This window comes from Caloranaerobacter longqiensis, assembly GCF_050286925.1.
GTDB lineage: Bacteria > Bacillota > Clostridia > Tissierellales > Thermohalobacteraceae > Caloranaerobacter.
Genome location: NZ_JBFWFX010000003.1, coordinates 173,015 through 230,685 on the forward strand (window position 1 = coordinate 173,015; position 57,671 = coordinate 230,685).

Sequence of the window (57,671 nt, forward strand, 5' to 3'; positions counted from 1 at the left end):
GTAGACCCAAGAAAAGAAAAAATAGCTGTTAAAGAAGCTAGAACTCTTGGCATCCCAGTTGTAGCTATTGTAGATACTAACTGTGATCCAGATGAAGTAGATTATGTAATTCCAGGCAATGATGATGCTATTAGAGCAGTTAAGTTGCTAACACAAACAATTGCGAATGCTGTATTAGAAGGAAAGCAAGGAGAACAAGATAACGAGTAAAAGTAAGGTAAGGGTTGGAAGGGAGCTTATCCCTTACTGCTCTTACCTTTTTAATTATTAATAATTAGGAGGGGATAAAATGGCTGTAACAGCTTCTATGGTTAAAGAATTAAGAGAGAGAACAGGAGCAGGTATGTTGGATTGTAAAAAGGCTTTAGTTGAGTCAAATGGTGATTTGGAAAAAGCAGTTGAGATACTAAGAAAGAAAGGTTTATCAAAAGCAGCTAAAAAAGCAGGAAGAATAGCTGCTGAAGGTATTGTGGATTCTTACATACACGGTGGAAGAATAGGTGTACTTGTAGAAGTGAATAGTGAGACAGATTTCGTTGCTAAAAATGAAGAATTCAGACAATTTGTACGCGATATAGCTATGCAAATTGCTGCACAAAATCCTAAATATGTATCAAGAGAAGAAGTACCAACTGAAGTAATTGAAAAAGAAAAAGAAATTTTAAGACAACAAGCTTTAAATGAAGGTAAACCTGAGCATATTGTTGAGAAAATGGTAGAAGGACGTTTAGAAAAATTCTATAAAGAAGTATGTTTACTAGAACAACCTTTTATAAAAAATCCAGATGTAACAATTAAAGATATATTAACAGAGAAGATAGCAAAGATAGGAGAAAATATAAAGATAAGAAGATTTGTTAGATATGAAGTGGGCGAAGGAATTGAGAAAAAACAAGAAAATTTTGCAGAAGAAGTAGCTAAACAAATTAAGATGTAATTTTTATGGAGAACACATTGTGTTCTCCATTTGAATACTATTGTTTCTTATTGTTGTATAAATTTTAAATTTTGAAGGATTATATAAAATAATATAGAATAAAATATATAGGAGTGTTCAAATGAAAGGGGTTAAATATAAGAGAATTATACTTAAATTAAGTGGTGAAGCTTTAGCTGGAGATAAGGGTTTTGGTATTGACAAAACTACAATAATGAATATAGCAAAGCAAATAAAAACTTTAAATGAACTTAACGTAGAGACTTCTATAGTAGTAGGCGGAGGTAATTTTTGGAGAGGAAAAAGCGGTGTAGGAATGGATAGAACGACTGCTGATTATATGGGTATGTTAGCAACAGTAATAAATGCATTAGCTATGCAGGATGCATTAGAAAGTTTAGGAGTATATACTAGAGTGCAAACGGCAATAGAAATGCGACAAATAGCAGAGCCTTATATTAGGAGAAAAGCTGTAAGGCATTTAGAAAAAGGCAGAGTAGTGATTTTTGCAGCAGGTACAGGTAATCCTTATTTCTCGACAGACACTACAGCTGCTTTGAGAGCAGCAGAGATTGAAGCAGAAGTAATACTATTAGCTAAGAAAGGTGTTGACGGGGTATATGATTCGGACCCATTGTTAAATCCAGATGCAAAGAAATTTGAAGTAATTGACTATAAAGATATTTTAAATTTAGGATTGGGTGTTATGGATTCAACAGCAGCGTCATTATGTATGGATAATCAAATACCGATTATAGTTTTTGGTATTGAGCAACCAGAAAATATTGTTAAAGTAGTTATGGGTGAAAAAATAGGTACTCAAGTAAAGGAGGTTTAGATATGTATTTGGAAATTCACAAAACGGCAGAAGAGAAAATGAAAAAAACTTTAAAAGTTTATAAAGAAGAGATTATGGGTATTAAAGCTGGTCGAGCTAATCCAGCTTTGTTAGACAGAATTATGGTTGACTATTATGGTACACCTACACCTCTTAAACAAATAGCAAATATTTCTGCTCCAGAACCTAGACTTTTAGTTATTCAAGCTTGGGATGCTAATGCAGTTTCAGCTATTGAAAAAGCTATTATAAAATCAGATTTAGGATTAAATCCATCGGTTGATAATAAAGTCATAAGACTAAACATACCACAACTTACAGAAGAAAGAAGAAGAGAATTAATTAAACATTTAAAGAAATTAACAGAGAATGCAAAAGTAGCAATAAGAAATGAAAGAAGAGATGCAAATGAGCATTTGAAAAAGATGGAGAAGGCTGGAGAATTAACTCAAGATGATTTAAGAAAAGCTGAAGAAGAAGTTCAGAAATTAACTGACAAGTACATTGAAGAAATTAATAAATTATTTGAGAAGAAAGAAAAGGAATTATTGGAGGTATAATAATAAATTGAAGTATAACAATTTATTAGGGTATAACTTAATAGATGCAATTGAACTCATAGAGTCGGATAAAAAAATAGAAATAAGAAATACATGTGGATTAAATAAAAGATTAAATGCAAATCTTGAAGATATAAGGATAGTAAAAGTATTAGAAGAAAAAGATTGCTTAGTTTTAAAAGTAGGATTTTTCTAGTCCCCTTCTTTATTGAGAAGGGGTTTTTAATGACTGAAAATGGAGGTTATTAAATGTTTGGAAATACACGTGAAGAGGTTTTAAAGATAGAAAAACTTAGAAGCTTAATAGATAAAAATAAATTACCAAGGCATATTGCAATAATAATGGATGGAAATGGAAGATGGGCTAAAAAAAGATTTTTACCGAGGACTGCAGGACATAAAGAAGGAGTTGAAAGAGTAAAAGAGATAGTTAAAGCATGTGGAAATTTAGGAATTGAATATTTGACGTTATATGCTTTTTCAACTGAAAACTGGGCAAGACCTAAAGACGAAGTAGATACTTTAATGAAATTACTGGTAGAATATTTAAGAAAAGAACTAGATACACTACATAAAAATAATGTAAGAATTAAGGTTTTAGGCAATATTGATGAGTTGCCAGATTTACCTAAAAAGGAAATAATTAAAGCTATTGAGAAAACTAAAAATAATAAAAAGCTTATTTTGAATATAGCATTAAATTATGGCGCAAGAGATGAAATCATAGAAGCTGTTAGAAATATAATACTTGATGTAAAACATAATAAAATAGATATTGAAGAAATAAATAAAGAGAATTTTAAAAAATATTTATATACAAGCAATCAACCAGATCCAGATCTTTTGATAAGGACTAGTGGAGAACAAAGAGTAAGTAATTTTCTCCTATATCAAATTGCTTACTCGGAGTTTTATTTTACAAACACATTATGGCCAGATTTTAAAGAAGAGCATTTGTATAGAGCAATTCTTGAATATCAAAATAGAGAAAGAAGATTTGGGAAAATATAGGGCGGTGATTTTTTGAAAAATAGAATTATTAGTGGAGCAATTGGATTATTATTACTTATTACTATAGTTATAAAAGGTGGAGCTTTGTTGAATTTATCAGTACTTATTATAGGGCTTATTGGTTTATATGAATTTGATAAGACTGTGAGAAAAATAAATGTGAAACCATTGATATTTTTGAATTATTTTATAACAATTTTCTTATTTATTCTAATATATATAAACAATCGATCATATATACTTTTCTCATTAATCGCTTATTTTTTTATTGTAATGTTGTTTTTTGTATTTAATAAAAATATAAATATAAACGACATTGGGGCTACTATTTTTAGTGAAATATATATAATTTTCTTATTATTCCATATTATACTGTTGAATGGAAATATCATGATTTGGTTAGTTTTTATTACGGCTTGGGCAACAGATACATTTGCTTATTTTACAGGGATGATATTTGGTAAAAGGAAATTATGTCCACATCTTAGTCCTAAGAAAACTATTGAAGGTGCTATTGGAGGGATTTTAGGTTCTTTAATTGTAACTTTATTATTTGCTAAGTATATTGGAGCAACTGATTTTATAAAATTCGCTTTATTAGCTATTATATCATCATTATTTGCCCAAATTGGAGATCTTACTGCATCTAAAATAAAAAGACTATGTGGTGTAAAAGATTATGGGAATATTATGCCAGGCCATGGTGGAGTACTAGACAGATTTGATAGTATTTTATATACAACACCTATTGTATATTATTTTATTAAATTACTGTTATAGCAAATAGTAGTAAAAATATAATGATAAATCTATTAAGTTGTATTATTGTTCTAAAATAAACATAATAGGAGTGATAATTTGAAAAATATAAGCATATTAGGATCTACTGGTTCAATAGGAACACAAACTTTAGAGGTTATAAACGAATTGGATGATTTTAAAATAGTTGGATTATCTGCAAATACAAACATTGATTTATTAGAAAAACAAGCTTTAAAATATAAACCCAAAATTGTAGCAGTATATGATGAAAGTAGAGCCAAATTGCTTAGAGAAAAACTGAAAGTATATAATATAAAGGTAGTAAGTGGTATGGATGGGCTAATTGAAGTTGCAACTGAAAAAGAAGCTGATATTGTATTGACTTCAGTTGTTGGAATGATTGGACTTTTACCTACCTTGGAAGCGATTAAATTTGGGAAAACAATTGCTTTAGCAAATAAAGAGACATTGGTGACAGCAGGAGAAATAGTAATGATAGAAGCAAAGAAAAACAATGTGGATATTATACCTGTTGATAGCGAACATTCTGCTATTTTTCAAAGTTTAAAATCCGGGAAAAAAGAAGAAGTATCAAAAATAATTTTAACTGCTTCGGGAGGCCCATTCAGAGGTAAAAAGTTAAAAGATTTAGAAAATGTAAGTGTTTTTGATGCATTAAAACATCCAAACTGGTCTATGGGAAGAAAAATTTCTATTGACTCAGCAACGTTAATGAATAAAGGGCTTGAAGTTATAGAAGCTAAATGGTTGTTTGATGTAGATATAGAAAACATTGAAGTTGTTATACATCCGCAAAGCATAATTCACTCAATGGTAGAATTTATAGATGGTTCGGTAATAGCACAATTAGGAGTACCTGATATGAAAGTACCTATACAATATGCTTTAACATATCCAGAAAGAAAGTATAGCAACATAAAAAAATTAAAGTTAACTGAAATTAAAACATTAACATTCGAAGAACCTGATATAGATACATTTCCTTGTTTAAAATTGGCGTTTGAAGCTCTAAAACATGGAGGTACGATGCCAAGTGTCTTAAATGCAGCTAATGAAGTAGCAGTAAAATTGTTCTTAGATAGAAAAATTAAGTTTTTAGATATACCAAAATTGATAGAGGAAGTAATGCTAAAACATAAAATAATTTATAATCCTAAATTAGATGATATAATAGAAAGTGATAAATGGGCTAGAGAAAGTATTGTTTCAAAATATGATAGATAGGTGGTGTTAGCAATTGCTTACAGCCGTTACTGCTATATTAGTATTTTTCTTAGTAGTAATATTTCATGAATTTGGACATTTTATTGTAGCTAAATTAGTAGATATAAAAGTTCATGAATTTTCAATAGGTATGGGACCAAGATTAGCAAAAATAAAAAAGGGTGAAACTGAATATTCAATACGTATATTACCAATAGGTGGATATGTTAAAATGGAAGGTGAAGATGAAGTATCAGATGATTTGAGAAGTTTTAATAATAAACCCATTTTATCGAGAGCAGCAGTATTATTTGCTGGTGCATTCATGAATTTTGTTTTAGCTGTAATAGTGTTTAGTATAATAGCTTATGTTGTTGGAATTCCAACTACAACAATTGAAAAAGTTACTCCGAATTTTCCAGCAGAAGTTTCAGGTTTAAAAAATGGAGATAAAATTGTTCGAATTAATGATAAAACGATTACAAAATGGGAAGAAATAGTGACTGAAATTAATAAAGGAAAAGATAAAGAATTGGAAATTACAGTATTAAGAGGAAATGAAGAAAAGAAATTTATTGTAAAGCCTGTATTAGATAAAGAGTCTAATAGGCTTATGATAGGTATAATGCCGAAGGCTAAAAAATCGGTGCTATATTCGATAAAAATAGGAGTTGAACGTACAATTTTCATTATTGGTATGATGTTTAAGTTTTTTCAAATGCTTTTTCAAGGTAATGTAAATACTAAAGATATAGTTGGCCCTGTTGGAATTATATATATGGTTGGAGAAGCAGCAAGAATAGGAGTTTTGAGTGTGTTATCATTAATAGGGCTAATTAGTGTAAACCTAGGCTTTTTCAATTTATTACCAATACCAGCGCTAGATGGAAGTAGATTAATGTTTCTTCTTATTGAATTTATAAGGAAAAAGCCAATTGAACCTGAAAAAGAAGGCTTTATACACTTCATTGGATTTGTTTTTCTGATGATTCTCATGATAATAATCGCTTATAAAGATATGGTTAGATTTAATGTTTTTAGGTAGGTGTTGATATGAGAAGAAAAACGCGAAAAATATTTTATGGCAATGTAGCAGTAGGTGGAGATTCTCAAATTACTGTTCAATCTATGACTAATACAGATACAAGGGATATTAATAGTACGGTAAAGCAAATAAAGGAACTAGAACACGAAGGGTGCGATATAATAAGGGTATCCGTTAAAGATATTGAATCTGCTAACGCTTTAAAAGCAATAAAAAAACAAATAAATATTCCTTTGATAGCAGATATACACTTTGATTATAGGTTGGCAATTGAAACTGTAAAAAATGGTGTAGACGGTTTAAGAATAAATCCTGGGAATATAGGCTCAAAATCTAGAATAAAAGAAGTAGTGAAAGCGTGTAAAGACTATAACGTACCAATAAGAATAGGTGTTAATTCTGGCTCTATAAGTAAGGAATATATTAATAAGTTTGGTGGAGTAAATGAAGATGCAATGGTATATAGTGCATTGGACCATATTAGAATACTTGAAGATATGGATTTTAGAGATATAGTGATTTCTCTAAAATCTTCTGATGTACATTTAACAGTAAAAGCTTACAAAAAAATGGCAGAAATAGTTGACTATCCTTTTCATCTTGGAATAACTGAGGCTGGTACCATTTGGAAAGGAACTATTAAATCATCAATAGGAATAGGTGCTCTTTTACTTATGGGGATAGGAGATACAATTCGAGTATCATTAACAGGTAATCCAGTTGAAGAAGTAAAAGTAGGAAAACAGATTTTAAGATCTATTGGATTACTCAAAGATAATGTAGAGATAATATCATGTCCTACTTGTGGAAGGACTGAAATAGATCTTATTAAATTAGTGACAGAAGCTGAAAAAAGATTAAAAGATATTAATAAGCCTTTGAAAATAGCAATAATGGGATGTGCAGTAAATGGACCTGGTGAAGCTAGAGAAGCTGACTTTGGAATTGCTGGTGGGAAAGGGAATGGATTAATTTTTAGAAAAGGGGAAATTATAAAAAAAGTTAAAGAAAGTGAGTTGTTAGATGAACTTATTAAGGAAATTAACAAATCATAAATGTTAGGGGGAGAAACTGATGGAAACAATAACTACTATTATACCAGCCTATAATGAGGAAAAAACTATTGGGAATGTTTTAAGTGTAGTTAAAGAAATAGATTTAATTGATAGGATTATAGTAGTTAGTGATGGTTCAGAAGATAAGACCGCACAGATAGCAAGAAGTTTTGGGGTTGATGTTATAGAACTAAAAGATAATATCGGTAAAGGTGGAGCAATAAAAAATGGAGTAGATAGAACAAATGGAGAAATTATATTATTCTTAGATGCAGATCTTGTCGGTCTTAAACCAAAACATGTATTAGACCTACTAATGCCAGTTGTTAATGGAGAATGTGATATGTCAATTGGTATATTTAATAATGGAAGATTTGCAACTGACTTAGCACAAAAATTAACACCTTATTTATCCGGGCAAAGGGCTATAAAGAGATATATAATTGAAGGAATTTCTAATATTGATGTAGTAAGATATGGGGTTGAAGTAGCATTGACAAGATATGTTTCTAAAAATAATATAAAGACTAAAGAAGTGTATTTAGACAATGTAACACATGTTATGAAAGAAGAAAAATTAGGGGTTGTAAAAGGTTTTACAGCTAGGCTAAAGATGTATAGAGATATAGCAAAATATATCAGCTTAGTAAATTTAAAGAAATAGGTGTACGATTATGTTGACAATTAAACAAATTTTTATTAGGCTTTTTTTGTCAATTTTACTTTCAGGATTAATTGGAATGGAAAGAGAAAGTATACGAAGGCCAGCCGGTTTTAGAACACATATTTTAGTATGTGTAGGTTCGACTTTAGTTATGTTAACAGGAATATACATAGTTGATTTATATAATTACAGAAGTAATTTGGATGTAACTAGATTAGGAGCACAAGTAATTAGCGGCATAGGTTTTTTAGGAGCTGGAACTATTATTAGAGAAGGAATATCTGTTAAAGGATTAACTACAGCTGCTGGTTTGTGGGCAGTAGCTTGTATTGGTATAGCTGTTGGAGCTGGTTTTTACATAGCAGCTATTTTAACAGCATTGTTAGTATTTATTACTTTATTAGCTTTTACTGAATTTGAAAAACATATTAAATTGAGAAGAAATTATATTTACATTAAAATAGTTTCAGTTAATCAACCTGGTCAGCTTGGCAAAGTAGGATTAGTTACAGGAAAATATGGCGTAAACATTAGAAATATTGAATTAGAAACACAGAATGATAATATGATAGTCATTACTCTACTTATGCAAATACCAGATAAATCTATTAAACTTGATTTATTAAATGAATTAAGTAGAATTGAAAATATATTAGAGGTATATGAGTGTTAGAATAAGAGGAGGAAACCGTTTAAATGAATTCTTTTGAAGATAGATATTTTGGTGAAAGAATGGCAAAAGTGAATATAAAAGTTCCAGATCCTATTTATTCTGCTATCATAGAAAAAGTCAAATATAATTCAAAAAATAACTCATTGGATTTAATTTTAAGTTCTAAAGAAATATTAAACTTTAGTGAGTTAGAAAAAATCAAATCAGACTTAATAAGTAAAATTAAAGGTTTGGGGAAAATCAATATTTTGGTTAAATATATAGAACAAGGCAAAAATTTAAAAGTAATCATTGAAAAGTTTTGGAACAATATCATTTTTATAATTCATAAAGAAATCCCCTCAAGTATAGGTTGGACAAATAGTTTAAAATGGAGTGTAGAAGAAGAAATATTATATTTACATTTAGAAAATGAATTTATTTACAAGTCATTAATTAATAAAAGGATAAACGAGATTATTAAAAAAACATTATCAGATAATTTTGGATTAGAGATAAAAGTTGATTTTATTTATAAAGAAGAGAATGTTAATTTTAGAATACACAATGAATTGAAAGAAAAAGAAGAGAAAAATTTTATTATAAAATTAACGGAAAAACGAAACAATGAAAAAAATAGAGATAATGAAAAAAATAGAGATAATGAAAAAAATAGAGATAATGAAAGAAATAATACAGAGCAAGTTGAAAAAATAAATAACAGCAATTTAATTTATGGTAAAAACTTTGATGATGAAATTATTAAAATTTCTGAGATTAATACTAATACAGGTTCAGCTACTGTCGAAGGTGAAATTTTTGATTTAGAAATAAAAGAGTTAAAAAACAATAAAAAACTTTATGTATTTAATATAACAGATTATACAAATTCGATAACTGTGAAGATTTTTGCTAATGATAAAGTTCAGGAAAAACTAAATTCAAATATAAAAAATGGAACTTTTATTAGACTAAATGGGGATGTTGTTTATGATACTTTCTTAAAACAAATGATAATTATTGCTAAAGCTATTAAATTGGCTGAAAAAAATAAGAGACATGATATGGCAACTGAAAAAAGAGTAGAATTGCACGTACATACACAAATGAGTGCAATGGATGGAATGTCAAGTTTTAGTGCTATAGCTAAAAGGGCAAGTGAATGGGGGCATAGGGCTATAGCTATAACAGATCATGGTGTAGTTCAAAGTTTTCCTGAAGGAATGGAAGCTGCTGAGAAATATGGAATAAAAGTATTGTATGGGGTTGAAGGTTATTTAGTAAATGATAGTAAATTAATAGTTTCCAATTATAATAAAGAAAAATTGGATTGTGAATATGTTGTTTTCGATATTGAAACAACAGGTTTATCACCTTTTAATGATAAGATTACTGAGATAGGAGCAGTAAAGATTAAGGGAAATCAAATTATTGATAGATTTAGTCAGTTGATAAATCCTGAGATTGAAATACCAGAAAAAATTGTACAACTTACTGGTATAAGTAATGAAATGGTAGCCGATAAACCAACTATAGAAGAAGTTTTACCAAAATTTTTAGATTTTATAAATGGATGTGTTTTAGTAGCTCATAATGCTTCTTTTGATGTAGGTTTTATTAGAGTAAATTGCAATAAATATGGTTTTAAACTTGTTAATCCGATTTTGGATACTTTAGAACTGTCTAGAAATTTATTTCCTAAGCTTAAAAGTCATAAATTAAATGTTTTAGCTAAGTATTTAAATATAAAATTAGAGAATCATCATAGAGCAGTTGACGACTCAGAAGCAACTGCTAAAATATTTTTAAAATGTTTATCAATTTTGAAGGAAAAGGGCGTTTCTGAATTATCAGAAATAAATACTATATTTAGCGATAATAATTTCAAGACTAATGAAACTTATCATATTGTCATTTTTGCAAAAAATCAAAGTGGATTGAAAAGTCTGTATAAGATAATATCAGAATCACATTTAAAATATTTTCATAGAAAGCCTAGAATACCTAAATCCTTACTTGCAAAATATAGAGAAGATTTAATACTTGGAACTGCTTGTGAAGCAGGCGAACTTTATAAAGCATTATTGAAAGGAAAAGATTTTAATGAAATTAGAGAAATTGTTAATTTTTATGATTATTTAGAAATACAACCAATAGAAAATAATTTGCATCTTATTAGAAATGGAATAGTAAAAGATATAGAAGAGTTAAAGTCGATTAATAAGAAAATAGTAGAATTAGGTGAAAAATTCGGAAAACCTGTAGTTGCTACTGGAGATGTACATTTCTTAGACCCACATGATGAAATATATAGAAGAATATTAATGCACGGTCAAGGATATTCAGATGCAGATAATCAAGCTCCTCTATATTTTAAGACTACAGATGAAATGTTAAAAGCTTTTGAATATTTAGGAGAAGATAAAGCCAAAGAAGTTGTTGTATATAATACAAATTTAATAGCAGATATGATAGAAGATATTTTACCTATTCCTAAAGGAACTTTTCCTCCTAAAATTGAAGGAGCAGAAGAAGAATTAAGACAGATGACCTATGAGAAAGCAAAAAAAATATATGGAGAAAATTTGCCTAGTATTGTAAAAGATCGCTTAGATAGAGAACTTAATTCAATTATTAGTAATGGATATGCTGTTATGTATATTATTGCTCAAAAATTAGTAACTAAATCTTTAAGAGATGGATATTTAGTAGGTTCAAGGGGTTCCGTTGGTTCATCTTTTGTTGCTACAATGAGTGATATTACAGAAGTAAATCCTTTACCACCTCATTATGTGTGTCCTAATTGTAAAAATAGTGAATTTATTACTGACGGTTCTGTTGGCTCTGGAGCCGATTTGCCAGATAAGATATGTCCAAAATGTGGAACAAAATATAATAAAGATGGACATGACATTCCTTTTGAAGTGTTTTTAGGGTTTGAAGGCGACAAAGAGCCAGATATAGACTTAAATTTTGCTGGTGAATATCAACCAATAGCACATAAATATACAGAACAACTTTTTGGTAAAGGTTATGTTTTTAGAGCTGGTACAATAGGTACTATAGCAGAAAAAACTGCATATGGTTTTGTAAAGAAATATTTTGAAGAAAAAGGCATAGCGATTAATAGTGCAGAAATAAATAGATTAGTTAAAGGTTGTACAGGTATAAAAAGAACTTCTGGGCAACATCCAGGAGGTTTAATGGTTGTACCAAATGATAAAGAAATTTTTGATTTCTGTCCGATTCAATATCCTGCAGATGATAAAAGTTCAGGAGTTATAACTACACATTTCGATTATCACTCTATAAGTGGTAGAATTTTAAAACTTGATATTCTAGGTCATGATGTTCCTACTATAATTAAGATGTTAGAAGACTTAACAGGAGTAGACCCTCGAAAGATACCTTTGGATGATGAACAAACTATGAAGATTTTTACTAGTACTGAGCCACTTGGGATATCTAAAGAAGATTTGGGATTTGAAGTAGGTACTTTAGGTATACCAGAGTTTGGGACTAAATTTGTTAGACAGATGTTAATAGATACTAAACCAACTACTTTTGCTGAACTAGTAAGAATTAGTGGATTATCTCATGGTACTGATGTTTGGCTTAATAATGCACAAGATTTAGTAAGAGATGGAATAGCAAAATTAAGTGAAGTAATTTCAACCAGAGATGACATTATGCTTTACTTAATTTACAAAGGGTTAGATAAAAAGAGAGCATTTAAAATTATGGAAAAAGTTAGGAAAGGTAAAGGTTTATCGCAAGAAGATGAAGATTATATGAGAGAAATGAATGTGCCAGATTGGTATATTGAGTCATGTAAAAAAATAAAATATATGTTTCCAAAGGCACATGCGGTAGCATATGTAATGATGTCATTCAGAATAGCTTATTTTAAAGTTCATTATCCAGAAGCTTTTTATGCTACTTATTTTACTTCCAAAGCAGCTGATTTTGATGCGGAATTAATTACAAAAGGGCCTGAAATAATTAAAAGAAAGATAGCAGAATTAGAAGAGTTGGGTAATTCTAAAACAGCTAAAGAAAAGAACTTGTTAACAGTATTAGAAGTAGCTCTTGAAATGTACTTAAGAGGATTTAAATTTTGTAAAGTAGATTTATATGAATCTGATAGTGATAAATTTATTATAACTAAACGAGGCATATTACCTCCATTAAAATCTTTACAAGGTGTTGGCGAAAATGCTGCAAGAAGTATTGTAAAAGAAAGAGCGAATGGTGAATTTTTATCTATTGAAGATTTAGTTAATCGTACTAAAGTAACTAAAACGGTAATTGAAGCTTTAAAAAATCATGGATGTTTAGAAGGTATGCCAGAAAGTAACCAGCTAAGTTTATTTAACATTTGATTTTTTAAATAGAATATGTTATATTTAAAGTAAATAAGAGGTAACTAAAGAAAGAGTGGGTATTCCCACTCTTTAATTTATTCAGACAGTCGGTTTGTATAAGATATATATTTTAGCAAAAAATAACTTTAGATATGGAGGTGAAGTGTATGAATAGAAAAGAAATAGAAGAATTAACAAGAGAAATAGCATTGCAAATAGTTAAAGATTATGGTTTTGAACTTGTTGATGTGGAATTTGTAAAAGAAGGTTCACAACGCTTTTTAAGGATATTTATAGATAAAATTGGTGGGATAACAATAGAAGATTGTCAAAAAGTAAGTGAACGGTTAAGTGATAGATTAGATGAGATTGATCCTATTGAAGAAAATTATTATTTGGAAGTTTCTTCTCCTGGATTAGACAGACCTTTAAAAACTGAAAATGATTATAAAAAAAGCTTAGGAAAAGAAGTAGAAATTAGTTTATATAAACCTATTGAAGGCAAGAAAAAGTTTATTGGAAAACTTAAAAACTATGATGCAACTACTGTAACTATTGAATTAGATCAAGGCAGTTTAATAACAATAGATAAAAAAGATTTAGCTAAAATTAATTTGGCAGTTATTTTTTAACAGGGAGGTATTATATGTATGAAAGCCGAGTTTTTAGAGGCTCTAGAACAAATTGTTAAAGATAAAGGAATAACAAAAGATGTATTGTATGATGCTTTAGAAGCAGCCTTAAAAACTGCATATAGAAAGAATTTTGGAACATCCCAAAATGTTGAAGTAGAGATAGATAAAGAAAATGGTGAAATAAAAGCATATGCAAAAAAGATAGTCGTAGAAAATGTTGAAAATCCATTATTGGAAATTAACTTAGAGGACGCTAAAGAGATAGATCCGAATTATCAAATTGGAGATACAATACGAATAGAAGTAACACCTAAGAACTTTGGAAGGATTGCTGCGCAAACAGCTAAACAAGTAGTTTTGCAACGAATTAGAGAAGCAGAAAGAGAAATAATATATGAAGAATTTGCCAACAGAGAAAGTGAAATTGTAACAGGCTTAATTCAAAGGGTAAGTAAAAGTAATGTACTTATTAATTTAGGTAGAACAGAAGGTATATTACCTCCAACAGAACAAATTCCAGGCGAAGTTTACAAACAAGGCGATAGAATTAAAACTTATATCTTAGAAGTTAAGAAGACTACAAAAGGACCACAGATAATATTATCAAGAACTCACCCTGGACTTGTAAAAAGATTATTTGAATTAGAGGTACCTGAAATTCATGATGGAATTGTTGATATTTATAATATTGCAAGAGAAGCTGGTTCAAGAACCAAAATAGCTGTTTACTCTAATGATGAGAATGTTGATCCAGTAGGAGCTTGTGTTGGACACAAAGGAGCTAGAGTTAAAGCAGTAGTAGGCGAATTGAACGGTGAGAAAATTGATATTATAATTTGGAGTAAAAATATTAGTGAATTTATTGCAAATAGTTTAAGTCCAGCAAAAGTTATTAGCGTAGAAGTAAATGAAGAAGAAAAATCTGCTAAAGTAATAGTTCCAGACTATCAATTATCGTTAGCTATTGGTAAAGAAGGACAAAATGCGAGATTAGCTGCTAAATTAACAGGTTGGAAAATAGACATTAAGAGTGAAAGCCAAGAAAAATTAGAAGAGTAAGGGGTGGTATGATGAAAAAAAGAAAAGTACCACTTAGAAAATGTGTTGGATGTAATGAACAAAAACCTAAAAAAGAACTGGTTAGGATTGTAAAAAACAAAGAAGGCGTTGTTAGTGTAGATTTGACAGGAAAGGCCAATGGTAGAGGAGCTTATATATGTAGAAATATAGATTGTTTAGAAAAAGCTATAAAAGGTAAAAAGCTAAATAAAGCTTTGGAAATCGATATTCCTCAAGAAATCTACATAAAATTAAAAGAGGAGTTAGCTAAAAATGAATAAGTTTTATTCATTTTTAGGATTAGGTATGAAAGCAGGGTATTTAAAATCAGGAGAAATGGGCTGTGAAATCGCAATTAAAAAGAGAAAATGTAAACTATTAATAATAGCGAGTGATGCATCGGAAAATACAAAAAATAAATTTATTAAACTCACTAAAAGATATGGAATTAAACACATTATTTATGGAGATAAAATTGCTTTAGGTAGTAGTATAGGAAAAGGACTAATATCTACAATAGCAATATGTGATGACAATTTTTCAAAAGCAATAGTTAAACTACTGTGATTTCCTGCCACCTTTAAATATTACAGGGGGTGATTTATATGACTAAAATTAGAGTTTATCAACTTGCTAAAAAATTAGGAATGTCTAGTAAAGAGCTGATGATGAAATTACATGAATTAGATGTTAATATAGAAAGCCATATGAATACATTAGAGGACGAAGTGGTTGATTTATTAACTGAACTTGTTAACGAAGAAAAAGATTCAAAAGATAAAAAGAAGAATAGCAATAAAAATAGTGATGTAAAGGATAAGAATGAAGATAAGCAAAAAGAGAAAAATGTTATTCATATAGGAGAAAAAATTACGGTAAAGGATTTAGCTGATAAAATAAAAGTTAATCCTACACAACTGATTAGTAAGCTAATTACTCTTGGAGTTATGGCGGCAATTAATCAAGAAATAGATTTTGATACGGCTAGTATCGTTGCTGCAGAATACGGATATGAAGTTAAGTCAATTCAGGTTGAAGAAGATAAAGTAGAGGAAGATTTATTAGACTTTGAAGATGCTCCAGAAACTCTTCAACCTAGACCACCAATAGTTACTGTTATGGGACACGTAGACCATGGAAAAACTTCGTTATTAGATGCAATTAGAAAAACGAATATTACTGCAAGAGAAGCAGGTGGAATTACACAACATATAGGAGCTTCTACTGTAACGATTAATGATAAGAAAATAGTTTTCTTAGATACACCTGGTCATGAGGCTTTTACTTCAATGAGAGCCCGTGGAGCACAAGTTACAGATATTGCAGTTTTAGTAGTAGCTGCTGATGATGGAGTTATGCCACAGACTGTGGAAGCGATAAATCATGCTAAAGCAGCTAATGTACCAATAATAGTTGCTATTAATAAGATAGATAAATATGAAGCAAATCCTGAACGTGTAAAACAAGAGTTAGCGGAACACGGATTACTTCCAGAAGAATGGGGCGGAGATACAATTTTCGTTCCTGTTTCAGCACTTAAGAAGCAAGGTATTGATGAATTATTAGAAATGATATTATTAGTAGCAGAAATGCAAGAGTTAAAGGCTAACCCTAATAGAAAAGCTATGGGAACAATAATAGAAGCTAAATTGGATAAAGGTAGAGGACCTGTAGCAACTGTAATTGTTCAAAAAGGAACATTAAATGTTGGAGATGCGGTAATTGCAGGGGTTGCGCATGGTAGAATAAGAGCTATGATTGATGATAAAGGTAGAAGAATAAAAAAAGCTACTCCGTCAATGCCAGTTGAGATATTAGATTTATCTGAAGTACCTGATGCGGGAGAACATTTATATGTAGTCGAAAGTGACAAAAAAGCAAGAGAAATTGCAGAAAAGAGAAAGGAAAAATTGAGAACTGAACAACTTAAAGCAACTCAAAAAGTTTCATTAGATGCTCTGTTTGAACAAATAAAAAAAGGTGAAGTAAAAGATTTAAATATTATTATTAAAGCAGACGTTAAAGGATCTATTGAAGCTGTAAAACAGGCTTTAGAAAAACTAAGTACTGAAGAAGTTAAGGTGAAAACAATCCATAGTGGTGTAGGTGCAATAACTGAAAGTGATATAATGTTGGCTTCTGCTTCAAATGCCATAATTGTAGGATTCAATGTAAGGCCAACAACTCCAGCTATGGATTTGGCTAAGAGAGAAAAAGTAGATGTAAGAACATATAGAATAATATATAATGCTATTGAAGATATAGAGGCAGCTATAAAGGGTATGCTTGAGCCAGAATATAAAGAAGTTATACTTGGCCGAGCTGAAGTAAGAGCTACGTTTAAAATACCTAATGTAGGGGTTGTTGCTGGAATTTATGTACAACAAGGTAAGATTACAAGAAATTCAAAAATAAGGCTATTAAGAGATAACATTGTTATTCATGAGGGAACTATTTCATCTCTAAAGAGATTTAAAGATGATGTTAGAGAAATATTAACAGGATATGAAGGTGGTTTAGGAATTGAAAATTACAATGACATTAAAGAAGGAGATATTATCGAAGCATACACCTTAGAAGAAGTTAAAAGATAAAATAAAGGAAGGTGACTTCATGAACACAAAAAGGCTTAAGAGAATATCAGAAGAAATAAAGAAAATAGTTAGTGATTTACTAAAAGAAGGGCTTAAAGATCCTAGGATTTCAATGATGACAAGTATAACAGAAGTAGAAGTTACTAAAGACTTAAGATATGCTAAAATTTACGTAAGTATTTTAGGTGATGAAAAAGAAAGAGAAGCAACTCTAACCGGATTAAAAAATGCAACTAGTTTTATAAGAAAAGAGATAGGAAATAAATTGAAAATTAGATATACACCAGAACCAATTTTTTATCTGGATAAATCAATTGAAAGAGGGATTTATATAGCTCAACTATTAAATAAGATAAAGCAAAAGGAGGAAAGTAGAACTAAAATAAATGAAAATGAAGATAAATAATGAAATAGAAAAATTAAAACAGAAATTAGATGAAGTAGAATATATTTGTTTAGTATCACATATACATCCAGACGGTGATAGTGTAGGTTCTTTATTAGGCTTGGGGTTAGCTTTAGAAAGTATAAACAAAAAAGTAACTATGCTTAAAATTGATGATATACCTTATAGATACAGATTTTTACCAGGAATTAGTAAATTGAAAAGTTATGGAGAAAATGAAAAATTTGATTTGTTGATTGTATTAGATTGCAGCGATTTAGATAGATTGGGTTCATTTAAACATATTGCAGATAAAGCTAAATATATAGTGAATATTGATCATCATATAAGTAATACAAATTATGGTGATATAAATATTACTAATCATGAGGCAAGTGCAACAGGTGAGTTAGTTTATAATATATTGGATTGTTTAAATATAAATATTGATAAAGAAATAGCTACTTGCCTGTATGTAGCGATTGCAACCGATACAGGAAGTTTTAGATACGACAATACACGTTCAGAAACACATTATATTGCTTCTAAGCTCTTGGAAAAACAGATAGATTTGAAAAAAATAACATTTGAAGTTTTCCAGAATAAAACATTAGCTAGTACAAAATTGTTTATTGAAGCTTTAAATACTTTGGAACTATATTATGATGATAGATTAGCTGTTGTACAAGTAACTCAGCAAATGCTAAAGAGAAATAATGCAGAATTTAATGATATTGATGGTATAGTAGAATATATAAGAGATATAGAAACTGTTGAAGTTGCGTGTATATTAAAAGAGATTGAAAAAAATGAGATTAAAATAGGATTAAGATCAAAAACATATGTTAATGTTGCTGAGATAGCTAATGTATTTCAAGGAGGAGGCCATATTAGAGCCTCTGGATGTACAATTCATAGTGATATAACTAAAGCAAAAGAGCTTATAGTTAAAGAAATAGGATTTTATTTAAGGTGATAAGATGAATGGCTTGATTAATGTATTAAAACCTACAGGAATGTCTTCTCATGATGTAGTGAACTTTATTAGAAAAACATTAAAAATAAAAAAGGTAGGGCACACTGGTACACTTGATCCAAATGCTGCAGGTGTCCTACCTGTATGTTTAGGAAAAGCTACTAGAATTTCAGAGTATTTAGTTGATAAAATTAAAGAATATAGAGCAGAAATAACTTTAGGTTATAAAACAGATACTCAAGATAAATATGGTAATATTATTTGTAGATCGAGCAATGAAGTAACTGAATCAGATATAATAAAAGCATTTGATAATTTTATTGGAGAAATTGAACAGATACCTCCTATGTTTTCAGCTGTAAAATATAAAGGTAAGAAATTATATGAATTAGCACGTAGTGGTATCGAAATATCTAGAAAACCAAGAAAGGTTATTATACATGATATAAAAATAGTTAATATAAAAGATTGCAAAAAAGTTTTATTTGATGTTAAATGTTCTAAAGGTACGTATATAAGAACATTATGTAATGATATTGGAGATTATTTGAATACTTATGGTTATATGTCTTTTTTGTTGAGGACAAGAGTAGGCAATTTCAGTATTTGTGATTCTTTCACAATAGAGGAGATAGAAGAATTATCGCGTTATGGTAAAATTAATACTATTATTAAACCAATTGATTATGCATTAGAAAAGTTTGAATCAATTAATTTTGAAGGTAAATATTATAAGAGTTTAGTAAATGGTGGTAGCATATCTATAAATAAAGCAAAATTTGATAATTGTAGATATAACCACTTTGATTTAATAAGAGTTTATTGTAATAATGAGTTTATTGGAGTAGGAAAAGTTATAATTGATAGAGGTAAAAAATATATTAAGATGGAGAAGGTTCTGATATAAAGGTGATTTTTTATGGAAATTGTAAAAAAACTTATAAGCAAATCGGTAAAACCAACTGTTGTTGCATTAGGCAATTTTGATGGATTACATATAGGACATCAAACTTTAATTAAGCAAACAGTTGATATTGCAAAAAAAGAGAGTCTAGTTAGTACTGTGTTTACATTTGATAATCATACGACTAGTACGATAAAAGGTAGGAATACACCTAAAATATTAATTAGCAAAAATAGAAAAATAGCTCTTTTTAAAGAATTAGGTGTTGAGCTTCTATATATAGTTCAATTTACAGAAACATTAATGCACTTTACTCCATTAGAATTTATTGAAAAAATATTAGTAGACATATTAAATGCAAGAAAAGTAGTTGTTGGTTTTAATTTTAGATTTGGTTATTTAGCTAAAGGTGATGTGCAGTATTTGAAAGAAATGGGAGCAAAATACAACTTTGATGTTATTGTTGTTCCTCCAATAACAAAAGATAATATACTTGTTAGTAGTACTCAAATTAGAGAGCTTATTAAAGATGGGAAAGTGAGTTTAGCTAGTAAACTATTAGGAAGGCGATATTCAATAGAAGGTAAAGTAATTAAAGGTCGTGGTATTGGTAGGAAATTAGGATTTCCAACAGCTAATATTTTATTTGACTCAAATATCGTTATTCCAAAAGTAGGTGTTTATAAGACTAACACAATAATTGACGGTAATAAGTTTTTAAGTATAACCAATATTGGATTTAATCCGACTTTTAGTGGAGAAAATTTAAATATAGAAACACATATATTAGATTATAGTCAAAATATATATGGTAAGACGATTTTAATTGAATTTATAGATTTTATAAGAGAAGAAAAAAAGTTTGATGATGTAAGTGAACTTATAGAACAGGTAAAATTAGATATAAAGGCTTTAAAAAATGTTAATTAGATATTTACAAAATCAAAGTTTTATGTTAAACTAACCAGTGTTGGGCTCCTTTTGCTAAGAATAACGTATCTCCGGCGTTAGTCTTGGCTAAAGGTGTAAAAAAATAATTGGAGGTGTTTTTATGGCTTTAAGTAAAGAAGAAAAAACAAGGATAATTGAAGAGTACAGATTACATGATACTGATACTGGATCCCCAGAAGTTCAAATTGCTATTTTAACTTATCAAATTAATAAGTTAAATGAGCATTTAAAAGTTCATAAGAAGGATTACCATTCAAGAAGAGGATTACTTAAAATGGTTGGAAAGAGAAGGGGATTATTGAATTATTTACAAAAGAATGATATTGAGAGATATCGAAACTTGATAGAACGATTAGGTTTAAGAAAATAATTTATGAGCGGGGGAGCCCGCTCTATTATTTTATCATTTGTTCTGGATTATTTTTGTAATTAAGGATATAATATAAAGATGTCAAGAAATTAAACAGAAAAGGAGGTAGAATATGGAAGAAAAAATTTTTGAATATACATTAGCGGAAAGAAAACTTTCTATTTCTATTGGGAAAGTTGCAGAGCAAGCTAATGGAGCCTGTTTAGTTCGTTATGGTGATACAGTAGTTTTGGTTACTGCAGTTGCATCTAAAGAACCTAGAGAAGGTATAGACTTTTTCCCATTAAGCGTAGATTTTGAAGAAAGATTATATGCTGTAGGTAAGATACCTGGAGGTTTTATAAAAAGAGAAGGTAAACCGAGTGAAAAAGCTATATTGACTTCTAGACTAATAGATAGACCAATACGACCATTGTTTCCAAAAGGTTATAGAAATGATGTTCAGATTATAGCAACTGTATTATCAGTTGATCAAGATTGTACTCCTGATATAGTAGCTATGATAGGATCATCAGTAGCCTTATCAATTTCAGATATACCTTTTAATGGGCCAACAGGCTCTGTTTCAGTAGGGTTGATAGATGGTGAGTTTATTATTAATCCTACAAGTGAGCAAAGAGAAAAGTCAATTATGAATTTAATAGTATCTGGAACTAAAGAAGCTATAATGATGGTTGAAGCAGGTGCAAAAGAAGTTACTGAAGATGTTATGCTTGATGCAATAATGTTAGCTCATGAAGAAATAAAGAAAATATGTGAATTTATTGACGGTATTGTAGCTGAAGTAGGCAAAGAAAAACAAGAAGTAATTTTATATAAAGTAGATGAGGTTATAGAAAAAGAAGTAAGAGAATATGCAACAGAAAAAATGATAGAAGCAATTCAAACGGTTGATAAACAAGAACGTCTTGAGAAAATGGATAAAGTTAGTCAAGAAACAATGAATTATTTCCTAGAAAAATATCCTGAAAATCAGAAGGATATAGAAGAAACAATTTATAATATAACAAAAGAACAGGTGAGAAAATTAATTTTAGAAAAAGGAATAAGACCAGATAATAGAAAAGTAGATGAAATTAGACCGATAAGTTGTGAAGTCGGATTGCTACCAAGAACGCATGGATCAGGATTGTTTACAAGAGGACAGACACAAGTACTGACAATAGCAACATTAGGGGCACCAGGAGATGTACAAATTTTAGATGGGTTAACAGATGAAGAATCCAAAAGATATATGCATCATTATAATTTCCCACCATATAGTGTTGGTGAAACTAGATTCTTAAGAGGACCTGGAAGAAGAGAAATTGGACATGGAGCTTTAGCAGAAAGGGCGTTAGAACCAGTAATTCCTAGTGAAGAAGAGTTTCCATATACAATTAGGCTAGTTTCAGAGGTTTTAAGTTCTAATGGTTCAACTTCACAAGCTAGTGTTTGTGGTAGTACTTTAGCTTTACTTGATGCGGGTGTTCCAATCAAGAAGCCAGTTGCAGGAATAGCTATGGGACTAATTAAATCTGAAGAAAAAGTTGTTATATTGACTGATATACAAGGATTAGAAGATTTTCTTGGAGATATGGATTTTAAAGTAGCTGGTACAAAGGATGGTATTACAGCAATACAAATGGATATTAAAATACCTGGTATAGGAAGAGAGATATTAAAAGAAGCATTAGAAAGAGCTAAACAAGGTAGATTATATATTCTTGAAAAGATGAATCAAGTTATTTCTAAACCTAGAGAAGAGCTTTCACCTTATGCACCTAGGATATTAACTATAAACGTTAATCCAGATAAAATTAGAGAAATTATTGGACCAGGCGGTAAAATGATAAATAAAATTATCGAGGAAACAGGGGTTAAAATAGATATTGAAGATAATGGAAGAGTAATGGTAGCTTCAACTGATATAGAAAAAGGTAAAAAAGCAATAAAAATGATAGAAGATATTGTAAGAGAAGTTAATGTTGGTGAAATATATTTAGGAAAAGTAATTAGATTAGCACCTTTTGGAGCTTTTGTTGAGATTTGGCCTGGTAAAGAAGGACTTGTTCATATTTCGAATATAGCTAAGCAAAGAGTTGACAAAGTTGAAGATGTTTTATCTGTAGGAGATGAAATTTTGGTTAAGGTAATTGATATTGACAAGCAAGGAAGAATAAACTTATCAAGAAAAGACGCATTACCTAATGAAAATGATGAAAAATAAGACATGAGCCAAGATATGGTTTATGTCTTTTTTTTATAATCTATAGGAAATTATTATACGTTATTAAATTGTGGATAATTTTAAATATAATTTCCGTAATAGATTAGGGCAAAATCTTCCTTGATTTATTCAAATCGAAGATTTTGTTCTTTTTTGATAAAATTACTTTTTTTTGAATAAGATAGTAATAAAAAGGGGGTATTGTATGAAAATCTATTATATTAAATATGAAACAATTATAAAATTTTTTATATTAATATTAATACTATTAATAATAGGCGCTTCTATTCTATTGTTTAAGACACTATATGGTAATAGCAAAGAAACTTTTAATAATAATGATGTCTTCTATAAAGGCAATATTAACGAAAAAATTATTGCATTTGCTTGTAATGTAGATTGGGGCAATGAATATATTAAGCCAATGTTAAATATTTTTGATACATATGATATAAAAATAACATTTTTTGTTACAGGAAGATGGGCAAAAAATAATAATGAATTACTTAGAGAAATATATTTACACGGTCATGAAATAGGTAATCATGGATATTTACATAAAGATTATAGTAAGTTAAATTACGAATCTAATAGAAAACAAATATTAGAGGCTGAAAAAATTATCTATAATGTTATTGGAGTAAAGCCTAAATATTTTGCACCTCCATCAGGAGCATATAATAAGCATACAATAAGAGCAGCTGAAGATTTGAATTATAAAATAATAATGTGGAGTATAGATACAATTGATTGGAGAGATGACAGTACTAAAGAAAAGATTATTAAAAGAGTTGTTAATAAATCACATAATTCAGCCATAGTATTAATGCATCCTAAAAAAGAAACTATTAAAGCACTACCAGTGATTATAGAATCATTAAAAAGAGAGGGGTACAAAATAGGTAGAGTAAATGATGTTATAAAAAATTAATGATATTATTGAAATAATTATTAAACTGTTCTATAATAGACAAAGATAAGCAATAGCAAACTATAGGAGGAAGAGATGTTTAATAAGATAGTATTAGAAAATGGTCTAAGAATAGTAACAGAAAATATACCTTATGTAAAGTCTGTTTCAATAGGGATTTGGATTGAAACAGGTTCTCGATTTGAGGATCAAAATAATAATGGAATATCACATTTTATTGAACATATGTTGTTTAAAGGAACTGAAAATAGGACTGCTAAACAAATTGCAGAAAGTATAGATAGTGTAGGAGGACAATTAAATGCTTTTACTAGCAAAGAATGTACTTGTTTTTATGCTAAAGTTTTAGATGAACATTTACCTTTAGCAGTCGATGTATTAGCTGATATGATTTTTAATTCGAAATTTGATGAAGAAGATATTATTAAAGAGAAGAATGTAGTACTTGAAGAAATTAATATGTATGAAGATTCACCTGAAGATTTAGTACATGATTTAATTTGTCAAACTATGTTTGATGGGCATCCTCTAGCTTATCCAATTTTAGGCAATAGAGATATTTTAGAGAAAATCGATAGAAAAGACATATTAAATTATTATAGACAGTATTATACACCTAATAATACTGTTGTATCTATAGCAGGTAATTTTAATACGGATAAAATAATAAAATTAATATCTAAATATTTTTCAAACTGGGTTCCAGTAGAAAAAAAAGAAAGAAAGCAGCATCCTCCTATGTTTTATGGGAGGGTTATGGGGAAAACTAAAAATACTGAACAATTACATCTTTGTCTTGGTATGAAAGGAGTACCTCAAGGAACAAATGAAATGTATTATCTTATGGTATTGAATAATATTTTTGGTGGGAGTATGAGTTCAAGGCTATTTCAAAAAATTAGAGAAGAGAGAGGATTAGCCTATTCAATATATTCATATCCATCATCTTATAAAGATACAGGGATGTTTACAATTTATGCAGGTTTAAATCCTAATTATGTAACTACTGTTTTACAATTGATAAAAGAAGAAATGGATAAAATAAAGAACGGCGGATTAACATCAGATGAAGTATATAAATCTAAACAGCAATTAAAGGGAAATTATATTTTAGGACTTGAAAGTACATCTAGCAGAATGTCTTCTATGGGTAAATCAGAACTTTTATATGGAAAAATGTATGAGCCAAAAGAAATTCTAAAGATGATTGATAATGTGCATAAAGAAGATGTTGAAAATATGGCAAAAGAAGTTTTGGATTTTAATAAACTTAATATTTCATTTGTAGGTGATGTAAATAATTATCAAATTGAAAATGATTTTAAAAAGATTCTTGGCTAGATTACTAGTTTCTAGTAATCTTTATTTTTTTAATAATCCATAGGAAATTATATACTTTAAATAATAAGTTAAAATTATAGAAAAAAGAGGTGTAAATATGATAGTGAAAATAGTCAATAAAAGCAAGTTTCCAATCCCAGATTATAAAACTAAAGGAGCATCAGGGATTGATTTATTTGCTAATATTGATAAAGATGTAGTACTCAAACCTATGGAAAGATTATTGATACCAACAGGAATCTATTTATCAATTCCTGAAGGGTATGAGGGACAAATAAGAGCTAGAAGCGGTTTAGCTTTAAAATATGGAATTGGACTAGCTAATGGAATAGGGACTGTAGATAGCGATTATAGAGGAGAGATAAAGGTAATATTGATAAATTTTGGAGATAAAGAATTTGTAATAAAACCAGGGGATAGAATTGCACAACTTGTTTTTGTAAAATATGAAAAAGCTGAATTTAAAGAAGTAGAAGTATTAGATGATACTGAAAGAGGTAGTGGAGGCTTTGGACATACTGGTATTTAGTTAATATTTATGAATATTTACTTAAATAGTGCATAAAATTATAAAAAAATAGAATCTTCGATTTAAATAAATAAGGAAGATTTTATTGAAATCCATAAACGGAAATTATATTTAAAATTATCCACAAATTAATGCAGTTTATAATTTCCTATGGATTATAAAAAAAATTAGGGGGATTTTTATGAGGTTAAGTAAATTAGGGGGAAAAGAAATTGTTAATTTGAATGATGGTGGTAGACTAGGTATGGTAGCCGATTCAGATTTAGTAATAGATGAAAAAACAGGTAAGATAAAATATTTAATTGTCCCAGATAATTCATTACAATTGAATATTTTAAGAAATCGTACAGAAATCGAGATTCCATGGGAAGCAATTAGAAAGATTGGTAATGATATGATAATAATTGAATTAGATGAAAATTAATATTAACAATATTAATATTATGTTCATATTATAAAGTGAGTAGAGTTAAAAAATTAATATGATATAATATACTTAGTTTATATTTGGGGTGAAATTATGAGGATTTTAATTCAGAAATTTGGAGGAACTTCGGTTTCGACATTTGAAAATAGGGAGAAAGTAGTGAAAAAAATAATTGATAAATTCAGCAAAGGGTACAATGTAGTTGTAGTAGTGTCAGCGATGGGACGAAAAGGAGATCCGTATGCTACAGATTCACTTATAAGTCTCGTAGATAAACGAAATATAAGTAAAAGGGATTTGGATTTATTAATGTCATGTGGTGAAGTAATATCGGCTATCGTTCTATCGGATCATATTAATAGAAGAGGGTATGAGAGCATCGTACTTACTGGTCAACAAGCTGGAATAGTAACAGATTCAAACTATGGTGAAGCAAATGTAATTTCTGTTAATCCTGAAAAAATTATAAAACATCTTTCGCAGAATAAAATTGTAATCGTAGCTGGATTTCAAGGAGCGGATGAAAATGGTGAGATTACGACTTTAGGTAGAGGTGGTAGTGATACGACAGCGGTCATTTTAGGTGAAGCTTTAAAGAGTGAAGTTGTTGAAATATATACAGATGTTGATGGTATAATGACTGCCGACCCAAGAATCGTACCAGAAGCAAAATTAATTGAAAAAATATGTTATTCTGAGGTTTATCAGTTGGCAGAGAATGGAGCAAAAGTAATTCATCCAAAAGCAGTTGAAATTGCGGAGAGAGCAAATTTAAAAATCATTATAAAAAATACTTTAAACGAATGTGAAGGTACTTTAATTACTTATTCTGATACTTATAATTCAATAGATAAGAATAAAGATAATATCATTACTGCTATTACACATAAGAATGAAAGAGTTCAGATTATTATTTATTCAAATGGGAATGAAAAGAAAATGCAGAAGTTAATAAATGAAATTGCTGAAAATAATATAAGTCTTGACTTAATTAACTTATTATTAGATAGAAAAATATTTACTATAGATAAGAAAGATTTATGTAAGTTAAAGAAAATACTTGATAGAAGTAACATAAAATATGATTTAATTGATAATTGTTGTAAATTGAGCATTATTGGTAATAGAATGAGAGGAGTACCTGGTGTAATGGCTAAAATTGTAAATGCATTATCTAATGAGGGAATAAACATATTGCAAACCTCTGATTCACATACAACTATTTGGTGTTTAATAAAAGAGAAAGATGCACATAAAGCAATTAAAGTTTTGCATAAGGAATTTAATTTAGATAAAGAGTAGAATGACAAACCCACGATTTTTTACATCGTGGGTTAAATTTTATTTTTCATAACTTTTCCATACATGCCTTCTAATTCAAAAGGTTTATGGTAACAGTGAATTTATTCATGGCTTCTATCTGCTCGATTTTGTATATAAATAATTTTACAGTAAAAAATATTATTAGCAAGATTCTATAATTAAAATTGGAAGGAGTTAAATCATGAATAGTAAAAAGTTTTTAGAAAATCATTGTAACGAGCATAAATTTAACGATAATATAATTATGTCAACAAATGATACTGAAGAGAATGAGAAAAAGGATAAAGATGCAGAAATAACTGAAAACATTAAGGAATTAGGGGTTCAAAGAAGTCCAGATTTACCAATTGATATACACATATTAAATATAATTGGGGAGATCGAAGGACATGTGGTAGCACCTCCTCAGAAAAAAGCGACTAAATATGAACATATTATGCCTCAGTTAGTTAGTGTAGAACAGAATCCTAAAATAAAAGGACTTCTGATTATATTAAATACGGTAGGTGGTGATGTAGAGGCGGGATTGGCTATCGCAGAGATGATAAATAGTATAAGCAAACCTAAGGTATCTTTAGTTTTAGGAGGTAGTCATAGTATTGGAGTTCCTCTAGCTACATCAAGTGATTATTCTTTTATAGTTCCAACAGCAACAATGACTATACATCCGATTAGAATGACAGGTCTTGTTATAGGAGTGCCGCAAACATTTAGATATTTTCAAAAAATGCAGCAGAGAATTATTGACTTTGTTTTAAGAACATCTAAAATTAATAAAGAAACTTTCTTAAGGTTTATGTATGATACAGATGAAATTGCTAATGATGTAGGTACTATATTAATTGGTGAAGAAGCAGTTAAATATGGTTTAATTGATGAAGTGGGAGGTTTGAATAAAGCGTTAAGTAAATTAAAATCTATGATTAATGAATTTAGAAGTGAGTAATTAGAATAGTATATATATGTAAAATATGTTATAATTACTTGAGTGAAAGTGTTAAAGTATGTTTATTTTAGCATTAATATTAACATCAACACTTTTTACTTTTTATATTTAAGAAGGGGGTCATAATATGTCTTTATTAAAAGCAATTTTTTTAGGAATATTCCAGGGTATTACGGAGTTTTTGCCAATCAGTAGTTCAGGTCATTTAGTCTTATTACAGAAGCTCTTTGGTATTGATGAAGGCAATCTTTTTTTTACAGTAATGCTGCATTTTGGGACGTTAATATCGATTTTTATTGTATATTTTAAAGATATAGTTAGTATAATAAGTGAGTTTATCAAATTTATTGTTGAGTTATTAAAAGATAAGAAAATAGAAATAAACAATGAATATAGAAAATTGGGTATAATGATTATCATTGGTTCAATACCAACAGCATTGATGGGAATTTTATTAGAAGATATTTTTGAAAGTTTCTATAATACAACTATAATTATAGGTTTAGCTTTAATATTTACTGGAATATTACTTTGGGCTGCTGAGAGAATAAAGTCTGGTAAAAAATCTATTCGTAAAATGACAATCAAAGATGCTCTTGTAATAGGAACATTTCAAGGGATGGCAATAACTCCTGGTTTATCTAGGTCAGGTTCTACAATAGTAGGTGGACTGTTCATGGGATTAAATAAAAAGAATGCTACTAGATTTTCTTTTTTATTAGCGTTACCAGCAACTTTTGGTGCGTCTTTATTAGAATTATCTAAAACTTTAACTGCTAATAGTTTGTCAGATGTAAGTTTTTTGATAGTAATAGTTGGTATTTTATCATCTTGTATAACAGGTATTTTTTCAATAAAGTTTTTAATTAAAATATTAGAAAAGGGGAAATTATATTATTTCTCATATTATGTGTGGTTTTTGGGTTTGATTGTTATTTTGCTTGAACTGATAAAATAGATTATATAAATAAAGGTTTATTATAAACTTTGTAGAATTATTCTATGAGGTGGTTATATTGGCAAAAATAAATAATAAAAAGAATAAGAAAACTAAAAATAAAAAAAATAGAAGCAGCAAAAGCATTGATAGCATAAGTAAGGAAATTTTAGGGATTATAATAATAACGGTTTCTATATTAATGTTTACAAGTTTATATAATTATTCGAATGGTTATATTAATCACGTGATTAGAGATAAAATATTAAAATTAACAGGTGTTGGTAGCGTGCTATTTCCTGCATTAATTTTGATTATAGGTATATTGTTTCTTTTCAATAAATTTAATAATAGTCGTACTAAAAAAATAATATATTTGCTGATGCTGTATTTATGTTTATTAACTTTATTTGAATTGAGAGCTTTCCCATCAATAGAAAATATAAGTTTAGCTGAAAAAATAAAAATATCTATTGTTTATGCTGACAATATGTACGGTGGAGGATTATTAGGTGCTTTTTTTGCATTTATATTATTAAAATTGTTTGGTTTATTAGGTTCATATATTGTATTAATATCTACAATATTAATTTTATTGTCTCTTTTAATAAAAATTAGCTATGTTAAAATATTAAACAAATGTTGTTTATTAGTAAAAAAATTTTTTACTAAGATATTTAAAAACAATAAATATGCAGTTGATTTAAATAAAGAACGAAGAATAGATATTATAGAGAACATTAAAAAAGAAGATGAAGATAAAAAGAAATTTATATTAAATGAAAATGAAATCGAAGAAAAAATAAAGATATTAGATTTTACAAAAGATATTGAAGAGCAACATGATAATGAATCTAGACTTATAAAAGATAATGTTAATTATGATATTAATAGAGCACAAGATAAGGGTACTAATGTCTTGGAAAACTTTAAATTGCCAAGTATCGATTTATTAGATAATGTTACTAAACAACAAATGACAAATGATAAAACAGAAATAATTAACAATGTAAAAAAACTAGAGAGGACATTGTTGGATTTTGGTATTAAAGCAAAAGTTATACAAGTTAGTAAGGGGCCGACGATTACTAGGTTTGAATTACAGCCAGCACCTGGTGTTAAAGTAAGTAAAATTGTAAATTTAGCTGATGATTTAGCATTAAGTTTAGCATCTTCTGATATAAGAATAGAAGCACCAATACCAGGTAAGTCTGCAATAGGTATTGAAGTACCAAATAAAATAAAGTCAGATGTTAAAATTAAAGAAGTATTGTTATCAAAAGAATATATGAATATAGAAACTAAAATTCCTTTTGCTTTAGGTCAGGATATAGCTGGAAATCCTATAGTAGCAAACTTAGAAAAGATGCCACATTTACTTATAGCAGGTGCTACTGGCTCCGGTAAAAGTGTTTGTATAAATACTTTGATAGTTAGTATACTTTATAAATCTAGACCTGATGAGGTAAAATTATTAATGATTGATCCCAAAGTAGTTGAATTAAGTGTATATAACGGGATACCACATTTATTAATTCCTGTTGTTACTGATCCCAAAAAAGCTTCTTTTGCATTAAATTGGGCTGTAAATGAAATGACAAGAAGATACAAACTGTTTTCTGAACTAGGTGTTAGAGATCTACATAGTTATAATAAAAAACTTGATAAAGAACAGACCGACAAGAAGCTGCCTCAAATTGTAGTAATTATTGATGAATTAGCTGATTTAATGATGGTTGCACCGAATGAAGTAGAAGAAAGTATATGTAGGTTAGCGCAGATGGCAAGAGCTGCTGGTATTCATTTAATTATAGCAACTCAGAGGCCGTCTGTTGATGTTATAACAGGTACTATAAAAGCAAATATACCTTCAAGGATATCATTTGCTGTATCTTCGCAAGCTGATTCAAGAACGATTTTAGATATGAATGGTGCAGAAAAACTTTTAGGTAAAGGAGATATGCTATATTATCCAGTAGGTGCTTCAAAGCCGATCAGGGTTCAAGGAGCTTATATAAGTGATAAAGAAGTAGAAAGAATCGTTGCTTATTTAAAAAAATATAATAATAATGAAGAAAACTATGAAAATGAGTTGTTAGAAAGTGTTAATAAAAAAACTGAAAAAAATGATGATACTGTAGATGAATTATTACAGAAAGCTATCGAGCTAGTTGTAGAACATGGACAGGCATCTATATCATTGTTACAGAGAAAATTTAGAATTGGATATTCTAGAGCAGCTAGGCTTATTGATGAAATGGAGGAAAGAGGTATAATTGGTGGATATGAAGGAAGCAAGCCGAGAAAAGTATTAGTAACAAAAGAAGATTTAAATGATTAAGTCTATAATATTTTAAGTAAGAGGTGTTACTAATGATAAATGTAGTAAAGATAGAAGATATTATTGATAAAGATAATATAGTTTATATAGATGTAAGAAGTCCAAGCGAATATAAAATTGATACAATTCCTGAAGCTATTAATATACCTATACTAACCGATGAAGAACGTGAAGAAATAGGATATATTTATAAACAAGTTGATGTTGAAAAAGCAAAAGTTTTAGGTCTTGAATATGCATCAAAAAAATTAGTAAATTTTTATTCTATAGCTAATAAGATAAAAAAAGATGGGAAAAAAATCGCATTGTTTTGTTACAGAGGAGGAATGAGAAGCAACTCTGTAGCAAAAGTTTTAGATGCAATGGGATTGGATGTTTTTCTAATTGAAGGTGGCTATAAGAGTTATAGACATTATGTTTTGAAAACGTTGCAGTCATATAAAAATAAAATTAAGTTTATTGTTTTACATGGTTATACGGGGACTGGAAAAACAAAAATATTATCGCTGTTAGAAAAACGAGGTGAACCTGTTCTGAATTTGGAGTATTTAGCTAGAAATAGTGGTTCAGTTTTTGGTAATATATACTTTAGAGAAGAATCAAGTACACAGAAAAAATTTGATTCAATGTTATTAAAAAAATTAAAAGAGGCAAAGAATAGTTATATGTTTGTAGAAAGTGAAAGCAAAAGAATTGGTAAAGTTGTTATTCATGATTTTCTTTATAATGATATTATTAACGGATATCATATTTTAATAAAAACTAGTTTAGATAATAGAATAAAAAATATAATTGATGAATATGTTAATATACAAAATTATAATGAAGAATTAATAATAGATTCGATTAATAAACTAAAAAAAAGATTAGGACGTAATAAGGTTGAAGAGTTAGTAGAACAGGTTAAAATACGAAATTTTGATTATGTAGTAAAAGAATTAATGGTTGAATATTATGATCCATTATATAAATATTCAATTGATAAAATAAAACATTTTGATAGAATAATAGAATATGAAAATATGTCAGAAGCAGTAGATGAACTTATAGACTTTGTTAAAAATACAGTATTGAAAGGAGAGCACAGATGAATACAAAAGTATCATTAGTAACTTTGGGATGTTCAAAAAATTTAGTTGATTCTGAGATAATGTTAGGTATTATAAAAGAAAATGGATATTTACTAACACAAGATTTAGATGAAGCAGATATCATAATAATTAATACTTGTGGTTTTATTAAAGATGCTAAGGAAGAATCAATAGATACAATAATAGAACTAGGAGAGTACAAAAAAGTAGGAAAGTGTAAGAAACTAATTGTAACTGGTTGTTTAGCTGAAAGATACAAAGAAGAGATTCTTAAAGAATTACCAGAAGTTGATGCAGTTATTGGAACAGGAAATTTAAAAGATATAGTAAATATAATGAGAGAGAGTGAAAAAGGTAAAAGAACTTTGAAGGCAGGTGAGATAAATAACTTTGATTATGATATCCTACCTAGATTTATAAGTTCTTCTGGTCCAACTGCTTATGTAAAGATTGCTGAAGGGTGTAATAATTTCTGTACTTATTGTATTATACCTAAAATTAGAGGTAAGTATAGGAGCAGACCTATAGAGAAAATTGTTGAAGAAGTTGAAAAGTTGGTTGAAATGGGGAAAAAAGAAATAATATTAATAGCGCAAGATACTACAAAATATGGGTTGGATTTATATAATGAGGTTAAATTACCTAAGCTGTTAGATGAATTAAATAAAATTAAAGGATTAGAATGGATTAGATTACAATACTTATATCCAGATGACTTTACAGATGAACTTATAGATAGTATAAGAAAAAATGAAAAAGTTGTTAAATATGTAGATATACCGATTCAACATATAAATAATAGAATTTTGAAAAGGATGAACAGAAAGACAACAAAAGAAAGCATAGTAAATTTAATAGAGAAACTTAGAAATAGAATACCTAATATTGTTATTAGAACTACATTAATTGTAGGATTCCCAGGTGAAACGGAACAAGAGTTTAATGAATTATGTGAATTTGTAAAAAATATGAGGTTTGATAGATTGGGTGTTTTTGCATATTCAAAAGAAGAAGGTACACCAGCTGCTAATTTTGAAGGTCAAGTCGATGAGTCCGTAAAAGAGGAAAGAAAATCTATTATTATGGAAATACAAAGGCAGATATCATTTGAAAAGAATAGAGAAAAGATAGGGGATATTTATAAGGTTTTAGTTGAAGAAGAAGTTGAAAAAACAGAAAATAGTTTAATGTATTTAGGAAGAAGTTATATGGATAGTCCAGAGATTGATGGACTTGTTTATATACACAGTAAACATTATTTAGCTTTAGGTAGTTTTGTGAATGTAAGAATATTTGATTGTTTAGAATATGATTTAATAGGAGAGATAGACCATGAATTTAGCAAATAAGTTAACTATAATAAGAATATTCTTAGTTCCAGTTTTTATGTTTTTTCTATTAGTCAAAATACCCTATGGGGAATATATAGCAGCATTTATATTTATACTGGCTGCTCTTACAGATAGTTTAGACGGTTATATAGCAAGAAAGAGAAATCAAGTAACTAAATTTGGGAAATTCATGGATCCTCTAGCTGATAAGTTATTAGTATCGGCTGCATTAATATCTCTAATTGAAAAAGGGAAATTATCAGCTTGGGTTGTAATACTTATTATAGCAAGAGAATTTGCAATTACAGGTTTAAGGGTATTGGCCGCTTCAGAAGGTATTACTATTGCAGCAAGTTGGTGGGGAAAAATCAAGACAATATCGCAAATAGTAGCTATAATAACTTTGTTATTGGACAATTACCCTTTTAGATTAATAAATATACCTTTTGATAAGATATCTGTTGCTTTGGCTGTTATTTTTACATTAATTTCGGGATTCGATTATCTTTATAAAAATAGAAATGTTTATTTATCGGGTAATAAATAGTTTAAAATTATTAACTTAGAAAAAGGCATATAATTTCCTATGGATTATAAAAAATAAGATTGACTGCGTATGAAAATTGTTATATAATTACAATAGAACATAAGTTCGAATAATGAAAGGTAGGTGAACCAGAGTTATCTGGAATGATATGTTAGAAAAGAAAAAAGCTTTAGAAATGGCTATAAGTCAAATTGAAAAGCAGTTTGGTAAAGGCTCTATTATGAAATTGGGTGAAAACTCTAAGCTTAATGTTGAAGCGATTTCTACAGGAGCATTAAGCTTAGATATTGCTTTAGGTATAGGTGGTTTACCAAGAGGTAGGATTGTAGAGATCTATGGTCCAGAATCTTCTGGTAAAACAACAGTAGCACTTCATGTAATAGCAGAGGCTCAAAAACAAGGTGGTTCTGCCGCGTTTATTGATGCTGAACATGCATTAGATCCAAGTTATGCTAAAAGACTTGGAGTTGATATCGATAATCTTATCGTGTCACAACCTGATACTGGTGAGCAGGCTTTGGAAATTGCAGAGGCATTAGTAAGAAGTGGAGCGATTGATGTAATAGTAATAGATTCAGTTGCAGCTTTAGTTCCAAAAGCAGAAATAGAAGGAGAAATGGGGGATAGTCACGTAGGTTTACAAGCTAGACTTATGTCGCAGGCTTTAAGGAAACTAGCTGGTGCAATAAAAAAATCTAATACAATAGCTATATTTATTAATCAATTGAGAGAAAAAGTTGGCGTAATGTTTGGTAATCCTGAAACTACACCAGGTGGACGAGCTTTGAAATTTTATGCTTCAGTTAGATTAGATGTAAGAAAGGTTGAAACATTAAAACAAAGTGATGAAATGATAGGAAATAGAACAAGAGTGAAAGTAGTTAAGAATAAAGTTGCACCACCATTTAAAGTTGCAGAATTTGATATAATGTATGGTACGGGTATTTCTAAAGAAGGTAACTTATTAGATGTTGGTGTATCTGATGGAATTATCAGCAAATCGGGGTCTTGGTATAGTTATGGTGAACATAAACTTGGGCAAGGAAGAGAAAATGCAAAAGAGTTCTTAAGAGAAAATATAAAAGTAGCTCAAGAAATTGAAGAAAAAATAAGAATTAAGCATGGATTAAATGTAAATCAAAAAAATAATAATGAAGAAGATAAAAAGATAGAAAATAAGAAATAAACGGTCTCTTTTAATGAGGCTGTTTATTTTTTTTGTAATCTGTTTGTTCTATAATGTTATTGAAGTAATGAATTGGAAATAACTTGACATAAGTTATAAAAAGTAATAAAATAAAAACGGAAATTGGTAATTGTTTGTTGTTACTTAAAATTTAAGAAAATATAGGTAACAACTCATAAGCCGAGTTTACTCGGTTTATATTTTATATTTTTATTTTAAATATATGAATTTAAAGTCGGAATTAAGAATTTCCGAACATAGGAATCTATTTTTTTAGATTATTATTCTGTAGGGTTATGTTTTATGAGATAACGTAACTTGAAAAGAAAATAGTAGAGGAGGTGCTTTATTATTGTAGAAATATTGATAGCAATAACAGGTGTTGGAATTGGAACTATAGCTGGTTATTTGATTAGAAAAGGGATTGCAGAAAGTAAAATTAAAAGTGCTGAGGAAGCTGCAAAGAAGATAATTGAGGAAGCTCGAAAGCAAGCCGAAACTAGTAAAAAAGAGCTTTTGCTAGAAGCAAAAGAAGAAATTCATAGAATGCGAAATGAAATTGAAAGGGAAAACAGAGAAAGAAGAAATGAATTGCAGAAGCTCGAAAGGCGATTAGTCTATAAAGAAGAGATGTTGGATAAAAAAAGTGAAATATTGCAGCATAAAGAGGAATCCTTAGCAAAAAAGATAAAAGAGTTAGAAGAAAAAGAGACATCTATCGATGAGCTATATCAGAAGCAAATTGAGGAATTGGAAAGACTATCGGGATTAACGTCTGAAGAAGCAAGAGAGATTTTGTTGGGTGATATTAAAAAAGAAGTAACACATGAAGCTGCTGTTATGATTAAAGAAATAGAAAGTAAAGCAAAAGAAGAAGCTGATAAAAGAGCTAGAGAAATTATTTCCTATGCAATACAAAAATGTGCAGCAGATCATGTGGCAGAAACAACAGTAACGGTTGTTTCTCTACCAAATGATGAAATGAAAGGTAGAATTATAGGAAGAGAAGGTAGAAATATTAGAACTTTAGAGACTTTAACAGGAATTGATCTTATAATAGATGATACACCGGAAGCTGTTATACTTTCAGGATTTGATCCGATTAGAAGAGAAATTGCTAGAATAGCACTTGAAAAGCTGATAGTTGATGGTAGAATACACCCAGCTAGAATAGAAGAAATGGTCGAAAAAGCAAAAAGGGAAGTAGAAGCTCATATACGTGAAGAAGGTGAACAAGCAGCTTTTGATTGTGGAGTACATGGTTTACATTCAGAATTAATAAGGCTTCTAGGTAGGCTAAAATTTAGAACAAGCTATGGTCAGAATGTATTAAAGCATTCTATAGAAGTATCGCATTTAGCAGGGCTTATGGCAGCTGAACTAGGTGCGGATGTAAAAATAGCAAAACGAGCAGGTTTATTGCATGATATAGGAAAAGCGGTTGACCATGAGATGGAAGGCCCTCATGTTACTATAGGTGCAGATTTAGCAAGAAAATACAGGGAGTCTAAAGAAATAGTACATGCAATAGCAGCACATCACGGTGATATAGAACCGCAAACAATAGAAGCCGTATTGGTTCAAGCGGCAGATGCTATTTCAGCAGCTAGACCAGGAGCGAGAAGAGAAACCTTAGAAGCATATATTAAAAGATTAGAGAAGTTAGAAGAAATTGCAAATTCTTTTGAAGGTGTTGAAAAGTCATATGCAATACAGGCTGGTAGAGAAATACGTGTTATGGTAAAACCAGAAGAGGTATTTGATAATGATATAGTACTTATTGCCAGAGAAATTGTTAAGAGAATTGAAAGTGAATTAGAGTATCCAGGACAAATTAAGGTTAATGTAATTAGAGAAACGCGAGCTATTGAATATGCAAAATAAAGAGAAGATATATCTTCTCTTTATTTTATAGTATATCATTTCAAATAAATCAAAAAATTTAAATTTTTCCTTTGGAAAAAGAGGATTTTTTTGTTATTTGTAGAATAAGTGTATTGTAGTGTAATGATAAGTTTATAAATTATAAATACAAAAGGGGGCTTTATGAATGGATGTATTAAAAGTATCAGCAAAGTCAAATCCAAATTCTGTTGCAGGAGCATTAGCAGGTGTATTACGCGAAAAAGGTTCTGCAGAAATTCAAGCTATAGGTGCTGGGGCGCTTAATCAGGCAGTTAAAGCGGTAGCAATAGCTAGAGGATTTGTTGCTCCTAGTGGTATAGACTTAGTATGTATACCGGCATTTACTGACATTGAGATTGATGGGGAAGAGAGAACAGCAATTAAATTAATTGTACAACCTAGATAAGTTTGGAAAAACCTGCATTATTGCAGGTTTTTTATTTGATAATTATAATCTTTTAAGGAGCGATTAAAATGAGAGGGCAAAGAAATAGACAGTTTCCTTCAAAGATAAGTACTACATCTTTTGTGAAGTTGTATATACTACATTTATTAAGAGAGAAAAGTTATTATGGTAATGAAATAATCGAAGAAATAAAACGCAGATTAAATTTCAAATGGGAACCAAGCCCTGGTATGGTATATCCTCTATTAAGAGAGCTAGAGGAAAATGGTTATATTACAGGTTGGTGGATAGAGCCAGATAAAAGGTCTATAAGAAAATATAGGATTACAGACGAAGGATTTGAACATTACAAAAGAATAAAACTATTGTATGAGAGTATTTTTATGGATTCTTTGGATATTATTAAATGTATATTAGCAGATATATATAATAGATAGTATTAATTTTTATTAATATTTTGAAAGAATGAAGGATATTAAATTAAAAATGTAGAAGAACCCTTATTGTTTGATATAAATTATTTATGGAGGGGTAAAAGGTATGAATTTTAAACTATCGGAAAAATCTTTAAATATATCACCATCTGTAACATTGGAAATAACAGCTAAGGCGAAAGAAATGCAAGAAAAAGGTATAGAAGTTATAAGTTTTGGTGCTGGTGAGCCTGATTTTGATACACCTAAAAACATACAAGAGGCTGGTATTAAAACAATTAAGGCAGGGAATACTCGATATACCGCTGCGGCTGGTATTTTGGAGTTAAGGGAAGCTATTTGTCAGAAATTAAAAAAAGATAATAATATAGAATATACTCCTCAAAATATAGTTGTATCAAATGGAGCTAAGCATTCAATATTTAACGTTTTAACTGCTATTCTTAATCAAGGAGATGAAGTGATAATACCTGTGCCTTATTGGGTAAGTTATCCTGAAATGGTTAAATTGGCAGGCGGTAATCCTATACTAGTAGAAACTAAAGAGGAAGAAGGTTTTAAATATAATGTAGAAGAGCTAAAAAAATCGATAACAAATAAGACGAAAGCCATAATTATAAACTCACCTAGTAATCCAACAGGAGCTGTTTACGATAGAGAAGAGTTAGAATGAATAGCAGAAATAGCAATTGAAAATAATATTTTTGTAATATCTGATGAAATTTATGAGAAATTAATTTATGATGGGGAAAAACATATAAGCATAGCTTCGCTTAATAAAAAAATTAAAGATTTAACTATTGTAATTAATGGTATGTCAAAAGCATACGCGATGACTGGATGGAGAATAGGATTTGCAGCTGCTCATGTAGAGATTATTAAAGCTATAACGAAGATTCAGAGCCATACGACTTCAAATCCTTGTACTATATCTCAATATGCTAGTTTGGAAGGTTTAAAAGGTGATCAAAAAGCTATTGAATATATGAGAAGTAAGTTTGAAGAAAGAAGAAATTACATGGTTGAAAGAATAAATGCAATTAATGGATTAACTTGTAAGAAACCTTCAGGCGCTTTTTATGTTATGGCTAATATTGCTCAAATTAAAGGTAAAGAAATTAGAGGTCGAAAAATTAACAATTCAATAGATTTTGCCAATTTATTATTGGATGATGCGAAAGTTGCTGTTGTGCCAGGTATTGCTTTTGGTGCAGATGATTATGTAAGATTGTCATATGCAACTTCTATGGAAAATATCATAGAAGGTTTAGACAGAATTGAAACCTTGTTAAAATAGAAGAGAGGAGCTGGAACAATGAAGGATAAATATGAAAACCCGCTAATAACAAGGTATGCAAGCAAGGAAATGGCACATATTTTTTCTCCTATAATGAAATACAGGCTTTGGAGAGAGTTATGGATAGCTTTAGCTGAAGCACAAAAAGAATTAGGTTTAAATATAAGTGAAGAACAATTAGATGAAATGAAAAGAAACAAAGAAAAAATTGATTTTGAATTAGCAAGAGAGAAAGAAAAAGAATTTAGACACGATGTTATGGCGCATGTACACACTTATGGTGCTCAATGCCCAAAAGCTAAACCAATAATACATTTAGGAGCTACTAGTGCTTTTGTAGGAGATAATACTGATTTGATTCTGATGTATAAAGCTATGAATTTAATTAGAGTAAAGCTTGTAAATCTAATGGATAAATTAAAAAAATTCGCTTTAAAGTATAAAGATGTACCAACATTAGGTTTTACACATTTTCAACCTGCACAATTGACAACTATTGGTAAAAGAGCTGCACTATGGTTGCATGATTTATATTTGGATTATGAAAACTTGGAGTACAAAATAAACAACATTAAACTAAGAGGAGCTAAAGGTACAACTGGTACACAAGCTAGCTACTTAAAACTATTTGACAATGATCATGAGAAAGTTAAAAAACTAGATAAACTAGTTGCGAATAAATTAGGTTTTGATAGTACTTATCCAGTAACAGGACAAACATATTCGAGAAAAATTGATTTTGAAGTATTATCTGTATTAAGTGGGATAGCTCAAACGCTTCATAAGATAACAAATGATATAAGATTACTTCAACATTTAAAAGAAATAGAAGAACCGTTTGAAGAAAAGCAAATAGGCTCTTCAGCAATGGCATATAAGAGAAATCCGATGAGAAGTGAAAGAATAGCTTCATTAGCTAGATATATAATTTCAAATCTAAGTAGTGCTGCAATGACTGCTTCGACACAGTGGTTTGAAAGAACTTTAGATGATTCGGCTAATAGACGTTTAATTATACCTCAATCATTTTTAGCGTGCGATGCCATATTGGAAATTGCTATAAATATATTTGATGGTTTGGTAGTGTATGAAGAAGTTATAAAAAGTCATATTGAGAGTGAATTGCCATTTATGGCAACAGAAAATATTATTATGATGGCAGTGAAAAAAGGTGGAGATAGACAAGAGTTACACGAAGTAATTAGACAACTTTCTATGGAAGCGAGCAAAGTGGTTAAAGAACAAGGTGGAAAAAATGACCTTATAGATAGAATTATTAATTGTGATAAAATAAACTTAACTAAAGAAGAAATACTTGATATTTTAGATCCTAAGAAATTTATTGGAAGAGCTCCAGAACAAGTGGTAGAATTTATTGAAGAATATATTGACCCGATTTTGAATAAACATAAAGATGTTTTAGGTATGAATGTAGAATTAAATGTTTAAAAATTTAAAACCCCTTAATGGGGTTTTTTTAGTTTGCTGAAGTAAATTATTTATGAAAATAACACTCGTATTAAAAAATATATGCTTTTTTAGCAGGAGTTTTATAATATTTATAGAATTAATTATACAAAATATACATTTTGTATAATAAGGAGATGAAAAATATGGACGATATGCCTATAATTTTGGAAGATTTTTTAAATTACATCGAAACAATTAAAGGTAAATCACAAAATACTGTTAAAGAATATTTTTATGATTTAAGAACTTTTTTTAGATTTTTAAAAATAAGATATAGAATTGTTGATAAAAATACACCTTTAAACACAATTGATATTGATGACATTGATATAACCCTACTCCGAAAAGTCAATCTTCAAGATTTACATGCTTACATATCATATGTGGATAAAAATAGAAATAATAGTAATTATGCAAAAGCTCGTAAAGTTGCTAGCTTAAAATCTTTCTTTAAATATTTGCATACTAAAGCTAAATTAATTGACGAAAACCCTGCTATAGAATTAGAATCACCTAAGACTGATTCTAGACACCCTGTTTACTTAACATTAAATGAAGCACAAGATTTATTAAAAGCAATAGACGGTCAATTTAAAGAACGAGATTATGCTATTATAACCCTTTTTCTAAATTGTGGGCTTAGATTATCAGAATTAGTTAGTATTGATATAGATAAAATCAAAGGAGATACACTAACTGTTATTGGTAAAGGAAATAAAGAAAGAACTATATATTTAAATGAGGCATGTTTAGAGGCGATTAATAATTATTTGAAAGTCAGACCAAAAGAAGGTCTTAAAGATGAAAAGGCTTTGTTTATAAGTAAAAGAAAAAATAGAATTAGTAACAAGACAGTTCAGTATATTGTTAAAAAATATATTAAGTTAGCAGGATTAGACCCTGATAAGTATTCAACACATAAACTCAGACATACAGCTGCTACTTTAATGTATAAGTATGGCAATGTAGATATTAGGGCTCTACAACAAATTTTAGGTCACTCTACCGTTTCTACTACTCAAATTTATACACATTTAGATGATGATAGGTTAAGGAAAGCTGTTAAAAGCAATCCATTATCTAAGATTAAAGAAAGGTAACCTAATCTAGGTTACCTTTCTTAGAGTAAATAGGTACTTTTATTATATCGCCTGGTTTAATTTTAGCTGTGTCCAAATCATTTAATTCCATTATTTTATAAACTAACTTTCTAATATCTTCTTTGTTACTATTGTTTTTTCTAGCTATATCCCATAAAGTATCTCCTGCTTTAACTTCAACATTGATGTACTGTGTATATGTAACACTATAAACCTTCCCTATTCTGAATAAAGCACTAATAAAAATTAATATTAAAGTAATAGATATAACAAGAAATGTAATAAATCTGGTTTTATTTACTATTCTAACTTTCATTTTTTATACCACCTCGTACCGAATATATGTTCTATCTATATTATAGAAGAACATTTGTTCTTGGTCAAGTTTTTTTTCGAACGAATGTTTGATTTTTTTTGTATGGTATGGTATAATAAAGCAAAATTCAACTGTTAGGGGGCTAAAAATGTACGAGGATTTATCTTTTAAGCAACTTGAAATACTAGAATTTATAAAGAAAGAAATACAAGTTAAGGGATATCCGCCCTCTGTAAGAGAAATTTGTAAGGCTGTTGGACTTAAGTCTACTTCTACTGTTCATGGGCATTTATCAAAATTAGAAAAAAAAGGATATATTAGGCGAGATCCTACTAAGCCACGAGCGATTGAAATTTTAGATAAAGATAATATTTATAACTATTATTCAAAAAAGGAAATCGTTGAAGTGCCTGTTGTTGGCAAAGTTACTGCTGGTGAACCTATACTTGCAGTACAGAATATTGAAGATATGTTTCCTCTACCATTAGATTTTATTCAGAGTGATAAGGTTTTTATATTATCTGTTAAAGGAGAAAGTATGATAGAAGCGGGTATTTTAGATGGGGATTATGTAATAGTACGTCAACAAAATTATGCAAATAATGGCGATATTATTGTTGCACTTATTGGAGATGAAGCGACTATAAAGAGATTTTTTAAAGAAGCTGATCATATAAGATTACAGCCAGAAAATCAACATCTTGAGCCAATTATTGTGAATGATGTTAAAATACTTGGAAAAGTTATAGGTGTATTTAGAAAAATAAAATAAGCTGGATATCCAGCTTATTTTATTCATTTATGGATTAAAATCTCCTTTTTTATAAATTATTTTAATATCGAAGACTTTGTTATTTGATTTGTAATAAATTATTATTATATAAACTATTTAAAGCAACTATTATGCCCAATTTACAATGTTCATATGTTAAACCACCTTGTAAATATGCCATATAAGGTTCTCTAATAGGTGCATCTGCACTTAATTCAATAGATGAACCTTGCACAAAAGCACCTGCTGCCATAATAACTTCATCGTCATATCCTGGCATATTCCAGGGTTGTGGTAAAACATAAGAATCAACTGGAGATGCACTTTGTATAGCTTGACAGAATTTAACTACATTATCTTTACTCTTAAGTTCAATTCCTTGTATTATATCACTTCTAGGGTCATCTACATCTGGTACAACTTTAAAGCCCAATTTTTTAAATACTGATGCAGCTAATAATGAGCCTTTTAGTGCTTCTGCTACTATATGAGGAGCTAAGAACAAACCTTGTAAAGTAATTCTCGTCGTACCAAATGTCAATCCACAATCTTTACCTATGCCTGGAGCTGTACTTCTGTTTGCTATCATTTCTATTAATTCTTTTTTACCAACTATATAACCTCCAGTTAGTGCTAATCCCCCTCCTGGATTTTTTATTAAACTACCTGCTACTATATCAGCACCAACATCAGTAGGTTCTAATTTTTCGATAAACTCACCATAACAATTATCAACCATACATATAACATTTGGATATATTTTTTTTATATTTTCTATCGCAGTTTTTATTTGCTCTATTGTTATGGCTTTACGAGTACTATATCCAGTAGATCTTTGAATAAGTAAGAGTTTAGTTTTAGAGGTTATAGAATTAAGAACATCACTAATCTTGATATCCCCATTTTCATCTAAATCTACTTCATTATAAGTAATTCCAAATTCAGATAAAGCTCCTTTACTTTTCCCTTTAATACCTATAACTTTTTGTAATGTATCATAGGGTTTACCTGTTATTGATAATATTTCATCTCCAGGCCTTAATATACCAGATAAAGTTAGAGATAAAGCGTGTGTACCTGACACGATAGTTGGTCTAACTAATGCATCCTCTGTGTTAAAAACATAAGAATAAATTTCTTCTACCTTTTCTCTACCAATGTCATCATAACCATAACCGGTTGTCCAATTAAAATGAGTAGAATTTAACTTTGCTTTTTGCATTGCAATAATGACTTTATACTGATTATACTCTTTAATTTCATCAATTTGGTTAAACTTTTCTTTTAGTTCTCTTTCATTTGCTAGAACTAAATCAATAATTTTTTTCTCAACATTAAAATGTTTACATAAAATATTTACTGTAGCCTTATCCACACGATCACCTCAATAAATTTATTATCTTTTGTATTTTAACATAATGTTGTTTTCTTTTTCAATCTTAATACAAATCATCTTCAACTATATCTTCTTCTAATATAGTTAATAAATCGTATTTTGTCACTTTATGTTTATTTTTTAGTCTTACGGCTTGCCTTCTAATAGCTCTTTCTATAATGTTTCTGACATATCTAGCATTGCCATTATTATACGCTTTCTTTCTTAAAATATGTTCTATTTTTAAAATTGCTTTATTAGAAAACTGATATTGTCTATCTGATGCTATTTTTTTAGCTATTAAAATAAGTTCTCTTATAGAATAATCCTTAAAATCAACATAAATGGGAAATCTAGACTTAAGCCCAGGATTAGTTTTTAAGAAATAATCCATTTCGTCTTTATATCCAGCTAATATTAATACAAAATTATCTTTATAATCTTCCATAGCTTTTACAAGAGTATCTATTGCCTCTTTACCAAAATCTTTTTCTCCACCTCTAGCTAAAGAATAGGCTTCATCAATAAAAAGTATGCCACCTAAAGACCTTTTAATCTGTTCTTTTACTTTAACTGCTGTATGCCCAATATATTCTCCTACTAAATCGGCTCTGTCTACTTCGATTAAGTGTCCTCTTTCTAAAATACCTATTTCTTTGAATATCTTTCCTAGCAATCTAGCTACAGTAGTTTTCCCTGTACCTGGATTACCTCTAAATACCATATGTAATACTATAGGTTCAGTTAATAAATTTTCTGTTTTCCTTTTTTCTTGAATTTCAACAAAAGCTATTATTTCTTTGACTAATTTTTTTACATTATCTAAACCTATTAAACTATTAAGTTCAGTTAATATATCATTTAAATTAGCATCTGATCTACAAAGTTCTTTTTTTACATTCTTTTTTTTATTTAAAAAAAGGTCAAAAGTTGTATAAAAGTTAGTTTTTCTATATTGATAAAGTTTAAAATTCATAAATTCACCTCGAAATAGTTGCTATTACTATTTTATGAATTAAGTCAATAAAATGTTAAAAGCTTTTAAGAATTAATTCTTAAAAGCTTTTAACATATTGAATTATTCTGTTATATTTTCATTATTTACTGGATCATTTTGATTATTTTGAGTTGTATTTCTTGTCAAAAAGTTCATTGTTGAATTAGGCGAAATTGTTGATATAGCATGTTTGTAGATTAAATGTTGTTTTCCTTCACTTTCTAGAACGATAGTATAATTGTCAAAACCTTTTACTGTACCCTTAAATTTATAACCATTAATTAAGTAAATAGTTATACTTATATTTTCTTTTCTAGCTTTATTAATAAAAGCATCTTGTAAATTAATGTTATTCTTCATTTAAATCCCTCCATTATGATATTTAATTTAATATTTAAAAATTTAATACACTTCTAACATAGTTAACTATATAGTTTACAACTTCTTTTTTATCATTAAATTTTTCAAGATTTACCCAATGAATTCTATCATCTCTTCTGAACCATGTTAATTGTCTTTTAGCAAATCTTCGAGTATCTCTTTTTAATATATTTATTGCTTCCTCTAGAGTACATTCTCCTTTTAAGTAAGCAATAATTTCTTTATACCCTAACCCCTGCATAGAGGTTAACTCACTAGAGTAGCCCATTTTTAATAAGTTTTTAACTTCATTTATTAATCCTAATTCAATCATTTTATCTACCCTACGATTTATTCTATTATATAAATTTGCTCTATCTATAGTTAGTCCAACCATTGCAATATTGTATTTAGAATTTGGCTTTCTAAAATCTTTATAATAGTGGGACATTGGTTTGCCTGTTTCATGGTATATTTCAAGTGCTCGAATAATTCTTTTTGTATCATTTATATGTATTCTTTCTGCTGATATCGGATCGACTTTTTTTAATTCATCATGAATATATTTATTGCCAAATGTTTTTACTTTGTTCATCATTTCGTTGCGAAATTTTGGGTTAGAAACGGCATTAGTAAAATCTAATTCATATACTAAAGAGTTAATATAAAGACCAGTCCCTCCTACTACAATAGGTAATTTGCCTTTATTTAATATTTCATTTATATATTTTTCTGCTAATTTTTTAAAATCCGATACTGAAAACTTTTGATCTGGATATATTTCATCTATAAGGTAGTGATTGATTCCTCTTTTTTCTTCTTCAGTAATTTTTGCAGTCCCTATATCCATGTATTTATATATTTGCATTGAATCGGCTGAAATAATTTCCCCATTTAGTTTATGTGCTAATTCAATAGATATTTCTGTTTTTCCTACAGCTGTAGGGCCAATTAATACAAAAAGTGGTTTCTTTTGTGAATTCATATTTTTTCACCTTCTATGTTCTTTTAAATTTCTTTTCTAATTCAGATTGTGTTAATTTAATAATTGTTGGTCTACCATGAGGACAAGTATAAGGATTTTCTGTTTTAAAGAGTTCTTTTATTAAGCTAGATATTTCTAATTCATCAATTTTGTCACCAGCTTTGATAGAACTCGTGCAGGCTAATTTCATTATTTTTTCTAATCTTAAATCATAATTACTTTCTAGCTTGCTATCAAAATTCTCAAGATTATCTAGTATATCTAAAAACAATTCCTTAGCATTAGGTCTATTGAATATAACCGGTACACTTCTTAATACAATAGAATATTTCCCGAATGGTTCTATAGTAAAACCTAACTTATTAAATATTTCTAAATTTAACTCTACTTTTTTATATTCATTAAAAGTAAGATTAATTATTTCAGGTACAAGCATTTGTTGAGAAATGACAATTTGATTTTTAAATTGTTTTTTTAGTTTTTCAAACATGATTCTTTCATGTGCTGCATGTTGGTCTATTATATACAATACAGCATTTAATTTATCTTCTGCCAGAATATATGTTGAAAATAATGTTCCAATAATTTGTATATTATCTATAGAAAACTTTTGTTCATTTTCCACAGGATCTTCTTTATCCTCTTTTATTAAAGTGTTAGTTATAACTTGTCTATTTTCGTAAACTTCATCATTATTTGATATATTAAAATCTTTTTTTATTTCATTATCAATCGGTTTTTCGTAATTGATTTTACTATTTTTTTCTACTAAAAAGTTGCTTAATGCTTTATTATAATTATTTTTTGTACTTAGGTTATCGATGAAATTTATTTGCGTTTCTTGAACATTATTTTTATTGGTAATGTTCATTTGTGGGATAATATCTTCTTTTTTTAAAAAGTTTTTGACTACATCATATATAGTATTGCATATTTCTTTTTCATTTCTAAATCTAACTTCAGTTTTAGTTGGATGTATATTAACATCAATTTCGTATGGAGGTATAAATAAATAAAGTATTATAACAGGAAATCTATTTGAAGGTAATAGAGTCCCATAAGCTGATTCTATAGTTTTTGATAGTAAATTACTCTTTATATATCTATTATTTACAAAAAAATATTGATGTGATCTATTACCTCTAGTAAATGAAGGTTCTGAAATAAAACCTTTTATGAGAAAATTATCGTTTTTATAGTTTATTTTAGTCAAGGAATTTAAAAAATTTCTACCAAACAAATTGTAAATTACATCTTCCTCATCACCATTACCTCGTGTTTTAAATATAACTTTATTATCTTTAATGTATTTAAATGAGATGTTTGGATTACTTAATGCAAGTTTGTATATAGTGTCGTTTATTTTTAAAGTTTCTTTAGATTCGCTTTTTAAGAATTTTGCTCTTACAGGGGTATTATAAAATAAGTTAGTTACAATTATAGTTGTTCCTTTAGGACAACCAACTTCTTCTTTATTAATTACTTTACCTCCATGCAATATTATTTGATTACCTATGAGATTATTATCAGTCTTTGTTATAACTTTGACTTGAGATACTGCTGAAATGCTTGCTAATGCCTCACCTCTAAAACCTAATGATTTAATTTTTTCTAGGTCCTCTATTTTATTAATTTTACTAGTAGTATGTCTCATGAAAGCTATTTCTAAATCATCACCTTCAATACCTGTTCCATTGTCTGTAACTCTAATGTAATCTTTTCCGTAACCTTTTATTTCTATAGTAATAGAGGTTGCACCTGCATCAATCGAATTCTCTACAAGTTCTTTTACAACTGATGCAGGTCTTTCAATAATTTCACCAGCGGCTATTTTATTAATAGTAGTATCATCTAAAACTTTTATTTTACTCATTCAAATCGCTCCTATAATTCGTTTGCCTCTTTTACAATTTCGTATAAAATATTTATTGCATCAAGAGGAGTTACTTTCATTATATCTATAGATTTTATTCTATCAATAAAATTATTATATTTTAAGTTGAAAATATCTAGTTGGTATTCATTTACTTCTTTAACATCACATACATTTGTATTTTCATCAGTTATTAATGCAGTATTATTAATATCTGTTTCTTCCAATTTGTGTAAGATTTCTTTTGCTCTTTTAATTACTTCTATAGGTACACCAGCTAGTTTGGCTACTTGTATACCGTAGCTTTTATCTGCACTTCCTTTACCTATTTTTCTAAGGAAGATAATGTCATCACCTTTTTCTTTAACTAATATACGAAAATTATTCACTCCTTCTATTTTACCTTCTAATTCACTAAGTTCATGGTAGTGAGTTGCGAAAAGAGTTTTAGCTCCTATTTTATCACTAATATATTCAATTACTGCCCATGCAATACTTAAACCATCAAAAGTACTAGTACCTCTACCTATCTCATCTAAAATTATTAAGCTATTTGCAGTCCCATTATTGAGTATATTTGCTACTTCACTCATTTCAACCATAAAAGTACTTTGCCCTTGAGATAAGTTATCAGATGCACCTACTCTAGTGAATATTCTATCAACTATTCCTATATTTGCATCATCAGCTGGTACAAAAGAACCTATATGCGCCATTAAAGTAATAAGCGCTACCTGTCTCATATATGTAGATTTACCAGCCATATTAGGTCCTGTTATTATGGCAATTCTATTTTTACCATTATCAAGATAAGTATCATTTGGTATAAATAAATTTTCTCCTATAGTTTTTTCTACTACTGGATGTCTACCATTTTTAATTTGAATTATTCCGTCTAAATTGAGTTTTGGTTTTACATAATTATTTTTATATGCAGTTATTGCGAATGCACAGAGAACATCTAATATTGCTATTATTCTGGCACTTTCTTGTATTCTTTTTATTTGATTTTTAATTGTTTCTCTGATACTTAAAAAGATATCATATTCTAATTTTATTATTTTGTCTTCGGCACCAAGTATTTTAGCTTCCATTTCTTTTAATTCAGGAGTAACATATCTTTCCGAATTAGCGAGTGTCTGCTTTCTAATATATTCATTAGGAACATATTTTAAATTTGACTTTGTTATTTCTATATAATATCCAAAAACTTTATTATATCCTATTTTTAATGATTTGATTCCAGTTCTTTCTCTTTCGTTCTGTTCTAATTTATATATCCATTCCTTTCCTTTAGTAGCTGCTTCTCTAAGTTCAAACAACTCTTTACTATATTCACTTTTAATAATATTACCTTCTTTAACAGATATAGGAGGCTCATCAATAATTGCATTCTCTATGAGTTCATATACATCTCTTAAAGTATCTAATTCTTTACCTAAAGATAAAAGTAAGTCTGAAGATGTTTCCTGTAATATTTTTTTAATAGTTGGAAGAACTGATATGGATTTTTTTAGAGAGATTAAATCTCTAGCGTTACAAGTTCCATATACAATTTTACCTATTATTCTCTCGATATCGTATACATTTTTTAGAAGTTCTTTTATTTCGTCCACAATTAAAAAATTATTAAATAGATAATCTACAGCATCTAATCTCTTTTTAATATCTTTAATGTTTATTAGAGGCTCTTCTATCCATCTTTTTAACATTCTACCGCCCATTGCTGTTGATGTACAATCGAGTAAACCGAATAAAGAACCCTTTTTATTTTTCCCTCTTATTGTTTCAGTAAGTTCTAGGTTTATACGTGTATTGATATCTAGCATCATAAAATTGTCTATCGTATAAAAAGTAACATGATTTAAATGTTTTAGTGATATTTTTTGTGTTTCATTTAAATAATTAATAAGAGAACCTAATGATAGTACGGAATACACTTTTTTATTTAATCCATATCCATCTAAAGATAAAACTGACATTTGATTTAAAATTACTTCTTTAGCGTCATCATATTTGTAAGTCCAATTACTATAGAGGTTAGTAATTGAATTAAATTTATTTTCAAATATTTTTACAATATCTTTTTTATTATATAAGTAATCATTTAATATTATTTCAGTAGGACGAATTTTAGCTAATTCATCAAATAATGTATTAATTAATAGTTTTTCATTACCTTTAATTTCAGTTGTATATAATTCACCTGTAGTAACATCAACATATGAAATTCCTATCCCGGATGTGTCCATGTATATACTACAAAGATAATTATTATTTTTGTCATCTAGAATTTTTGTATCTGTTATAGTACCAGGTGTAATTATTCTAACTACATCTCTTTTGACAATCCCCTTCGATTTTGACGGGTCCTCTATTTGTTCACATATAGCTACTTTATAACCTTTTTTAACCAATTTAGCTATATAAGTATCAGCAGAATGAAACGGTACTCCGCACATAGGAGCTCTTTCTTTATTACCACAGTCTCTACCTGTTAATGCGATTTCTAGTTCTTTAGAGGCTAGAATTGCATCGTCAAAGAACATTTCATAAAAGTCACCAAGTCTGAAAAATAAAATTGCATCTTTATATTTTTCTTTTATATTTAAGTATTGTTGCATCATTGGTGTTAAATTTTTCAAATCATTTCCCTCCAATTTATATATACAGGTATATTATAACATATTTAATGGTTTGGAATTTAAATAGGCTAAGGTAAGCCCTAGCCTATTGATAAGAATACTTATTAGTTTATTAATTCGCCTTCTAAAGTCCAAGTCTTAGGATTTGTAATTTTAACTTTAACTAATTTACCTATTAGAGTTTTGTCCCCTGGGAAATGAACAACTTTGTTTGTCCTAGTCCTTCCTGTTACTTTAGTTTTATCAGTTTTACTTATTTCTTCAACTAAGACTTCAACTACTTTATCTTTAAGCTTTTGATTAATTTCTAAACTTATAGGATAAATAGTATCTAGTAGTTTTTGGAATCTTTTATGTTTAATATCTTCAGGAACTTGATTTTTCATTTCTGCTGCTGGGGTACCTTTTCTTATTGAATAAAGAAATGTAAAAGCCGAATCAAATTTTACTTTTCTAACTACATCTAAAGTTTCTTCGAAGTCTTCTTCTGTTTCTCCAGGGAAACCTACAATTATATCTGTTGTTATAGCAATATCAGGTATTTCTTTTTTGATTTTCTCGATTAAATTTAGATAATGTTCTTTTGTGTATTTTCTATTCATAGCTTTTAATATTTTATTACTTCCTGCTTGAAATGGTAAATGTATATGCTCACAAACTTTATCACATTCTTTAATAGCTAGTATTAACTCATCAGAAAGATCTTTAGGATGAGATGTAGTAAATCTGATTCTTTCTATACCTTCTACTTCATTAACCATTCTTAATAATTGCGCGAAACTCACTTTTTTATCTAAAGTTTTACCATAAGAATTTACATTTTGACCTAATAAAGTTACTTCTTTACAGCCTTGTGCTGCAAGTTCATTAATTTCTTTTAAAATATCTTCTGGAAGTCTACTTTTTTCTCGACCTCTCGTATATGGAACAATACAGTAAGTACAAAAGTTATTACAACCATGCATAACATTAACGAAAGCTTTAAAACCATATTTCCTTTTAGCTGGTAATCCTTCTATTATGTTTCCTGAATCTTCCCAAACGTCTATTATCATTCTAGAATTTTGTCTTGCATTAGCAATTAATTCTGGTAGTTTGTGTATATTGTGAGTGCCAAATACTATATCTACATGACTGTATTTTTCTTTAATTAAATCTCTTATCTCCTTTTTTTGCATCATACATCCGCAAACTGCAATCAACATTTCAGGTTTTTTATTTTTTAGTGTTTTTAAATGACCAAGATTACCATAAACCTTAAGTTCTGCATTTTCTCTTACAAGGCATGTATTAAAAATGATTAAGTCTGCTTCTTTAGGTGTATTAGTCTCAATATAGCCAATGTTTTCTAAAATTCCAGCCATCTTTTCAGAATCGTGTTCATTCATTTGACAACCCCAAGTTTCTATATAGTATTTTTTTTTCTGTAGATTGTTTACCTTATTCAATATAAGATTCCTCCTCTTAATTACTGCTAGTTATATAATCCCTATAATTAAAAAATATTATAACAAATAATTTTGGAAAATAGAAGAGTTATTAATTTTTAAGAATTATTTGCTATATCATAATACATTGAAAATTTTGATATTCATTTCTGATAATCTTTTATTTAAAGAGTTTTTTATGTTATTATAATAATAGTATTAGTATATATTTTTTAAATATCAGGAAAAGGTTTTCAAACAATCTATTTAAGGGGGTATTGTTATGAAATTTTCTAAAAGAATCTTATCAATGCAAGAATCACCAATTAGAAAATTAGTTCCTATAGCTGAGGAAGCCAAAAGAAAAGGTAAAAAAGTTTATCATTTAAACATTGGACAGCCTGATATTGAAACTCCTGATTGTTTTTTTAAAGCTATTAAAAACTTTGATCAAAAAGTATTGGCTTATACTAATTCACGTGGGATACCTGAGTTAATTAAAAGTTTTATTAATTATTATAAAAATTATGATATCCATTTTGAAGAAGATGAGATCCTTATTACAAATGGTGGTAGTGAAGCATTATTATTTGCTTTATTAGCAATTTGTGATTATGGAGATGAAATATTAGTTCCAGAACCATTTTACACAAATTATAATGGATTTGGTAATTCAGCAGGGGTTAAGGTAATTCCAATAACAACAAGAGCAGAGGATGGTTTCCATTTGCCTAATAAAGAAGTAATAGTAAGTTTGATTACAGATAGGACTAAGGCTATTTTACTATCTAATCCTGGTAATCCGACAGGAGTTATTTATACTCCAGAAGAAGTAAATATGATTAGTAATATAGCGAAGGAAAACGATTTATTCATTATAGCTGATGAAGTTTATAGAGAATTTGTATATGATGATTTTAAATATATAAGTTTTGCACACTTAGACGATATTAAAGATAGAGTAGTTATAATAGATAGCATATCAAAAAGATATAGTGCTTGCGGTGCAAGAATAGGCTCAATTGCAAGTAAGAATAAAGAATTAATTAAACAGGTTTTAAAACTATGTCAAAGTAGACTTTGTGTTGCGACAATAGAGCAAATAGGTGCATCTGAGTTAGCCAATATACCTAATGACTATTTCCAAAAGGTTGTTGAAGAATATAGAAAAAGAAGAGATGTTGTATATGAAGCATTATCTAAAATGGAAGGTGTAATATGTAGAAAGCCACATGGAGCTTTTTATGTGATTGCTAAATTACCAGTAGAAAATGCAGAAGATTTTGTTAAATGGTTATTAAGTGATTTTGATATAGATAATGAAACAGTTATGGTAGCACCTGCTGAAGGTTTTTATGCAACAGAAGGTTTAGGTAGAGATGAAATAAGAATATCATATGTTTTAAATGAAAATGATTTGAAAAAGGCAATGAATATTTTAAATGAAGGTCTTATTGAGTACAAAAAAATTAATACCAAATAGGTGTTGCTTAGAGGAAGCTAGTTAGCTTTCCTCTTTTTTTTATTTTAATATTCTTGTCTTAAAGTTCTTTCATAAATTTCACATTTCTCCATATTGCAGTAACCGTCAATGTTGTGTATACATGTAATAGCACCACATTTTTTAAGTCTACTAGTTTGCAATGATTTAAGATCTTTTGTAGTACCTCTATTCATCTATCAAACCCCCTTTTTTAGTATTCTAACTGTATTATATCACCATAAAAATTTTATGTCAAGTTTATTTTCAGAAAAATGCATATATATATAAAAAATACTGCACAATATTCATAAAAACGTTAAAATATTTTTTCAATATGCAATTATACTTATGTTATTATTCAAAACATGATAAAACTAACTTTTAGTCTAAAAAATCATTTATATTGTAGTTTACACCTTCTATTTTATTTATAACTTGTAATATCTTCTTTTTTAACAAGTTTTCATTTTTACTGAAAATAACATTTTGATTAATTGAAGAATTAAAATTTAATATAATACCTACTCTATCATTTTCTTCAACGATTTTAATTATGCCTCTCTCATAAAGTTTAATGTTTGCAAAGACTAAAGTAGGATAGTTTAATAGATTTACTTCGTTAATCATTTTGGCATCTATATTTTGATATTCATATTTAGCAAATCCTGCTATTATATATATGAGATTTAAAAGAGTTTCCTCTTCGTAATAATAATTATTAAAATTGTTAAAATAAATTGATTTGTAAATATATTCCTTTATCTTTTGTTTTGGAAATATCCAAACAACATTAGTATTTTTATCTAAGATTGGTGTTTTATATTGGAAAAATATATCTATAAAATTTGTTGTAAAAATAATATCTTCAATAGAAATTTTTAATTCGTATAAATTTACTTTTTTTAATAATAATTTATAAATAATATAGTTATAAGCTAATAGTAAAAGTAGATATTCATCGTTATTGTAAGATTCATATCTAACTTTGTAATAGCTATTTGAATTTATTGGTAGAGGAATAATTTTATTCATGAAATAAGAAATCTCAGAAAAACTTAGTACTTTTCTTTTAATAGGATCTTTGTTGTTTAAATATAATTTTTTGAATTCTATTAATTCTTCAGGTAATTTTACTGATTCTATTTTATCGCTATTCATATATAAACCTCCTTATAATTATTTTTTTAAATATATAACAAATTTATTTTAAATATATTTACATACTATTGAATATTATGGGTATTGTAAATTGCCAGGGAAATGTAAAAAATTCAATAAATTACTACAAATATCTAGAAATAATTACTAAATAAAATCAAATTCTACATCATTATTGAATATATTAAGGAAATAATATTATACAAAGAAAGATTTAAGATTAAAAACAAGCTGTTAGCTAGTAGTTTGCTAAAGAGGTGGTAGAAATTACGAATTTAACTATATATATTAGAAAACTTCATATTTCACTTAAAACAACAAAAGTTTATAAAGCAATTTTATTAGTAATATTTTTTATAGTGATTAATTCTGTTTTATTTTATTTAATAGAAAATAATAAGAATCAAAATATTAATTCCCTATGGGATGCATTATGGTGGGGATTTGTAACAAGTACAACAGTTGGTTATGGAGACATTTATCCGACAACTAAACTTGGTCGTATAGTAGCTATATTTTTGATGATTATGGGTATTGGTTTCTTTGGTTTTTTTACAGCATCAATAGCTTCTGTATTTGTAGAAAAGAACCTAAAAAAGGGGATGGGATTATTGGATGTTAACTTTAGTAACCATATAGTTATTTTTGGGTGGAATTGTCAAGCGAAATCTATTGTTGAAGAGTTATTGAGAGAGGATAAAAAACAAAAAATTGTTTTAGTAGCTAATATTCCTCATAATCCATATGATAACGATAATGTTTATTATATAAAAGGAGACCCTACAACAGATAATGTTTTAGAAAGGGCTAATATTAAATATGCTAAATCTGCAATTGTACTAGCAGATAGGAGTTTAGAAAATAGTGAAATGATAGATGCTAGATCTGTACTAGTATGTTTAGCTGTAAGTAAAGTTAATCCAAATATTCATTTAGTATCAGAAGTCATTGATCAAAAAAACTTAATACATTTTAAGCGTACTAATGTTAATGAAACTATAATTAGTACACAATTTGAGAGTAAAATCATGATGAGATGTGCATTGTATAGAGGTGTAAGCAGAGCTATAAAAGAGCTACTTACTAATTCTTATGGAAATGAGATTTATGAAATAATTGTTGATAAAAAATATATAGGAAATACCTATGAGAAGATTGCTATTGAGTTTTTAAACAAAGGAGCAACTCTCATAGGTATATATAGAGATAATAAAGTTTTTTTAAATCCTAGTAAAAATACAATTTTAAAAGCAAAAGACAGTCTGATATATATTGCAAAAGATAAAATTTTATTATAGATGAGTTAGAGGATCGAAATAGTATTTATTAATATTTGACTTATTAAGTAGGTCATTTATTATTCCAGAAAGTTGACAAATACCAGCCTCTATTACAGATTCATGAACTGATGCAATACTAATTCTAAAAGCATTACTTTTGATTTTATTAGCATAAAATATTGAACCAGGGGTTATAAGTATTCCTTTTTTAAAACATAGCTCATGCAGTTCATCACTTAAATAACCATGTGGTAATGAAAGCC

Annotated in this window: 55 protein-coding genes and 1 pseudogene (2 of these 56 running past the window's edge); 45 read left to right on the forward strand and 11 right to left on the reverse strand. The window is 28.5% G+C overall.

Features of this window, described 5'->3' with window-relative positions; genetic code table 11:
- From rpsB to AB4Y15_RS04485, 42 genes and pseudogenes are all read left to right on the forward strand, one after another.
- Window positions 1-210, forward strand: the end of a protein-coding gene (rpsB, locus tag AB4Y15_RS04280; protein WP_427338679.1) for a 30S ribosomal protein S2. The gene continues 489 nt to the left of window position 1, outside the view; the window shows 210 of its 699 coding nt (coding positions 490-699); the start codon falls outside the window, past its left edge; the stop codon is at window positions 208-210.
- Window positions 211-289: 79 nt separating this feature from the next.
- On the forward strand, window positions 290-937 hold the full coding sequence (gene tsf, locus AB4Y15_RS04285; protein ID WP_427338680.1) for a translation elongation factor Ts: 648 nt from the start codon (window positions 290-292) through the stop codon (window positions 935-937).
- Between the two features lie 121 nt (window positions 938-1,058).
- Complete coding sequence (pyrH, locus tag AB4Y15_RS04290) at window positions 1,059-1,775, forward strand: UMP kinase (protein WP_427338681.1); 717 nt, start codon at window positions 1,059-1,061, stop codon at window positions 1,773-1,775.
- Between the two features lie 2 nt (window positions 1,776-1,777).
- Entirely contained in the window at window positions 1,778-2,335 is a 558-nt protein-coding gene (gene frr, locus AB4Y15_RS04295) for a ribosome recycling factor (protein WP_427338682.1), read from the forward strand.
- Window positions 2,336-2,342: 7 nt separating this feature from the next.
- Window positions 2,343-2,531, forward strand: a complete 189-nt coding sequence (locus AB4Y15_RS04300; RefSeq protein WP_427338684.1) for a hypothetical protein — start codon at window positions 2,343-2,345, stop codon at window positions 2,529-2,531.
- A gap of 53 nt (window positions 2,532-2,584) precedes the next feature.
- Entirely contained in the window at window positions 2,585-3,346 is a 762-nt protein-coding gene (gene uppS / locus AB4Y15_RS04305) for an undecaprenyl pyrophosphate synthase (protein WP_427338685.1), read from the forward strand.
- A gap of 12 nt (window positions 3,347-3,358) precedes the next feature.
- Window positions 3,359-4,126 (forward strand): phosphatidate cytidylyltransferase, encoded by a 768-nt coding sequence (locus AB4Y15_RS04310; protein WP_427338686.1) that lies wholly within the window; start codon window positions 3,359-3,361, stop codon window positions 4,124-4,126.
- 78 nt (window positions 4,127-4,204) lie between these two features.
- Window positions 4,205-5,353, forward strand: a complete 1,149-nt coding sequence (locus AB4Y15_RS04315) for a 1-deoxy-D-xylulose-5-phosphate reductoisomerase (RefSeq protein WP_427338687.1) — start codon at window positions 4,205-4,207, stop codon at window positions 5,351-5,353.
- Between the two features lie 13 nt (window positions 5,354-5,366).
- On the forward strand, window positions 5,367-6,377 hold the full coding sequence (gene rseP / locus AB4Y15_RS04320; protein ID WP_427338688.1) for an RIP metalloprotease RseP: 1,011 nt from the start codon (window positions 5,367-5,369) through the stop codon (window positions 6,375-6,377).
- Window positions 6,378-6,385: 8 nt separating this feature from the next.
- The gene (ispG, locus tag AB4Y15_RS04325) at window positions 6,386-7,432 is read left to right on the forward strand and encodes a flavodoxin-dependent (E)-4-hydroxy-3-methylbut-2-enyl-diphosphate synthase (protein WP_427338689.1); all 1,047 of its coding nucleotides are present in this window, start codon (window positions 6,386-6,388) and stop codon (window positions 7,430-7,432) included.
- Between the two features lie 19 nt (window positions 7,433-7,451).
- On the forward strand, window positions 7,452-8,096 hold the full coding sequence (locus tag AB4Y15_RS04330) for a glycosyltransferase family 2 protein (protein WP_427338690.1): 645 nt from the start codon (window positions 7,452-7,454) through the stop codon (window positions 8,094-8,096).
- Between the two features lie 10 nt (window positions 8,097-8,106).
- Complete coding sequence (locus AB4Y15_RS04335; RefSeq protein ID WP_427338691.1) at window positions 8,107-8,769, forward strand: MgtC/SapB family protein; 663 nt, start codon at window positions 8,107-8,109, stop codon at window positions 8,767-8,769.
- Window positions 8,770-8,792: 23 nt separating this feature from the next.
- Window positions 8,793-13,130: a PolC-type DNA polymerase III gene (locus AB4Y15_RS04340; protein ID WP_427338692.1), complete on the forward strand. Its 4,338-nt coding sequence runs from the start codon at window positions 8,793-8,795 to the stop codon at window positions 13,128-13,130.
- A gap of 149 nt (window positions 13,131-13,279) precedes the next feature.
- Window positions 13,280-13,744 (forward strand): ribosome maturation factor RimP, encoded by a 465-nt coding sequence (gene rimP / locus AB4Y15_RS04345; protein WP_427338693.1) that lies wholly within the window; start codon window positions 13,280-13,282, stop codon window positions 13,742-13,744.
- A gap of 18 nt (window positions 13,745-13,762) precedes the next feature.
- Entirely contained in the window at window positions 13,763-14,806 is a 1,044-nt protein-coding gene (gene nusA, locus AB4Y15_RS04350) for a transcription termination factor NusA (protein ID WP_427338694.1), read from the forward strand.
- 8 nt (window positions 14,807-14,814) lie between these two features.
- Entirely contained in the window at window positions 14,815-15,087 is a 273-nt protein-coding gene (gene rnpM, locus AB4Y15_RS04355) for an RNase P modulator RnpM (protein ID WP_427338695.1), read from the forward strand.
- Window positions 15,080-15,373 (forward strand): L7Ae/L30e/S12e/Gadd45 family ribosomal protein, encoded by a 294-nt coding sequence (locus AB4Y15_RS04360; protein ID WP_427338696.1) that lies wholly within the window; start codon window positions 15,080-15,082, stop codon window positions 15,371-15,373. Before rnpM ends, AB4Y15_RS04360 begins: the two co-directional genes overlap by 8 nt.
- Before the next feature lie 38 nt (window positions 15,374-15,411).
- A complete protein-coding gene (gene infB / locus AB4Y15_RS04365) occupies window positions 15,412-17,400 on the forward strand; it encodes a translation initiation factor IF-2 (protein WP_427338698.1) in 1,989 nt (662 codons plus the stop codon).
- A gap of 19 nt (window positions 17,401-17,419) precedes the next feature.
- Window positions 17,420-17,806: a 30S ribosome-binding factor RbfA gene (rbfA, locus tag AB4Y15_RS04370; RefSeq protein ID WP_427338699.1), complete on the forward strand. Its 387-nt coding sequence runs from the start codon at window positions 17,420-17,422 to the stop codon at window positions 17,804-17,806.
- Window positions 17,787-18,761 (forward strand): DHH family phosphoesterase, encoded by a 975-nt coding sequence (locus AB4Y15_RS04375; protein ID WP_427338700.1) that lies wholly within the window; start codon window positions 17,787-17,789, stop codon window positions 18,759-18,761. Before rbfA ends, AB4Y15_RS04375 begins: the two co-directional genes overlap by 20 nt.
- 4 nt (window positions 18,762-18,765) lie before the next feature.
- Window positions 18,766-19,668 (forward strand): tRNA pseudouridine(55) synthase TruB, encoded by a 903-nt coding sequence (gene truB, locus AB4Y15_RS04380; protein WP_427338701.1) that lies wholly within the window; start codon window positions 18,766-18,768, stop codon window positions 19,666-19,668.
- 12 nt (window positions 19,669-19,680) lie between these two features.
- Window positions 19,681-20,595, forward strand: a complete 915-nt coding sequence (locus AB4Y15_RS04385) for a bifunctional riboflavin kinase/FAD synthetase (protein WP_427338702.1) — start codon at window positions 19,681-19,683, stop codon at window positions 20,593-20,595.
- A gap of 121 nt (window positions 20,596-20,716) precedes the next feature.
- Window positions 20,717-20,986, forward strand: coding sequence for a 30S ribosomal protein S15 (rpsO, locus tag AB4Y15_RS04390; RefSeq protein WP_035162695.1), 270 nt, complete (start codon window positions 20,717-20,719; stop codon window positions 20,984-20,986).
- A gap of 112 nt (window positions 20,987-21,098) precedes the next feature.
- Window positions 21,099-23,195, forward strand: a complete 2,097-nt coding sequence (locus tag AB4Y15_RS04395) for a polyribonucleotide nucleotidyltransferase (protein ID WP_427338703.1) — start codon at window positions 21,099-21,101, stop codon at window positions 23,193-23,195.
- Between the two features lie 205 nt (window positions 23,196-23,400).
- Complete coding sequence (locus AB4Y15_RS04400) at window positions 23,401-24,126, forward strand: polysaccharide deacetylase family protein (RefSeq protein ID WP_427338704.1); 726 nt, start codon at window positions 23,401-23,403, stop codon at window positions 24,124-24,126.
- 75 nt (window positions 24,127-24,201) lie between these two features.
- Window positions 24,202-25,467, forward strand: coding sequence for a M16 family metallopeptidase (locus AB4Y15_RS04405; RefSeq protein ID WP_427338705.1), 1,266 nt, complete (start codon window positions 24,202-24,204; stop codon window positions 25,465-25,467).
- A gap of 97 nt (window positions 25,468-25,564) precedes the next feature.
- Window positions 25,565-25,996 carry a dUTP diphosphatase gene (gene dut / locus AB4Y15_RS04410; protein ID WP_427338706.1) on the forward strand — a complete coding sequence of 144 codons (432 nt, stop codon included), beginning with the start codon at window positions 25,565-25,567 and terminating at the stop codon, window positions 25,994-25,996.
- A 181-nt stretch (window positions 25,997-26,177) separates the two neighbouring features.
- Complete coding sequence (locus AB4Y15_RS04415) at window positions 26,178-26,420, forward strand: YlmC/YmxH family sporulation protein (protein ID WP_163234311.1); 243 nt, start codon at window positions 26,178-26,180, stop codon at window positions 26,418-26,420.
- A 96-nt stretch (window positions 26,421-26,516) separates the two neighbouring features.
- Entirely contained in the window at window positions 26,517-27,725 is a 1,209-nt protein-coding gene (dapG, locus tag AB4Y15_RS04420) for an aspartate kinase (protein ID WP_427338707.1), read from the forward strand.
- Window positions 27,726-27,927: 202 nt separating this feature from the next.
- Entirely contained in the window at window positions 27,928-28,692 is a 765-nt protein-coding gene (locus tag AB4Y15_RS04425) for a ClpP family protease (protein ID WP_427338708.1), read from the forward strand.
- 127 nt (window positions 28,693-28,819) lie between these two features.
- Window positions 28,820-29,650 (forward strand): undecaprenyl-diphosphatase UppP, encoded by an 831-nt coding sequence (gene uppP, locus AB4Y15_RS04430; protein WP_427338709.1) that lies wholly within the window; start codon window positions 28,820-28,822, stop codon window positions 29,648-29,650.
- Between the two features lie 58 nt (window positions 29,651-29,708).
- Window positions 29,709-31,970, forward strand: a complete 2,262-nt coding sequence (locus AB4Y15_RS04435; protein ID WP_427338710.1) for a DNA translocase FtsK — start codon at window positions 29,709-29,711, stop codon at window positions 31,968-31,970.
- A 32-nt stretch (window positions 31,971-32,002) separates the two neighbouring features.
- On the forward strand, window positions 32,003-33,061 hold the full coding sequence (gene mnmH / locus AB4Y15_RS04440; protein WP_427338711.1) for a tRNA 2-selenouridine(34) synthase MnmH: 1,059 nt from the start codon (window positions 32,003-32,005) through the stop codon (window positions 33,059-33,061).
- Entirely contained in the window at window positions 33,058-34,410 is a 1,353-nt protein-coding gene (gene rimO / locus AB4Y15_RS04445) for a 30S ribosomal protein S12 methylthiotransferase RimO (protein ID WP_427338712.1), read from the forward strand. The genes mnmH and rimO overlap by 4 nt, the downstream gene beginning before the upstream one ends.
- On the forward strand, window positions 34,394-34,939 hold the full coding sequence (gene pgsA / locus AB4Y15_RS04450) for a CDP-diacylglycerol--glycerol-3-phosphate 3-phosphatidyltransferase (RefSeq protein ID WP_427338713.1): 546 nt from the start codon (window positions 34,394-34,396) through the stop codon (window positions 34,937-34,939). The genes rimO and pgsA overlap by 17 nt, the downstream gene beginning before the upstream one ends.
- Window positions 34,940-35,087: 148 nt before the next feature.
- Window positions 35,088-36,125, forward strand: a complete 1,038-nt coding sequence (recA, locus tag AB4Y15_RS04455) for a recombinase RecA (RefSeq protein WP_427338715.1) — start codon at window positions 35,088-35,090, stop codon at window positions 36,123-36,125.
- A 363-nt stretch (window positions 36,126-36,488) separates the two neighbouring features.
- Window positions 36,489-38,009, forward strand: a complete 1,521-nt coding sequence (gene rny / locus AB4Y15_RS04460) for a ribonuclease Y (protein WP_427338716.1) — start codon at window positions 36,489-36,491, stop codon at window positions 38,007-38,009.
- 166 nt (window positions 38,010-38,175) lie between these two features.
- Window positions 38,176-38,436: a stage V sporulation protein S gene (locus tag AB4Y15_RS04465; protein ID WP_427338717.1), complete on the forward strand. Its 261-nt coding sequence runs from the start codon at window positions 38,176-38,178 to the stop codon at window positions 38,434-38,436.
- Window positions 38,437-38,504: 68 nt separating this feature from the next.
- On the forward strand, window positions 38,505-38,873 hold the full coding sequence (locus tag AB4Y15_RS04470) for a PadR family transcriptional regulator (RefSeq protein ID WP_427338718.1): 369 nt from the start codon (window positions 38,505-38,507) through the stop codon (window positions 38,871-38,873).
- A 181-nt stretch (window positions 38,874-39,054) separates the two neighbouring features.
- Window positions 39,055-40,167: pseudogene (locus AB4Y15_RS04475) on the forward strand (pyridoxal phosphate-dependent aminotransferase).
- 18 nt (window positions 40,168-40,185) lie between these two features.
- Window positions 40,186-41,616, forward strand: coding sequence for an adenylosuccinate lyase (purB, locus tag AB4Y15_RS04480; protein ID WP_427338720.1), 1,431 nt, complete (start codon window positions 40,186-40,188; stop codon window positions 41,614-41,616).
- Window positions 41,617-41,780: 164 nt separating this feature from the next.
- Window positions 41,781-42,737: a tyrosine recombinase XerC gene (locus AB4Y15_RS04485; protein ID WP_427338721.1), complete on the forward strand. Its 957-nt coding sequence runs from the start codon at window positions 41,781-41,783 to the stop codon at window positions 42,735-42,737.
- 1 nt (window position 42,738) lies between these two features.
- Here the strand turns inward: AB4Y15_RS04485 and yneA are convergent, their stop codons facing one another.
- Entirely contained in the window at window positions 42,739-43,053 is a 315-nt protein-coding gene (yneA, locus tag AB4Y15_RS04490) for a cell division suppressor protein YneA (protein ID WP_427338722.1), read from the reverse strand.
- Between the two features lie 148 nt (window positions 43,054-43,201).
- On the opposite strand from yneA, the gene lexA reads away from it, so the two are divergent.
- Window positions 43,202-43,825: a transcriptional repressor LexA gene (gene lexA / locus AB4Y15_RS04495; RefSeq protein ID WP_427338723.1), complete on the forward strand. Its 624-nt coding sequence runs from the start codon at window positions 43,202-43,204 to the stop codon at window positions 43,823-43,825.
- Between the two features lie 79 nt (window positions 43,826-43,904).
- Here lexA and AB4Y15_RS04500 read toward each other — a convergent pair whose 3' ends face one another.
- The 7 genes from AB4Y15_RS04500 to miaB form a co-directional block, all read right to left on the reverse strand.
- Window positions 43,905-45,200, reverse strand: coding sequence for a methionine gamma-lyase family protein (locus AB4Y15_RS04500; RefSeq protein ID WP_427338724.1), 1,296 nt, complete (start codon window positions 45,198-45,200; stop codon window positions 43,905-43,907).
- 64 nt (window positions 45,201-45,264) lie between these two features.
- Window positions 45,265-46,176 carry an AAA family ATPase gene (locus tag AB4Y15_RS04505; protein ID WP_427338725.1) on the reverse strand — a complete coding sequence of 304 codons (912 nt, stop codon included), beginning with the start codon at window positions 46,174-46,176 and terminating at the stop codon, window positions 45,265-45,267.
- Window positions 46,177-46,278: 102 nt separating this feature from the next.
- Window positions 46,279-46,557, reverse strand: a complete 279-nt coding sequence (hfq, locus tag AB4Y15_RS04510) for an RNA chaperone Hfq (protein WP_427338726.1) — start codon at window positions 46,555-46,557, stop codon at window positions 46,279-46,281.
- Window positions 46,558-46,591: 34 nt separating this feature from the next.
- Window positions 46,592-47,542, reverse strand: coding sequence for a tRNA (adenosine(37)-N6)-dimethylallyltransferase MiaA (gene miaA / locus AB4Y15_RS04515; protein WP_427338727.1), 951 nt, complete (start codon window positions 47,540-47,542; stop codon window positions 46,592-46,594).
- Window positions 47,543-47,555: 13 nt separating this feature from the next.
- On the reverse strand, window positions 47,556-49,415 hold the full coding sequence (gene mutL, locus AB4Y15_RS04520; protein ID WP_427338728.1) for a DNA mismatch repair endonuclease MutL: 1,860 nt from the start codon (window positions 49,413-49,415) through the stop codon (window positions 47,556-47,558).
- Window positions 49,416-49,426: 11 nt separating this feature from the next.
- Complete coding sequence (gene mutS, locus AB4Y15_RS04525; RefSeq protein ID WP_427338729.1) at window positions 49,427-52,060, reverse strand: DNA mismatch repair protein MutS; 2,634 nt, start codon at window positions 52,058-52,060, stop codon at window positions 49,427-49,429.
- Between the two features lie 104 nt (window positions 52,061-52,164).
- Window positions 52,165-53,508 (reverse strand): tRNA (N6-isopentenyl adenosine(37)-C2)-methylthiotransferase MiaB, encoded by a 1,344-nt coding sequence (miaB, locus tag AB4Y15_RS04530; protein ID WP_427338730.1) that lies wholly within the window; start codon window positions 53,506-53,508, stop codon window positions 52,165-52,167.
- A gap of 262 nt (window positions 53,509-53,770) precedes the next feature.
- Between miaB and AB4Y15_RS04535 the strand changes: the two genes are divergently transcribed.
- Window positions 53,771-54,970 carry a pyridoxal phosphate-dependent aminotransferase gene (locus AB4Y15_RS04535; RefSeq protein ID WP_427338731.1) on the forward strand — a complete coding sequence of 400 codons (1,200 nt, stop codon included), beginning with the start codon at window positions 53,771-53,773 and terminating at the stop codon, window positions 54,968-54,970.
- Window positions 54,971-55,014: 44 nt separating this feature from the next.
- On the opposite strand, the gene AB4Y15_RS04540 is transcribed toward AB4Y15_RS04535, so the two are convergent.
- Both AB4Y15_RS04540 and AB4Y15_RS04545 read right to left on the reverse strand, forming a co-directional pair.
- Window positions 55,015-55,164 carry a hypothetical protein gene (locus tag AB4Y15_RS04540; protein WP_427338732.1) on the reverse strand — a complete coding sequence of 50 codons (150 nt, stop codon included), beginning with the start codon at window positions 55,162-55,164 and terminating at the stop codon, window positions 55,015-55,017.
- A 187-nt stretch (window positions 55,165-55,351) separates the two neighbouring features.
- Window positions 55,352-56,128 carry a hypothetical protein gene (locus AB4Y15_RS04545; RefSeq protein ID WP_427338733.1) on the reverse strand — a complete coding sequence of 259 codons (777 nt, stop codon included), beginning with the start codon at window positions 56,126-56,128 and terminating at the stop codon, window positions 55,352-55,354.
- A gap of 257 nt (window positions 56,129-56,385) precedes the next feature.
- Here AB4Y15_RS04545 and AB4Y15_RS04550 point away from each other — a divergent pair, with 257 nt between their 5' ends.
- On the forward strand, window positions 56,386-57,426 hold the full coding sequence (locus AB4Y15_RS04550; RefSeq protein ID WP_427338734.1) for a potassium channel family protein: 1,041 nt from the start codon (window positions 56,386-56,388) through the stop codon (window positions 57,424-57,426).
- On the opposite strand, the gene pdxR is transcribed toward AB4Y15_RS04550, so the two are convergent.
- On the reverse strand, window positions 57,421-57,671 hold the final stretch of the coding sequence (pdxR, locus tag AB4Y15_RS04555) for a MocR-like pyridoxine biosynthesis transcription factor PdxR (RefSeq protein WP_427338735.1). 1,237 nt of this gene lie beyond the right edge of the window; only the last 251 of its 1,488 coding nucleotides appear in the window; the start codon falls outside the window, past its right edge; the stop codon is at window positions 57,421-57,423. The two genes, AB4Y15_RS04550 and pdxR, sit on opposite strands and share 6 nt — an antisense overlap.

Bases quoted from the DNA above. Each gene is read 5' to 3' on its own strand.
- tsf (WP_427338680.1), top strand. From the start codon at position 290: ATGGCTGTAACAGCTTCTATGGTTAAAGAATTAAGAGAGAGAACAGGA.
- pyrH (WP_427338681.1), top strand. From the start codon at position 1,059: ATGAAAGGGGTTAAATATAAGAGAATTATACTTAAATTAAGTGGTGAA.
- frr (WP_427338682.1), top strand. From the start codon at position 1,778: ATGTATTTGGAAATTCACAAAACGGCAGAAGAGAAAATGAAAAAAACT.
- uppS (WP_427338685.1), top strand. From the start codon at position 2,585: ATGTTTGGAAATACACGTGAAGAGGTTTTAAAGATAGAAAAACTTAGA.
- ispG (WP_427338689.1), top strand. From the start codon at position 6,386: ATGAGAAGAAAAACGCGAAAAATATTTTATGGCAATGTAGCAGTAGGT.
- AB4Y15_RS04330 (WP_427338690.1), top strand. From the start codon at position 7,452: ATGGAAACAATAACTACTATTATACCAGCCTATAATGAGGAAAAAACT.
- AB4Y15_RS04335 (WP_427338691.1), top strand. From the start codon at position 8,107: ATGTTGACAATTAAACAAATTTTTATTAGGCTTTTTTTGTCAATTTTA.
- AB4Y15_RS04340 (WP_427338692.1), top strand. From the start codon at position 8,793: ATGAATTCTTTTGAAGATAGATATTTTGGTGAAAGAATGGCAAAAGTG.
- rimP (WP_427338693.1), top strand. From the start codon at position 13,280: ATGAATAGAAAAGAAATAGAAGAATTAACAAGAGAAATAGCATTGCAA.
- nusA (WP_427338694.1), top strand. From the start codon at position 13,763: ATGAAAGCCGAGTTTTTAGAGGCTCTAGAACAAATTGTTAAAGATAAA.
- rnpM (WP_427338695.1), top strand. From the start codon at position 14,815: ATGATGAAAAAAAGAAAAGTACCACTTAGAAAATGTGTTGGATGTAAT.
- AB4Y15_RS04360 (WP_427338696.1), top strand. From the start codon at position 15,080: ATGAATAAGTTTTATTCATTTTTAGGATTAGGTATGAAAGCAGGGTAT.
- infB (WP_427338698.1), top strand. From the start codon at position 15,412: ATGACTAAAATTAGAGTTTATCAACTTGCTAAAAAATTAGGAATGTCT.
- rbfA (WP_427338699.1), top strand. From the start codon at position 17,420: ATGAACACAAAAAGGCTTAAGAGAATATCAGAAGAAATAAAGAAAATA.
- AB4Y15_RS04375 (WP_427338700.1), top strand. From the start codon at position 17,787: ATGAAAATGAAGATAAATAATGAAATAGAAAAATTAAAACAGAAATTA.
- truB (WP_427338701.1), top strand. From the start codon at position 18,766: ATGAATGGCTTGATTAATGTATTAAAACCTACAGGAATGTCTTCTCAT.
- AB4Y15_RS04385 (WP_427338702.1), top strand. From the start codon at position 19,681: ATGGAAATTGTAAAAAAACTTATAAGCAAATCGGTAAAACCAACTGTT.
- rpsO (WP_035162695.1), top strand. From the start codon at position 20,717: ATGGCTTTAAGTAAAGAAGAAAAAACAAGGATAATTGAAGAGTACAGA.
- AB4Y15_RS04395 (WP_427338703.1), top strand. From the start codon at position 21,099: ATGGAAGAAAAAATTTTTGAATATACATTAGCGGAAAGAAAACTTTCT.
- AB4Y15_RS04400 (WP_427338704.1), top strand. From the start codon at position 23,401: ATGAAAATCTATTATATTAAATATGAAACAATTATAAAATTTTTTATA.
- AB4Y15_RS04405 (WP_427338705.1), top strand. From the start codon at position 24,202: ATGTTTAATAAGATAGTATTAGAAAATGGTCTAAGAATAGTAACAGAA.
- dut (WP_427338706.1), top strand. From the start codon at position 25,565: ATGATAGTGAAAATAGTCAATAAAAGCAAGTTTCCAATCCCAGATTAT.
- AB4Y15_RS04415 (WP_163234311.1), top strand. From the start codon at position 26,178: ATGAGGTTAAGTAAATTAGGGGGAAAAGAAATTGTTAATTTGAATGAT.
- dapG (WP_427338707.1), top strand. From the start codon at position 26,517: ATGAGGATTTTAATTCAGAAATTTGGAGGAACTTCGGTTTCGACATTT.
- AB4Y15_RS04425 (WP_427338708.1), top strand. From the start codon at position 27,928: ATGAATAGTAAAAAGTTTTTAGAAAATCATTGTAACGAGCATAAATTT.
- uppP (WP_427338709.1), top strand. From the start codon at position 28,820: ATGTCTTTATTAAAAGCAATTTTTTTAGGAATATTCCAGGGTATTACG.
- mnmH (WP_427338711.1), top strand. From the start codon at position 32,003: ATGATAAATGTAGTAAAGATAGAAGATATTATTGATAAAGATAATATA.
- rimO (WP_427338712.1), top strand. From the start codon at position 33,058: ATGAATACAAAAGTATCATTAGTAACTTTGGGATGTTCAAAAAATTTA.
- pgsA (WP_427338713.1), top strand. From the start codon at position 34,394: ATGAATTTAGCAAATAAGTTAACTATAATAAGAATATTCTTAGTTCCA.
- recA (WP_427338715.1), top strand. From the start codon at position 35,088: ATGTTAGAAAAGAAAAAAGCTTTAGAAATGGCTATAAGTCAAATTGAA.
- AB4Y15_RS04465 (WP_427338717.1), top strand. From the start codon at position 38,176: ATGGATGTATTAAAAGTATCAGCAAAGTCAAATCCAAATTCTGTTGCA.
- AB4Y15_RS04470 (WP_427338718.1), top strand. From the start codon at position 38,505: ATGAGAGGGCAAAGAAATAGACAGTTTCCTTCAAAGATAAGTACTACA.
- purB (WP_427338720.1), top strand. From the start codon at position 40,186: ATGAAGGATAAATATGAAAACCCGCTAATAACAAGGTATGCAAGCAAG.
- AB4Y15_RS04485 (WP_427338721.1), top strand. From the start codon at position 41,781: ATGGACGATATGCCTATAATTTTGGAAGATTTTTTAAATTACATCGAA.
- yneA (WP_427338722.1), bottom strand. From the start codon at position 43,053: ATGAAAGTTAGAATAGTAAATAAAACCAGATTTATTACATTTCTTGTT.
- lexA (WP_427338723.1), top strand. From the start codon at position 43,202: ATGTACGAGGATTTATCTTTTAAGCAACTTGAAATACTAGAATTTATA.
- AB4Y15_RS04505 (WP_427338725.1), bottom strand. From the start codon at position 46,176: ATGAATTTTAAACTTTATCAATATAGAAAAACTAACTTTTATACAACT.
- hfq (WP_427338726.1), bottom strand. From the start codon at position 46,557: ATGAAGAATAACATTAATTTACAAGATGCTTTTATTAATAAAGCTAGA.
- miaA (WP_427338727.1), bottom strand. From the start codon at position 47,542: ATGAATTCACAAAAGAAACCACTTTTTGTATTAATTGGCCCTACAGCT.
- mutL (WP_427338728.1), bottom strand. From the start codon at position 49,415: ATGAGTAAAATAAAAGTTTTAGATGATACTACTATTAATAAAATAGCC.
- AB4Y15_RS04535 (WP_427338731.1), top strand. From the start codon at position 53,771: ATGAAATTTTCTAAAAGAATCTTATCAATGCAAGAATCACCAATTAGA.
- AB4Y15_RS04540 (WP_427338732.1), bottom strand. From the start codon at position 55,164: ATGAATAGAGGTACTACAAAAGATCTTAAATCATTGCAAACTAGTAGA.
- AB4Y15_RS04545 (WP_427338733.1), bottom strand. From the start codon at position 56,128: ATGAATAGCGATAAAATAGAATCAGTAAAATTACCTGAAGAATTAATA.